34 protein-coding genes and 1 pseudogene are annotated in these 41,575 nt (G+C 55.0%); 16 read left to right on the forward strand and 19 right to left on the reverse strand.

All coding sequences use genetic code 11. From position 1 onward, the window contains the following. Positions 1–130 precede the first annotated feature (130 nt). Positions 131–1,783 (reverse strand): Ppx/GppA phosphatase family protein, encoded by a 1,653-nt coding sequence (locus tag H6F57_RS06775; protein WP_190626983.1) that lies wholly within the window; start codon positions 1,781–1,783, stop codon positions 131–133. A gap of 254 nt (positions 1,784–2,037) precedes the next feature. On the opposite strand from H6F57_RS06775, the gene H6F57_RS06780 reads away from it, so the two are divergent. The 3 genes from H6F57_RS06780 (at position 2,038) to H6F57_RS06790 (ending at position 7,145) form a co-directional block, all read left to right on the forward strand. Continuing rightward, complete coding sequence (locus H6F57_RS06780; protein WP_190626984.1) at positions 2,038–3,468, forward strand: FAD-dependent oxidoreductase; 1,431 nt, start codon at positions 2,038–2,040, stop codon at positions 3,466–3,468. Between the two features lie 81 nt (positions 3,469–3,549). Next, complete coding sequence (locus H6F57_RS06785) at positions 3,550–4,908, forward strand: ATP-binding protein (RefSeq protein WP_190626986.1); 1,359 nt, start codon at positions 3,550–3,552, stop codon at positions 4,906–4,908. Continuing rightward, positions 4,905–7,145 (forward strand): tetratricopeptide repeat protein, encoded by a 2,241-nt coding sequence (locus H6F57_RS06790; RefSeq protein ID WP_190626988.1) that lies wholly within the window; start codon positions 4,905–4,907, stop codon positions 7,143–7,145. Before H6F57_RS06785 ends, H6F57_RS06790 begins: the two co-directional genes overlap by 4 nt. 47 nt (positions 7,146–7,192) lie before the next feature. Here the strand turns inward: H6F57_RS06790 and H6F57_RS06795 are convergent, their stop codons facing one another. From H6F57_RS06795 to H6F57_RS06805, 3 genes are all read right to left on the reverse strand, one after another. Further along, positions 7,193–8,050 (reverse strand): thermonuclease family protein, encoded by an 858-nt coding sequence (locus tag H6F57_RS06795; RefSeq protein WP_190626990.1) that lies wholly within the window; start codon positions 8,048–8,050, stop codon positions 7,193–7,195. A gap of 193 nt (positions 8,051–8,243) precedes the next feature. Continuing rightward, positions 8,244–8,654 carry a fasciclin domain-containing protein gene (locus H6F57_RS06800; protein WP_190626993.1) on the reverse strand — a complete coding sequence of 137 codons (411 nt, stop codon included), beginning with the start codon at positions 8,652–8,654 and terminating at the stop codon, positions 8,244–8,246. 144 nt (positions 8,655–8,798) lie between these two features. Continuing rightward, complete coding sequence (locus tag H6F57_RS06805; RefSeq protein ID WP_190626995.1) at positions 8,799–10,094, reverse strand: CO2 hydration protein; 1,296 nt, start codon at positions 10,092–10,094, stop codon at positions 8,799–8,801. Between the two features lie 106 nt (positions 10,095–10,200). On the opposite strand from H6F57_RS06805, the gene H6F57_RS06810 reads away from it, so the two are divergent. Continuing rightward, entirely contained in the window at positions 10,201–10,629 is a 429-nt protein-coding gene (locus H6F57_RS06810) for an NUDIX hydrolase (protein ID WP_190627050.1), read from the forward strand. Between the two features lie 48 nt (positions 10,630–10,677). Here H6F57_RS06810 and H6F57_RS06815 read toward each other — a convergent pair whose 3' ends face one another. Both H6F57_RS06815 and H6F57_RS06820 read right to left on the reverse strand, forming a co-directional pair. Continuing rightward, positions 10,678–12,243, reverse strand: a complete 1,566-nt coding sequence (locus H6F57_RS06815; RefSeq protein WP_190626997.1) for an NADH-quinone oxidoreductase subunit M — start codon at positions 12,241–12,243, stop codon at positions 10,678–10,680. 87 nt (positions 12,244–12,330) lie between these two features. Then, positions 12,331–14,184, reverse strand: coding sequence for an NAD(P)H-quinone oxidoreductase subunit F (locus H6F57_RS06820; RefSeq protein WP_190626999.1), 1,854 nt, complete (start codon positions 14,182–14,184; stop codon positions 12,331–12,333). A 396-nt stretch (positions 14,185–14,580) separates the two neighbouring features. Here H6F57_RS06820 and H6F57_RS28280 point away from each other — a divergent pair, with 396 nt between their 5' ends. Next, a complete protein-coding gene (locus tag H6F57_RS28280) occupies positions 14,581–16,920 on the forward strand; it encodes a tetratricopeptide repeat protein (protein WP_190627001.1) in 2,340 nt (779 codons plus the stop codon). A gap of 111 nt (positions 16,921–17,031) precedes the next feature. Here H6F57_RS28280 and H6F57_RS06830 read toward each other — a convergent pair whose 3' ends face one another. Next, entirely contained in the window at positions 17,032–17,691 is a 660-nt protein-coding gene (locus H6F57_RS06830; RefSeq protein WP_190627003.1) for a DUF2834 domain-containing protein, read from the reverse strand. 243 nt (positions 17,692–17,934) lie between these two features. Here H6F57_RS06830 and H6F57_RS06835 point away from each other — a divergent pair, with 243 nt between their 5' ends. Both H6F57_RS06835 and cutA read left to right on the forward strand, forming a co-directional pair. Further along, positions 17,935–18,951 carry a pentapeptide repeat-containing protein gene (locus H6F57_RS06835; protein ID WP_242024876.1) on the forward strand — a complete coding sequence of 339 codons (1,017 nt, stop codon included), beginning with the start codon at positions 17,935–17,937 and terminating at the stop codon, positions 18,949–18,951. Beyond that, on the forward strand, positions 18,951–19,277 hold the full coding sequence (gene cutA / locus H6F57_RS06840; protein ID WP_190627005.1) for a divalent-cation tolerance protein CutA: 327 nt from the start codon (positions 18,951–18,953) through the stop codon (positions 19,275–19,277). Before H6F57_RS06835 ends, cutA begins: the two co-directional genes overlap by 1 nt. 78 nt (positions 19,278–19,355) lie before the next feature. Here the strand turns inward: cutA and H6F57_RS06845 are convergent, their stop codons facing one another. After that, the gene (locus H6F57_RS06845) at positions 19,356–19,736 is read right to left on the reverse strand and encodes a hypothetical protein (protein WP_190627007.1); all 381 of its coding nucleotides are present in this window, start codon (positions 19,734–19,736) and stop codon (positions 19,356–19,358) included. Positions 19,737–20,177: 441 nt separating this feature from the next. Between H6F57_RS06845 and gndA the strand changes: the two genes are divergently transcribed. Both gndA and H6F57_RS06855 read left to right on the forward strand, forming a co-directional pair. Further along, a complete protein-coding gene (gene gndA / locus H6F57_RS06850; protein WP_190627009.1) occupies positions 20,178–21,602 on the forward strand; it encodes an NADP-dependent phosphogluconate dehydrogenase in 1,425 nt (474 codons plus the stop codon). A 433-nt stretch (positions 21,603–22,035) separates the two neighbouring features. Continuing rightward, positions 22,036–23,019, forward strand: a complete 984-nt coding sequence (locus tag H6F57_RS06855) for a glutathione S-transferase C-terminal domain-containing protein (protein ID WP_190627012.1) — start codon at positions 22,036–22,038, stop codon at positions 23,017–23,019. Positions 23,020–23,132: 113 nt separating this feature from the next. On the opposite strand, the gene H6F57_RS06860 is transcribed toward H6F57_RS06855, so the two are convergent. After that, positions 23,133–24,092 carry a hypothetical protein gene (locus H6F57_RS06860; RefSeq protein ID WP_190627014.1) on the reverse strand — a complete coding sequence of 320 codons (960 nt, stop codon included), beginning with the start codon at positions 24,090–24,092 and terminating at the stop codon, positions 23,133–23,135. 36 nt (positions 24,093–24,128) lie between these two features. Beyond that, positions 24,129–24,269, reverse strand: coding sequence for a hypothetical protein (locus tag H6F57_RS06865; protein ID WP_190627016.1), 141 nt, complete (start codon positions 24,267–24,269; stop codon positions 24,129–24,131). Positions 24,270–24,590: 321 nt separating this feature from the next. Here H6F57_RS06865 and H6F57_RS06870 point away from each other — a divergent pair, with 321 nt between their 5' ends. Then, positions 24,591–25,487 carry an isoaspartyl peptidase/L-asparaginase family protein gene (locus H6F57_RS06870; RefSeq protein ID WP_190627019.1) on the forward strand — a complete coding sequence of 299 codons (897 nt, stop codon included), beginning with the start codon at positions 24,591–24,593 and terminating at the stop codon, positions 25,485–25,487. Positions 25,488–25,617: 130 nt separating this feature from the next. Here the strand turns inward: H6F57_RS06870 and H6F57_RS06875 are convergent, their stop codons facing one another. The 4 genes from H6F57_RS06875 to H6F57_RS06890 form a co-directional block, all read right to left on the reverse strand. Next, entirely contained in the window at positions 25,618–26,571 is a 954-nt protein-coding gene (locus tag H6F57_RS06875; protein ID WP_190627020.1) for an isoaspartyl peptidase/L-asparaginase, read from the reverse strand. 183 nt (positions 26,572–26,754) lie between these two features. Next, positions 26,755–26,898, reverse strand: a complete 144-nt coding sequence (locus H6F57_RS06880) for a DUF2256 domain-containing protein (RefSeq protein ID WP_190627023.1) — start codon at positions 26,896–26,898, stop codon at positions 26,755–26,757. Next, positions 26,899–27,603, reverse strand: a complete 705-nt coding sequence (locus tag H6F57_RS06885; RefSeq protein WP_190627026.1) for a GUN4 domain-containing protein — start codon at positions 27,601–27,603, stop codon at positions 26,899–26,901. A 213-nt stretch (positions 27,604–27,816) separates the two neighbouring features. After that, complete coding sequence (locus H6F57_RS06890) at positions 27,817–28,458, reverse strand: response regulator transcription factor (RefSeq protein ID WP_190627028.1); 642 nt, start codon at positions 28,456–28,458, stop codon at positions 27,817–27,819. A gap of 262 nt (positions 28,459–28,720) precedes the next feature. On the opposite strand from H6F57_RS06890, the gene H6F57_RS06895 reads away from it, so the two are divergent. The 5 genes from H6F57_RS06895 (at position 28,721) to recG (ending at position 35,960) form a co-directional block, all read left to right on the forward strand. Continuing rightward, positions 28,721–30,148: an NADP-dependent isocitrate dehydrogenase gene (locus H6F57_RS06895; RefSeq protein WP_190627030.1), complete on the forward strand. Its 1,428-nt coding sequence runs from the start codon at positions 28,721–28,723 to the stop codon at positions 30,146–30,148. Positions 30,149–30,327: 179 nt separating this feature from the next. Beyond that, on the forward strand, positions 30,328–31,104 hold the full coding sequence (rpsB, locus tag H6F57_RS06900) for a 30S ribosomal protein S2 (RefSeq protein ID WP_190627032.1): 777 nt from the start codon (positions 30,328–30,330) through the stop codon (positions 31,102–31,104). A gap of 188 nt (positions 31,105–31,292) precedes the next feature. Continuing rightward, positions 31,293–32,042, forward strand: a complete 750-nt coding sequence (tsf, locus tag H6F57_RS06905) for a translation elongation factor Ts (protein ID WP_190627034.1) — start codon at positions 31,293–31,295, stop codon at positions 32,040–32,042. A 153-nt stretch (positions 32,043–32,195) separates the two neighbouring features. Then, complete coding sequence (locus H6F57_RS06910) at positions 32,196–33,395, forward strand: hypothetical protein (RefSeq protein ID WP_190627035.1); 1,200 nt, start codon at positions 32,196–32,198, stop codon at positions 33,393–33,395. An 18-nt stretch (positions 33,396–33,413) separates the two neighbouring features. Then, positions 33,414–35,960: an ATP-dependent DNA helicase RecG gene (gene recG / locus H6F57_RS06915; RefSeq protein WP_190627037.1), complete on the forward strand. Its 2,547-nt coding sequence runs from the start codon at positions 33,414–33,416 to the stop codon at positions 35,958–35,960. 67 nt (positions 35,961–36,027) lie between these two features. Here the strand turns inward: recG and H6F57_RS06920 are convergent, their stop codons facing one another. Beyond that, positions 36,028–37,251 carry a DUF790 family protein gene (locus H6F57_RS06920; RefSeq protein WP_190627039.1) on the reverse strand — a complete coding sequence of 408 codons (1,224 nt, stop codon included), beginning with the start codon at positions 37,249–37,251 and terminating at the stop codon, positions 36,028–36,030. Positions 37,252–37,356: 105 nt separating this feature from the next. Between H6F57_RS06920 and H6F57_RS06925 the strand changes: the two genes are divergently transcribed. Further along, positions 37,357–38,256, forward strand: a complete 900-nt coding sequence (locus tag H6F57_RS06925) for an alpha/beta hydrolase (RefSeq protein WP_190627041.1) — start codon at positions 37,357–37,359, stop codon at positions 38,254–38,256. Positions 38,257–38,346: 90 nt separating this feature from the next. On the opposite strand, the gene H6F57_RS06930 is transcribed toward H6F57_RS06925, so the two are convergent. The 4 genes and pseudogenes from H6F57_RS06930 to H6F57_RS27475 all read right to left on the reverse strand — a co-directional run. Further along, a complete protein-coding gene (locus tag H6F57_RS06930) occupies positions 38,347–38,901 on the reverse strand; it encodes a DUF2996 domain-containing protein (protein WP_190627043.1) in 555 nt (184 codons plus the stop codon). A 176-nt stretch (positions 38,902–39,077) separates the two neighbouring features. Next, the gene (gene gmd, locus H6F57_RS06935; RefSeq protein WP_190627045.1) at positions 39,078–40,151 is read right to left on the reverse strand and encodes a GDP-mannose 4,6-dehydratase; all 1,074 of its coding nucleotides are present in this window, start codon (positions 40,149–40,151) and stop codon (positions 39,078–39,080) included. A 106-nt stretch (positions 40,152–40,257) separates the two neighbouring features. Continuing rightward, positions 40,258–41,319, reverse strand: coding sequence for a folate-binding protein YgfZ (locus H6F57_RS06940; RefSeq protein WP_190627048.1), 1,062 nt, complete (start codon positions 41,317–41,319; stop codon positions 40,258–40,260). A 145-nt stretch (positions 41,320–41,464) separates the two neighbouring features. Continuing rightward, positions 41,465–41,575, reverse strand: a pseudogene (locus tag H6F57_RS27475) (photosystem II q(b) protein); the annotation flags it as partial.

Raw genomic sequence — 41,575 nt, forward strand, 5'->3', positions numbered from 1 at the left:
TACTCATCAACGAAGCCCACGGTACGGACAGCAAGTCGAGGTGTCACCATAGATACAGCCCTCTTCCATACTTTTTAGCTTTAGTTTACTTCGTCAATAGTGACTAAAGAGGGATAACTATTGAAATGCCTCAACTCACCAGCTGGGCCGCCAGCTTCACCTCAAACACCTGCTCAAAGTAGGCCTTTTTATAATCCAGATTCCACAGTTCTGAGGCGCAGTCGTCGTTGGGGTTAGACGCCCTCACCTCTATGGTCAACAGGTTGGTGTCAGCATCAAAGTTGCAGTGAAAGCTCTCAACGGCCCCGATTCCACGGCGATCGAGGGCCACCGCTAGGCGCAGCAGGGCGCTGAGGTGAGTGATCATCTGCCGGTGGTAGCGGGTAGGCAGGTTGCGATAATTGTCGTGCTTCTTTTTGGGGGCGCTCTTGCGGTGGTAACGGGCGATGTTGGCGATCACTTCCAGCTCGGTTTCGGTATAACCTAGCAGCTCGCCGTGGCGAATCAGATAGTAAGAATGCTTGTGGTGCGACGAGTGGCTGACAAAGTGGCCGCAGTTGTGCAGTATGGCGGCGGCCCAGAGCAGTTCTTTTTCTAAATTGCCCCAGGTGTGCAGGCTGCCGCGGGTTTGCTCAAACAAATCCATGGCAAACTCGGCCACCCGCTTTGAGCGGTCCAAATGCACTTTATACTTCTTGGCGGTCTTGAGAATATTGCGCTGCCGCACCGACTTTTGAAACTGCATGCGGTCTTCGATCAGACCGTGGGTGAGCATCCAGTCCACCACCACGCCTTCCCGCAGGGCGCGCTCGCAAATGGTGATGCTGTCGGCCCCCAACAGCTCCATTGTCTCCTGGAGAATCACCGCCCCCGCGACGACAATCTCGGCGCGGCGCGGCGACATCTCGGGCAGGGCCAGCCGTTCAGCGTAGGTGGCCTGGCGCAGGGTTTCAACCAGCCGCGAGATTTCGTCGTAGCTCATCTGAAATCCGTTGAGGGGGTTGGGCACCAAGCCCAGTCGCTCGGCGGCGATGACCGCCGCTAGACACTCAATGGTGCCCGAGGTACCCATCAGCTGCATCGGCTCTCCGTCTTGGAGATGGTGCTTAAGCTTGGTGGTATTGGGTTCTATCATGCCCCGCACGTAGGCTCGCAGGGTGCTAAATTCGGCATCTGAAATGGGGTCAGTGGAAACAAACTGGGCCGTGAGTCGCACCGCGCCCACCTTAGTGCTGCTGAGAAAGCGATGGGGTTCACCGGTGCCCAAAATTAGCTCGGTGGAGCCGCCGCCAATGTCGATGATGGCGTGGGGCTGGCCATCAAACTCTACGCCCGAGAGCACGCCTAGGTAAATGCGCCGCGCTTCTTCGGTGCCCGAAATCAGGTTGATGGCCAGGCCAACTTCTGTGTAAACCCGCTCAATAAAGTCTTGGCCGTTGCTGGCCTCCCGCACGGCGCTGGTGGCTACCGCCACAATATCTTCGGCTTGGAGGCTGGTGGCGATCGCACAGCAGCGTTTTAGCGCCTTAATCGCCCGCTCCATAGCAGCTTCCGACAGCCCACCCGTGGCTGCATTGAAGTCGCCCAGGCGCACGGTCTCTTTTTCGCGGTCAATGATGCTGAAAGCGGGCAGATCGGGCTGAATTTTCACCACCACCATGTGGATCGAGTTGGTGCCCACGTCGATGGCGGCCAAAACGCGATCGCTAGTAATTTCTGGCGGGGCAAAGTCAGAAAAATCGGTAATCGATGCGAACTCGCGGGTAGTCGTGGTGCCTGTCATAGTCGCCCATGCTGCGTTTGTTTCAAATCTTACCTGCCCCGCCGCAACCCATCAGGACGGGGCAGAAACTTTACTCAGACTAAATAGATGAGGTCGGGGAAGTGAGGAAGATGGAAGAGATGGGGAAAGTAGGGAACTAGAGAGATCTGCAGAAATCAGCAAATCCTCACCCCTTACCCCCACTCCCTCACCCTCCCCATCGCTCTCACCCTCCCCACCTTCGTCAACTTCCCGCTAGCGCTGGCGCTAAACTCATGGGAACACAAGGTGAAGAGACCATGACCGTTGACTACGACGCAGTGATTCTCGGCGGCACGGTGCAGGGGCGTGAGGCCGCTGCCCTAGCGGCGCGGGAGGGCGCACGGGTAGCCCTGGTTGAGCCTCCGGGGGCAGTAGAGCAGCAGATTCGCCGGCAGATTGTGCTTACTACCCTAGCTCAAGCTAGAGCCTCTCAGGGCCAAACCTGGGAGTCAGTGAAATCTCAGGTCAGATCGCTAGAGGCGATCGCCTACCCCCACCTAAATCTCGATGGCCTGGCTACCAGCGGTGTGGATGTAGTGCTGGAACCCGGTCAATTTAGCCCTCGGCCGAATTTGGCGGTGACAACGTTGACGCGGCGGCTGCGATCGCGCGGCTACCTCCTCGCCCCTAGTACCGCAGCTACTGTCCCCGATATTCCTGGGCTGGCCGAGACCCCTTACCTCACCGTCGATACACTGCTGGATTCGGCGGCATTGCCTGAGTCGGCGATCGTGCTGGGGCGGAGTGCGGTGGCGATCGCCTTGGCTCAATCCCTGGCCCAGATGAGTATTCCTACTACTTTAGTCACCCGAGGCGATCAGCTACTCCCCATCGAAGACCCAAATATATCTGCCTTTGTGGAAGCACTGCTAGAGGCGGCAGGGGTAACCCTCAAACTCAACACTCGATTAGACGCGATCCATTACAAAGATAGTTTTGAAGTCTCGCTGGCTGATGGCGACTTGCTTAAGGCTCAAACCCTGGTGCTGGCTACCGCTGCCCACTCCATCTTGGGGCCGCTCAACCTCGACAGCATCGGCATTCACCCCCAAATAGTTCATGGCGTTGCCACCGGTCTGCCAGTGAACGATCGCCTCGCCACCCCCCATCCCCGAGTGTTTGCCTGCGGCCCGGCCCTGGGTGGCTACTGGGCCGAATCAACCGATCGCCAGGAGGTGGCGATTGCCCTGCACAATGCTCTTTATCTGCCGCTGCGAAAGGTTTCCTTTCTCAACCGTCCTGCCCTACTCCACACCAGGCCAGAATACGCGCGGATCGGACTCACCGCTGACCAAGCCCGTCGCTGGTACGGCAGCGAAGCGACTGTGGTGCAGGTAGCGTTTGGCCAAATTCTTAAAGCCCATTACGGTAGCGAGACCACGGGCTTTTGCCGGTGGATAGTGCGGGCCGACGGGCAGCTGCTCGGTGCCCAAATTTGTGGCCCTGGAGCCAGCGAACTTATGCACACCATAGCGCTGGCGGTACACCAGGAAATTCCCCTCCAACGCCTTGACCAGGTGCCAACGTTATCCCATAGCCAGGCGGAGATCATTCCCCTGATGGTGAGTGAGTGGCAGCGGCAGCGCTGGCAGCACGGCACCTGGCGGCGCGACTGGGCCGAGAACTGGTTTAACTGGCGGCGAACTCGGCGGCGACTAGGATAAGTCAAACTAATTTGTCGCCTCTCAGATGTACTGAGTTTATAGTTAAGAAAAATTTGCTCTACCCCAGGCTCAGATCATGTTATGCAAAAAAAGATTTTGTTCTTAGCGGCTAACACCGCAAATGACACCCGCCAACGCTTAGACGCAGAACTACGTGATATCGAAGAGGGACTGAGACGCTCACAACATCGCGATCAATTTACCTTGATCCAGAGGCTAGCAGTGCGGCCACGTGACATTCAGAGGGCTATGCTAGAAGAAACACCACAAATCGTACATTTTTCTGGTTACAGAGAAGGGTTAGAAGGTTTAGTGTTTAAGGATGAAAACGGTAAGGCTAGTTTAGTATCTGAAAAAGCTCTAGAGGGGCTGTTCGAACTATTTTCAAACCCAGCAGAATTCACCGATCCAGTAAATTGTGTAGTACTCAATGGTTGCTACTCTCAGATACAGGCAGAAGCCATTGCCAAACATGTTCCCTACGTAGTAGGTATGACCAAAACGTTTGAAGGTCACACTGCTATTGAATTTGCAGTGGGGTTCTATGATGCTTTAGGGGCAGGGCGGTCGGTGGAGTTTGCATATAAAGTAGGCTGCACGGCAGTTCAGCTATCCGGAAATGAGCAAGCTCTCCCAATAATGATTGATAGCACAGCACCTAAAGCTATGCTTCAAAGAAGGCAGCTGGCTAATCGAACAAAAGAGATAGAACAATTCTATCGAATGGTAAACCGAGAGTGTTTTCAACGCATTCTTCTGGTCGAAGCCCCATCGGGCTACGGTAAAACGTCGTTGCTAATGCGTTTTGAAGCTGAATGTCCAAGAACCTTAAAGTCAGCTTGGGTGGACCTGAAAGCTGCAAAAACGGGTGCGCCTTACCTCTTTTCCCGTATTCGAGAAAAGTTAGGAGTTAGACAATTACCTAACTTTGATCAAATGATCGAGGAATTTGTGGATGCAAGATTAGGGATTAAAAATAGAGGCGAAAAGAGTCAAGAGAATCAGATTAAAACAATTTTAAACATCCAAGACGAAGACTCAAGAAGTTTTGTATTGACTGAGCTAGGAAAAGCTTTTTTTACAGATTTATCAAACATGCCTTGCTCGATTTTAATAATCTTAGACACATTTAACGCTGCACCTGAAACCTTAGCCAATTGGATCGCTGGAGGTTTCTTAGCAGAAGTAGCTGACTCTGAAAATGTGCTTGTAATTTTAGCAGGTCAAAAAGTGCCTGAACCTAGCGGTGAGTGGAAACGTTTTCATCAACATTGTAGACTTGATAGCATCTTAGAAGTTGATGCTTGGCAAGACTATGCCCAAGATATAGGATTATCCTTTAATCGGGATGAAATCCGTACAGCAATTCGCATCCTTAAAGGACAACCCTCAGAGATTGTTAAAGCTTTTGATGTGATGGCTAAGGATGTAGAAGCATGAATACTGAACTTCTATATCGGTTAGGCCAAGCTCAGAGTGATGACGAGCGCACTTGGTTGGTAACAGAAAGTCTTCTAGAAACACTTTCACCAGAAATGCAGCTAGCCGTGTGGGCCGCAGCAATACCTCATTGGTTTAATAGCGATATTTTATTAGAATTGCGCCCAGAAATAGCTGGTCAAGCTGAAAATCTTTGCAACCAATTGCAAGGGTTATCTTTTATAGAATTATTTCCAGGGCGAGGTCATAATATTCATGACCTGACACGCGAGGCTATGCTTTCTAAATTATGGAAATCTAATCAAAGTGAATATCTCAAGTTGTCTATAAGGGCCGCGAATTACTTCTCGAAACAAATTGATGAATATTGTAAAATTGAGAGCATATATCATTTGGTTGTATCTGAAAGAGATTCAGCAGATATCATAGTTTGGGACTATACCTCTAACTTGAAAAGCAATTTTCAGTATGCTGAACTTGATGCTCTTTTAGACTTGTTGTTAGAACACGATAATAGCGATCGTTTGTCGTGCTCAGCAAAAGCAGTAACTTACTATCGGAAGGGCGAAACCCTTAATCGAACTTATAGATATGACGCTGCTCTTGAATACTATGTTTCCTCGCTTGATCTCTTCTGCGAAGTAAGGAGCTCTTTTGGAGAGGCAAGTGTCCGAAAATCTATTGGTGATACGCTAATATTCCTAAATCAAACTAAAAATGCGTTAGAGAGCTATGAACAAGCGGCTGTGTTATTTCACCAAACAGGTGACTATTCAAAAGAAGCTGACACCTTCAGCGCCATTGGTGATGTTCTCGCATTACTAGGTAGTAGGAAAGAGGCACTGGAAAGCTATGAGCAAGCAGTTGTATTATTCCAGAGCGTAGATGATCGGTTAGGAGAAGCTAATGCTCTCACTGCAATCGGTGATCTAATGTATTCTCTTGGGCACAAAGATGTTGCATTAGTAAAGTCTCAAGAAGCTATTAGCTTATTTGAAGCAATAGACTCTCGACTTATGGAGGCCAGTACTTTTACAACTATTGGTGATGTACTTCAATTTCTCGATAGAATAGATGAAGCATTAGAAAGTTATGCGCAGGCCATAAAGCTTGCTCAAGCAGTTGGAGATCGTTTAGAAGAAGCTAATATTTTAAAGGCTGTTGGCAATGTATTAGGATTTCTAAATCGAAGACATGAAGCATTAGAAAACTTCATGCATGCAATCAAGATCTTCCGTGAAGTAGGTCATCGCTTAGGTGAGGCTAATACGCTTATCTTGATTGGTGATACATTGCATTTTTTGGACAAACAGCAAGACGCACTAACAAACTATAGGCAGGCAATTGAGATATTTCATGATTTGGGCTACCGAGTAGGGAAAGCTATCGCCCTCGCAGCTGTTGGCGATGTGCTTCAATCTTTTGATTGTGAAGATGAGGCAATAGCGCATTACGAGCAAGCGATCGAAATCTTCAACAATGAAGGTTATACCGGGCAAGAGAGCAAAGCTCTCATGTCTATGGGTGATACATTACGTTCTCTTGGTCGAATAGATGCAGCAGCAGCAAGTTATGCGAAAGCATTTGCAATATCAGCATCAGGTGGCGCGGAGAGACCTCTAGATGACCGACAAGCGGTACAAGATTTTAATCGTGATGTACAATTACTTCTTAAACCTAATAACCCTCATGCGCGATCATTGCTAGCGTTTATTAAGCGCACAATTCATCAGTTTGGGCTACAGGCCTATGTTACCGAAATTGATATCTTTGTTGAGGCTTACCTGCGGGGGATTCGATATACTCAGCAGAGTCCGGAAGGGATCCGACAACCTAAGGCATGGATGCGCCGCACTGCCTATAATATTATTCGTGAATTTAAACGCGACCGTTTACGATACTCAAAGGCTTCCTTCAATGAGACGATGAGTGATGATCATCCAATAAGTGAGGCTCCAGAGATTCCTGCTACAGACGATACTTTGAGTACTGCTATAAATTCGGTACTACAAGCTTTAGATACACTTTCACCAAGTGATCGTGACCTGATTCAGTGGAAAGTTGTTGAAGGATTAACATGGAACGAGGTGCAGGCCCGGCTTGTGGACAAGGGAGAAGACCGCGTTTCTCAAGCTACCCTACGTAAACGTGGTAAGCGCGCCTTAGAGCGTCTTAGAAGAGCTTATCGTAAAGCCTCTAACGGTGAATCAACTTCCCCTAGACTTCCAGAAAATTAAGTCAGCCTAAAAAATTTAAATTACTGTTTTCATTCAAATAACGAGTTTTAGCGAAGGCTTTCGCAGGCAACGCCATCACTATCCCCATCCAGACTGTGAGGGTCACTGGGGGCGGCATTCAAAACAGCCTGAGCCTGTTCCCAGGTGGCGAAGTCGCCACAGTCGCAGTCACGAGAGGCACAGGCAGGCAGGTTGGCTGGGGTCGTTGCCGAAGGCGGGCTAACGGGAGCTGGCACAACAGCCAGGGGTGGAGCGGTTGGGGTTGGGGATGCTCCGCCCCGGCGAAAATCCCAGGGCATGGTGGGGTTGGGCTGGCTCCAAAAGTTGCGGCGGGCGTTGCGGGCGGCAGATTCCGCTTGGCGGTAGTCGTCAGCGGTGGCGGCACAGCCAGAAATGTATTGCTCATAGACAACGGCGTAGCCCTCATGCACCAGCTGTAGCCCCGCCGATTGGCCGCCGCTATAGATCTCAGCTACGGTTCTGCCGTAGCGATCGCGCTCAATCGCCCGCACCTCCACCGGCTGCCCGGTCGAAAGCAACTGCCGCAGCCGCAGCGTTGCCTCTGAGCCAAAGGCTTGACTGCTTTCAGGCGCATCTACACAGGCCAGACGAATGGTGAGCGGGCCATCCTGCCCCTGCACGCGCAGCGTATCGCCATCGCCTACAAAAACTACGGTTGCGGTGGGTAGGATTTTAGCGGCAGCTTGGTGCGCGTCTTGATCAGTGACGGCTGGTAAGGAGTTTTGCTCACTGGTTAAAGCCTCGGCAATCTCTGGCTCTCTAAATTGGGCACCAACAACCCCTGCCTGAGGCAAGGCCGAGCACCCAGAGAGCAAGATTAGCAATCCTAAACCAGACACCCCCTCAATTAGGGCCGTCACATATCGACTTCGGATTAGGGGCATCATTCGGGCCAGTTATGCGATCGCTAGTTTCACAGAGAATGTCACCCTCTATACCAAGGATACCTATCCCAGTGATGCAGTTCAGGAAAGAACGCACTCAATCTAGCTAGACAAAGAGACCGCGATTCGCGAAGCGTTCGGGAACCGACTCGAAACGAGTATCCGTTCCGGAATCGCTTCCCCAGCCCCAGGTTTACCCCATCAACATAACGGTATCCAGCACGTGAATGATGCCGTTGTCGGCCTCAATGTCGGCGGCGAGCACCGTAGCATTTTTTACCTCGAACGCCTCATCATCAAAAGGGCTGTGGATGGGGATAGGCGCACCTTCGAGAGAATCCACTGTGCCGAGTTGGATCAATTCATCCTTGGTATATTTGCCCGCCACCACATGAAACTTGAGAATGCGGCCCAGCTGGGGCGGATTTTGCACCAGGGTTTGCACGGTGCCGGGGGGCAGCTTGGCAAAGGCGGCATCATTCGGCGCAAAGACCGTAAACGGGCCAGGGCTTTGCAGCGCTTCGACCAACCCTGCGGCCTGAACGGCGGCGACTAGGGTGGAGAAACCTTCGGTGTTGACAGCGATATCGACGATGGTAGGCATGGGGGTGGATGGGTGAGGGGTGGATGGGTGACAGGGTGACAGGGTAGATGGGTGACAGGGTGACAGGGTAGATGGGTGACAGGGTGGATCGGTGACAGGGTGATCAGGACGCTGACTCATCCACCCATCTACTCATCCACCCATCTACCGATAGTCCTGCCGCTGAACATCGCGCAGTCGAGCTTCAGGGCGCACAAAGCGATCCATCTGGGCCTCGAAGAATTGGCGGTTGGCCATCAGGTGGCGAGGGTTTTGATCATCTAGGGGGTAGAGCAGCGCCGCCCGCAGGGCCTGAATCACCGCTGAGGTGACGTTGTACATCGATCGCTGAAAGGTGATCCCCAGCTGAATCAGCATGTCGTCTTCGCCACGACAGTGCTGCTGGTAATACTCCAATAGGTAGGGCGGCAAAAAGTGGAGCATGTCCTGCATCAACAGGGTGGGGGGAATGCCCGCGCTGCCCACGGGGAAAACATCGGCGTAGAGAATGCCGTAGTGGAAGTCGTTTTGATCCTGGGGCACCTGCCCAGCTTGAGCGTTGTAGGATTTGGTGCCTCGGAAGGGGGCGGTGCGGTAAAACACGGCTTCGACGTAGGGTAAAGCCGCTTCATAAAGCCAGGTAAACCCGCAGGATTTGGGGATCAGCTCGAAGCATTCGTCGCCCACATAGACGTGGTGGTAGATGGGCCGACCGGCCACGGCAAAAATGCCGTTGACCAAAAAGTCCATGGCGGCGGGCACGCCCGCAAAGCCACCTTCGTCGTAGATGTCGCTCATCTCAAAGAAGACCGGAGCCATCACTTCCCAAAACAGACCGAGGTTGGAATAGTAGGAGAGCTCACGGCACTTTTCGTAAAACATTTCGGGGAAGAGTTTGTGCAGCCCCAGCATGGCGGGGTTGCCCTTGAAATAGGCGCGAATGGCGCGATCGCACGCCACCTTATATTCCTCTGTGTACAAATAGTCATTGAACCGCCCGCCCATATCCTGGTGCCAAAGCATGGCTTGCATACAGGCTTCGGCAAACTCCATGTTGACGCGATCGTGCCAGAGGTGAAGAAACAGCTTCGGCAGCTTGCGTTTCGTCTCCCCCTTGGCCATGAACTCCAGCAGTTCTGGGTGGGCTGTGGCCTCGCCCCGCCAGATCCGTAGATCCGCTGTATCCCCGGCATAGTGGTTAGGCAGATCTAGATATTCTTGGGGCAAGAAATATTTAAAGGCCGGTATCGGATTCAAAAATACCCGCTCGGCAATGTAGAGCAGGTCACGCCAGTAAAAATCCATCGGCACGGCGTAGGCCTTGTAGATACCGATGATCTGCATCAGGTTTTCCGGCGTGTCGGGCAGCATCGAGCCACCTGCCTCTAGCCGGTGAATCACGTCGGCGTGGGGGTGGGTGGAGGGGGGAATCAGGGTTTGGGGTTGGGTAAGGGTGGGCATAGGGGTAGAGGAGTAAGGGCGTTATGAATGTTTAGTTGTGAGTTTTGAATTAGATTTGTTCCAGGAAGAACTAAGAATTAAACCCTCAAAATTCAAAACTTTCGACATGGGTAAAAAAGCACGAATTCGGCCAATTTCGATCTGTCTGCTGCGGCGGGGCGAGGAGATTCTTGTCCACGAAGCCTACGACTCAGTAAAAGAGCGGGGTTTTGCGCGCCCTCTGGGGGGCGGCATTGACTTTGGCGAAACCGGTGCGGCGGCGGCGATTCGCGAAATCAAGGAAGAGCTGGGGGCCGACATTACCGAGGTTGAGTTGCTGGGCATCGTGGAAAACATCTTTGTCTATGAGGACAAGCCAGGGCACGAAATCGTGTTTGTCTACGATGGGCGGTTTGTGGATCAGTCGCTCTATGGGCAGGAAAGCCTTGATGTAGTAGAGGGAAAGCGGCAGTTTAAGGCAGTTTGGCGATCGCCCGCAGCCCTCCGCAATGGCCCCCACCGCCTAGTTCCCGAACAAATCTGGGATTTCCTCTGATTTCAACCGATCACCCGTAGAGGCTGCGTTGGCCTATGGGGTTCTGGGTCACAGCAGTGGAGGGAGTGTGGCGACGGGGAAAGCGATCGCGGCTTCGGGTTGAACCTCATCGGGGATCTGCTGAATGTCCTCATTAGCGACGACCTTGGTGGTCATGATAGGAATATTAGCCACCATCAAGCTGGCGGTAGGTTCGCCCCACTTCACCAGCCAGTTGGGCTGAATGCCAAGGAAGAGAATCAGACTCGCCAGCACATAGGCGGGCAGCTTTTCGGAAAAGGTGACTTTGGGAAAGTAGGCGATCGCATTGTCTAGCCGCCCAAAACAGGTGCGGTTGAGCAAAATCACGAAGTACACCGCCGTCAGGCCCGTGCCAATTACCCCCAGCAGGGTCTGCACTGGGTAGGCCGCATAGCTGCCCTGGAACACCAAAAATTCGGTCACAAACCCCACCAGTCCGGGGATGCCGGCGCTAGCCATGCCCCCCAGCACCAGCAACGCGCTGACCATGGGCAGCCCCCGCACTGGGTTCATTAGCCCGTTGAGCACATCTAGGTTGCGGGTGCCGACCTTGGTTTCGATCACCCCCACCAGATGAAACAGAATCGCCAGAATCAGACCGTGGGAGACCATTTGGCTGAGAGCCCCGGTCAGCGCCAGGTCGGTCATTGCCGCGCCGCCCAGCAGCACGTAGCCCATGTGGCCGATCGAGCTATAGGCCACCATGCGCTTGATGTCTTTTTGAGCGATCGCCGTCACCGCCCCATAGAGCACACTCACCGCTGCCCACCCCGCCAGGTAGGGCGAAAACTGCGCCCAGGCATCGGGGAACAGCCCCAGGCCAAAGCGAAACAGCCCATAGGTGCCCAGCTTGGCCAGCACCCCACCCAGCATCATCGCCACCGGGGTCGAGGCCGACACATAGGTATCAGGCAACCAGGTGTGAAACGGCACCAAGGGAATTTTGATGCCAAAGGCCACCAGCAACAGCCCCAGCAGCACTCCCTGCCACACCATTGGCAGGTCATGGCCCATCACGGCGTAATAGGTAAAGTCTTTCGCGCCGCTGAGCCAGACCGTGCCCAAAAATCCGGCCAGCATCAGCGCTCCCGACAGCGCCGTGTAAAGCAAAAACTTGGTGGCCGCATAGGCTTTCTTCTCGCCCCCCCAGATGGCAATCAGCAGATATAGCGGCACCAGCTCAATCTCGTAGAGCAAGAAGAACAGCATCAGGTTCTGGGCCACAAAGGCCCCCGCCACCCCGCTGCTCACCAGCAGCATCAAGCTGTAAAAGAGTCGGGGCCGCTCAATGGTTGGATCACTGCTCCAAATGGCGATCCAGGTGATCAGGCTGTTCAGGGCCACCATCAGCAGCGAGAGGCCATCCAGGCTGAGTTCGTAGTTGAGCCCCAGGGCGGGTAGCCAGGGCAAAAATTCGTGGAACTGAAAGCCGCCAAAAGCCAGGTCAAACTGGGTAAACAGCCAGAGAGTCCACAGCAGGGCAGCCCCGGAGGCGATCAGGGCACCGTAGCGGGCCTTCTGGCTGGAGAGGCCGGGCCAAAGGGAGATGGCGATCGCGCCGAGGAGAGGAATTAGGAGGAGGGGGGTAAGCATGGAAGTCAAGAAGAGTTTTGAGTTTTGAGTTTTAAGTTTTGAGTTTGAATTCAACATTAAGAACTCAAAACTCAAAACTTTCGTGATCTAGAACAGCGCCGCTAGCGCCTGCCAGTTCATCAAAATCCCGAGCCCAGCAACGCCCAGGGCAATGGTGAGCACGTAGAACTGAAACTGCCCGGTGTTGCCATATTTGAGGGTTTCGCCACTGAAGAGCGAGGCCAAGCCGACGGCATTAACCAGGCCATCGACCACGTAGCGATCGAGCCAGTCGGTCATGCGCGACAGCACATCTACCCCCAATACAAAGGTGTTGCGGTAGAGCTTGGGGGTGTAGAAGTCGTAGGCCAGCAGGTTTTGCAGGGGCTTTTGAATCAGCTTGCTCGGGTCTTCAACCATGCGGTTGACGTAGAGCAGGGTACCGACCGCCGCACCGAGAATGCTCGACCAGGTGAGCAGCAGAGCCATGTCTTGGCTCACCTCAGCCCAGGCGGGCAGCAGGTTGAACTGGGCCATGACCAACGGCAGGTGCAGGGCGAAACCAGCGACGATCGCCAGCGGCAGCACAATGAACCAGATCGGCTCGGGCGATCGTATCGTCATCTGCTGGGTCTTGCCCGCAAAGATCAGACCCAGCAGCCGGGCTAAGCTAAAGGCCATCAGCCAGTTCACTAGCAGCACGATCGCGACCAGCAGACCACGATCGCTATGCCAGAGGCCAGACACCAGCGAGAGCATGGCCCAAAACCCACCCAGGGGAGGCAGGGCCACCAGGCTAACGGCACCCGTAATCATGGCGATCGCGGTCACGGGGCGACGGCCCCACAGCCCGCCCATTTGGGTTAGGTCTTGGGTGGTGATATTGATAATGATGGAGCCTGCGCCCATGACCAGAGCCGCCATGCCCAGGGCGTAGATCAGGGCCAACAGCAAGGCAGCACCGGGTTGGTGAGCGCCGAGGGCGATAAACATCAGCCCCATGTAGGCGCTGCTTAGGTACGAGAGCACCCGCTTGATGTCGATTTGGGCCGCAGAGATCAGCGTTGCGCCGATCGCCGTCACCGCTCCCACCGCAATGGCAAAGGCCGAGGCCGTCGGTGACAGGGCAATCACGGGCTCCATCTCCACCAGCACCCAGATGCCGGTCGTGACGACCACCGAGTTGCGCAAAATGGTGCTGGGCAGCGGCCCTTCCATTGCCTCATCCAGCCACAGGTGCAAAGGGAACTGGGCGCATTTGCTCATCGGGCCAGCAATCAGGCCAATGCCAATCAGCGTGATCAAACCAGGATCCACATTTGCGGTTTGAGCCCAGGCCGCTAGCTCCCGAAAGTCCCAGGTGTGGGCGAGGGGGTAGATGGCTAGCACTGCCATCAGCAGCACCAGATCGCCCACCCGCTTCGTCAAAAACGCGTCTCGTGCCCCGGTCACCACTAGGGATTGGTTGTACCAAAAGCCCACTAGCAGGTAGGTACCCAGGGTCAAAATCTCCAGCAGCATGTAGGCAAACAGCAGGGAGTTACACAGCACCAGAGCACAGAGGCCGGCCTCAAACAGGGCCATCATGGCAAAAAAACGACCCCAGCCCCAATCCATCTCCAGGTAGCCCACCGCGTAGATCTGGGCCATCAGGTTTAGCCCGGCAATCAGCACACAGGCCCCAAGGGTAATCAGCGACGCCTCTAGAGGAATAGCCAGACTTAGCCCCGCCACATCTAGCCAGGGGGCAAAGAAAAATTGAGGCGACGACTTCCCCCAGAGGGCCAAAAATGCCAGCAGGCTGTGAACCAGGGCCGTCACCGTCATTACGATATTGATGTACCCCGCCGGGCGCGGCCCAGTGCGACGAATAAAGGCCGGTGACCAGGGAATAGTCAGCAGCGCCCCGAGCAAGGGGTATAGGGGAATTAGCCAGCTGGTTTGGGCAATAATTGGAGTCATAGACGAGGCATCCTCGGGCAAAAGGACAGCGAAAGCATTACCTGGCAGGGGTTGGCGGCGGTTTTAATCCCCGATATTGGTCACCCAGGACAAGATTGACAAAGGTCAATTGGATCGCTAGCTGAATAGACCTGGGCCTATTTTCAATAGAGTTTAGCCAATGCCTGACCCAAAAAGAAAGGGGTAAATTGATTGAATACTATTTGTTTTTTGTTTCTGATTGATAATTTTCAATAATGCTTGTCTGGTTTACTACTTTACTCCCCTAGCTTCTCACCAAAAACATCCTGACGTCGCGATCGCTTCTCGAAGAGTAAACCAGTAGCGATGCAGCCCCCTTGACGCCCCCTCAGGCATCGCCACGCCTCAGCGGTTTTAGTCATCAGGGGAAACAACGTGGCCGATAATCATTGGTTGACAAGGGCCGAACGCGCCCTGGTTGTAGGGTCTGGCGTCGGTGCCGTGGCATCGATTGCCGCCCAAAACATTGCGCTGGCCTCGGCACCGCTCACGGTGCTGGCGGCGGTTGGGATACTCAACCGCAACCGCGTTGAGCAGCAGCTCGAAGAAGCCCAAGAAAAGCTCGCCCGCCAGCACCGCCAAACCGGGCACCGCCTCACCAACCTGAGCAAACAGGTGACGGCCATGCCTTCGCCCGAGGCGCTGACCAATTTTCAGCGGGCGGTGATGGAGCGCAACAACCATTCTTTCATCCGCCTTGCTAAGCAGATCAACGGCCTTAAAGCCCACGTTGACCAGCGCATTGAGGCGCTGCCCACCCCCGACCTGACTGACATTCACCAGCAGATTGCCCACCTCCAGGAGCAGTCGGCTGCGGCCCAAGTGAGCTTCGAAAACCTCAACACCTATATACAGCGGCTAGCCACCACGCCTCGGGTAGAGGCTGCCGAAAACAAACTTTCCCAGGTCAAAACCGACCTGATGCAGACGCGAGTGAGCTTAGAAAACCTGCGTTCAGAAACACGCATTCTGGTCACCAATCTGCAAGACGCCCTGGGGCAAATCGATCGCCGCTGGCAGGAGTTTCCCCAGAGCAGTGCCCCTGGCCAGTACCGATCTGAACTGGGAGAGGTCGTCAAGGCCATGGCTGCCTTGGTGCCCCAGTCAGAATTTAGCCGACTAGTAGACCATGTCAAAGACCTGACTCGCCAGCAAACCCGCTTAGAGCAAGCCCTGACCAAAATTCCGGTGGGCACGGTGAATGGGCTTCCGACGGCACCGCCCAGCACCGCCGAGCTAGAGCGCCTGACCGCTGAGGTGCAGCATTTGCAGCAGCAGGTCAACCGCCAAGAAACCGCTGGCCAGACTCAGGAACAGGTACAGCAGGTAGTGTCACAGTACCTGGGGCAGGTGAAGGCCCAGGTAGCTCAGCTGGAGGGGGTGACGCGATCGCTCTCCGAACGCCAGCAGCAGTTCACTAGCCAGCTGGTCACCGCCCCCGACGACGCCGCCAACCGTAAAGCCCTGATGCAGCTAGCCCGACGGGTGCAGCAGACCGAAACCGAGATCAAAACCTCGCGCCAAGAACCCGTGGCCACGGCCAAGCCGCTGCCCTTGCCCCAGCCCGAGTGGATCATTGACCTCCCCGTGGTCAACGCCACCGAACCCCAGGCGATGGCCAGCCGCCATGCCCTAGAGACGGCCCTAAGAACGGCCACGCGGCGGGTGCTGCTGGTGTGGCCCTGGGCTAGCTACGTCACCATCGACGACAGCCTGCTAGAGCAGTTTCGCCAGCTGCTCGATCGGGGCGGCCAGCTCGAAATTGGCTGGTGCCACCGGGGCGACCAGCACGACGGCCGCCTGGCCTGGCGCATTAGCCAGCGCTGGGGCACCGAGTCGAGCCAGCTCCAGTTGCTCAAGGCCTCCCTCAATCAGCTTTTGCCCCTGCGAGAAAACTACCCCGATCGCTTCAAATTCAGAATCATGGGCACGGCTGAGAGCTATCTGGTCTGCGACAGCGGCAGCAGCACCCCCGCTGACAACACCCTAGGGAACACCTACGCCATCGTCAGCCTTAAGGCACTGCCCACCCAGAGCGCTGCCATCCCTGACCTAGATGCCAAGCTGCGCACCGCCGAACCTGCGGTCGTCCATGCCCTCATGCAGCGCTTCCACAACCCGACTATTCCCCCAGGGAACACGGTAGCTTTCTTTAACCGGGGCACCACCCGCCATGACCTGCGCGACCAGCCCGGCGCGATTAGCGACTACAGCCAGGTGATCAACCTCCAGCCCGACCACGCCATTGCTCTCAACAACCGCGGGGTGGCCCAGCTCGAACTCAACCAGGCCGTGGCCGCCGAGGCCGATCTAAGCGAGGCGATTCTGCAAAACGGCAAACTGTTTGCCCCCCTCTGCAACCGGGGCTGGCTGCGCCTAGAGCAGCGCCGCTACGCGGCGGCGATCGCCGACTTTACCCAGGCCATTGCCCTCAAGCCCCACCTGCCCATAGCCTACGTGTATCGGGGCAGCGCCCTGCAAAAGCTGGGCGACCTCAAAGGCGCAGTGCGTGACTACAGCGACGCCATTGCCTGCGGCGACCCCATTGCGCTGCCCTACTGCTACCGCAGCGCCGCCTACCAGAGCCAGGGCGACCAGGCTAGGGCGATCGCCGATCTGGAGCGAGCCAGCGCCTACCTCGAAGCCCAGGGCGATCGCCAGGGGTTGTCCTCAGTGCAGCGCACCCTGAGCCGGTTGCAGAGTATGACGGCGTAGGGGAACGGGGAAGATGAGGGAGATGAGGGAGGTAGGGGAGGTGGGGAAGTAACCGTTTCTTGTCTTCCTAATCTCCCCCATCTCCTCTTTACCCATCTACCCCCTACTCCCTCACGCCCCTACGCCCTCTACTGCCGGACTCTCCTCAATAGACGGCCTCAGCGCTAGATACAAACACGCGCCTATCAGAGGCAGGGCCAGTACCACCGCGACCACCCAGGGCTGACTCATGCCCCGGCGGGCCATATCGTCGCGCAGCAGCACCGGGAACAACAGCCACAGGGCAACAAAGTCCAGCGACATAACGTGAATAAAGCGGCTGGTCTGCCACTGCTGCCAAAAATCGAGCCAGTCTCCTTTAAGTAATGCAAAGGCTGCCAGGGCGATCGCCCCCGCTGCTAGGGCCGCCCCCAGCCAGCGAGACTCGACCAGTCGCAGCAGCACACTTTTGGGGCCGCTAAAATTTGGGTTGGGCTGGCGCAGGGCCAGGTAGGGCAACAGCGCAAAGGCTCCTACCGCAAACGACACCAGCACAAAGGGCCAGGCCCGCTGCTTTTGTCCGTGGCCGTCTGTTAAAGCCACCGCAGCATAGGCCATCGGCCAAATTCCCATGGCGTTAAATAGGGCAACAACGGTAGGGTTAATGCCCTCCCACGCGCCTGTGGAAAGTTTTAAGATCAGATCAGCGGTGTCAGGGTGATTGGGAGGAGCAAGTATAAACGCATACAAAATAAACCCGAGCCAAAGGCCCCAAAAAATAAATCGATTCATGCCTTGTCAAGTGCTAAGTTTCTCACCAAATTATCAAACAAAAGCAACGAAGTCTGTCAGCCTAGAAGAAAGCAAATAAGCTGTACTCAAGCCGCACAGACCCTATGGGCGGTGTTTGTTAAAAAATAATTAAACACATTTTGAACTGTAAATTTATGTTCCTGAGTCGTAGTTAAAGAAGCGTTAACCTTACTCATAAACCTCATTTTTAAGGTTGCTTTTCATACCCTCTTCACAGCCTGTATGCCCCAATTTTGGGAACCTGCCGTGCCCTTAGTCGCCCCCCGTGAGTCTGGCGCTTCCCCGGCTCACCATAGAAGCATTATGCACATTAAGTATTTTCTCGAGCTTTACGAAGCTGGCTATCGTGACTTCACCGGCGTTAGCCTGGCCGGTGGTGACTTTAGCCACCACATTTTGGTAGACGTTGACCTCAGCCGCGCCAATCTCAAAGGTGCCAACCTCAGCCGCTCTTTTCTCACCCAGGCCAACCTCGACTACGCCACCCTCAACTGGGCGAACCTGAGCTTTGCCAAAATGAGCGAAATTCACCTGAACCAGGCCGATCTCACCAAAGCAAATCTGCGTGGATCCTTTTTAGTGCGGGCCGACCTGCGCAAGGCCAAACTTAGCGGCTGCGACCTGTGCCATGCCAACCTGCGCAATGCCGATTTGCGGGAGGCCAATCTCTGTGGCGCCAACCTGACCGGAGCCAATTTGCGCGGCGCGAATCTGAGCGGGGCCAACCTATCTTGGGCGCATCTCACCGGAGCCCGACTCAGTGGGGCCGACCTAGAGCGCACCTGCATGGATGCCGTCAACCTGGAAGGAGCCTGGCTCAACGGCGTAGACCTGCACGGCATGAATTTGGCCGGGGCGAACCTCAAAGAGGCCAAACTCAACGGGGCCAATCTCGATCACGCCAACCTCAGCTCGGCCAATCTCACTCACACCACCATGCGCGGGGTGAGCCTAGTGGGGGCCAACCTCAGCGGTTCTGACCTCACTGGGGCCATATTGTGGAACGGCATGCTTGACGGTGTAGACCTTTCGCGGGCTGACCTCACCCGTGCCCACTTGGGGGAAGCGTCTCTCAAGGCAGCGGTGGTGGTGGGCACTGAGTTCACCGAGTCGGTGCTGCCGGCAGAAGCTCGTGCCTACCTCTACGAAACGGTGCAGGGGGAAACCCGTTGGACCCATCGTCCGGCGCGGGAAACCCTGAACCAGTCGCAGTTTGTCGATCGCATTCCCCAGCAGTAATGTCGCCCCCATCGTTAGGAGTCGTTCTAGTCACTGCTGGTTCTGAGGCTGAGGCCGAGAGCCTGGCCCGCCATTTGGTAGAGGCCCGTCTAGCGGCCTGCGTCAGCGTGTTGCCGGTGCGTTCTGTTTACCGTTGGCAGGGCAGAATCCACGCCGAGCCCGAGTGGCAGCTGATCATTAAAGCCGACCTCAGCCAGTTTGATGCGCTCACCCAAGCCATTACCCAACACCACAGCTATGAGGTGCCCGAGATCATCGCTCTACCGATTGTGGCTGGTTTGCCCGATTACCTAACCTGGCTCCAGGCCCAGGTGCAGCCGTCCTAAGAGCAAAAAAAGGGACCGGCCAACGGCCAGTCCACAATTTAACTACTCAAGGAGATTTGTAACCACAGTCAAGCCGATCTAGCGGCGGTAGGCCAAAGCCACCTCACTCTCAATCTCAGCTGGCTCAGATACCAAAACTGTCTCAGTCTCGGTGGTTAGGCTCAGGTCAACTTCAGCCTCCAGGGCTGCCGCTTGGGCTTGCCAGCGCTGGCGCATTAGCAGAGTGCCACCGGATAGCAGAGCGGCGATCGCCCCTAAGCCACCCAGAGCTACGCCCAGAGCGTTACTGTTAGGCGAGGCCGCCCAAAAGCCACCAGGTCCATCGCCCAACGTCGAAATTCCAGAATCACCCAAGTTAGACAGGGCACAGCCAGAGTATGCAATTCCAGGGCCAGCAGTAGCCAGAAGACCGGTCGCTACCACAGAAGCCACCAGGGCAGAACGAGACAGGAGTTTCATGTCAGATAGAAAGAACGCCACAACGTAACGTCATTGTTGCGGCACTTGCACAATTCCACAGCTGCAAGGGCTACAGAATCTCAGAAAAATTACGGAAGGCGGTGGGAGAGATAGGGAAGAACGCCCTGAATGGTTAGGGCTGACATCGATTACGGCTCTCCTATACTCTTCACCTACAGACCAACCGTAAGCAGGGGCTGAAAAGCCGAATTCTGCACCTGGGGTGGATACCAGCTGCTATGAGGTCAGGAATTCCTGGCTTTTGGGCCTTACACCTAAAGAAAACCTTTGGGAGCATGGCCATCCCGAAAAAGTTGTTTAGGCTGTTGACAGTTTTGAGGGCAGCGGCATTCCGTTAACGTCCCACTACCCGCCCACCCTATAGTTTTCCGTAGAAACCCGTTTTAGACCTCCGACCGAACCGTTACCGAGAATATTGATATGGCACAGAGTTTTGGTGTAATTGGGCTCGCCGTTATGGGCGAGAACCTAGCGCTTAACGTCGAGAGTAAGGGCTTCCCGGTGGCCGTGTACAACCGCACTGCCGCCGTGACCGAACGTTTTATGGAAAAGCGTGCCCAGGGCAAAAATGTCAAGGCCACCTACAGCCTGGAAGAGTTTGTGCAGTCTCTAGAGCGGCCCCGACGCATTTTGGTCATGGTCAAGGCCGGGGCTCCGGTAGATGCTGTGATTGATCAGCTGCGCCCCCTGCTGGATGACGGCGACATGATTATGGACGGCGGCAACTCGCTCTACGAAGACACCGAGCGCCGCACAAAGGATCTGGAATCTACGGGGCTGCGGTTTATCGGCATGGGGGTCAGCGGCGGTGAAGAGGGAGCGCTGCTTGGCCCCAGCTTGATGCCTGGCGGCACCCGCGCGGCCTACGACTCGATCGAGCCCATCGTCAAAAAAATTGCGGCTCAGGTGGATGACGGCCCCTGTGTCACCTACATTGGCCCTCGCGGCGCGGGTCACTACGTCAAAATGGTGCACAACGGCATTGAGTACGGCGATATGCAGCTGATTGCCGAAGCCTACGACCTGATGAAAAATGTGCTGGGTCTCGACCACAACCAGCTCTTTGACGTGTTTGCCGAATGGAATCTTACCGATGAGCTAGATTCCTTCCTGATTGAAATCACAGCCGACATTTTCACTAACATCGACAGCGAAACCAACAAGCCCCTGGTAGAGCTGATTACGGATGCGGCGGGTCAGAAGGGTACTGGTCGCTGGACGGTGATGAGTGCCCTGGAATTGGGAGTAGGCATTCCTACCATTACTGCGGCGGTCAACGCGCGGATTATGTCATCGATTAAAGAGGAGCGGGTGGCGGCCTCTAAGGAGCTGAGCGGCCCCTCGGCTAAGTTTGACGGCGATACTAAAACCGTGATCAACAAAATCCGCGACGCACTGTACTGCTCGAAGATCTGCTCCTATGCCCAGGGCATGGCGCTAATCGGCACCGCGTCTAAGGCTTATGAGTACGATGTCAACTTGGGTGAAACAGCCCGCATTTGGAAGGGTGGCTGCATTATTCGCGCGCGTTTCTTAAATAAGATCAAGCACGCCTACGATGAAAACCCCAGCCTGCCCAACCTACTGCTGGCTCCCGAGTTTAAGCAGACGATTCTCGATCGCCAGACGGCCTGGCGAGAGGTGATCGCGATGGCGGCAACGTTTGGCATTCCGGTGCCGGCGTTTAGTGCGTCGCTGGATTATTTTGACAGCTACCGGCGCGATCGCCTGCCGCAGAATCTGACTCAGGCGCAGCGCGACTACTTTGGGGCGCATACTTACCTGCGGGTCGATAAGGAGGGCACGTTCCATACCGAGTGGAAGAAGGCTCCGGCTCGGGTCTAAGGCGTTTCCTAAGGCTAAAGACCTCACTCACGCTTTTGCCGTCGATTCCACTAGGATCGGCGGCATTTTTTGCCTGTAGGGGTGAATGGTTATTCGCCCGATGCAATGTCTATGGCTTTGCTCAGGCTAGATGCTGTATCAGCATTGTCGCTTTGTGGAGGCTTGGGTTGTTGCGGCGCACAGTTATGGGTAGAGGCCAGATTTGCCGCCGGGGCCATTTCGCTGGCCCCAGACCCCCATCAAGAAGGACGTTCCGTCGTCCTTCACCTCACGGAAAGGAGTTATTTAATATCGGTTTAAACCCCTGTGCTGCAAAGTGGCCTTTAGGCAACTCCGGTAGACCAAGCAATGCTTTCCCATAGGGTAGGTAATGCTTACCCTTTTAACCACCGCTGCCTCGGTATAGTGAAGGCATCCCCTAGCTAAGAGTGTTATGGCTGGTCTCCCGCCGGGTTTGCTGATTCGCACCGCTAAGCAGATTTGGACGACGCTGTGGCAAACTATGATGGGGCAGATGGCCCCCAGCAGCAAGAGCGGTGACTACCAGCGGCCCGAGAGTGAGTTTCGGCAATGGATTCAACCGAATGGCCCCTATCCACCCGCCGCAGGGCGCTATCAATTGATTGTGGGGATGGGCTGTCCGTGGGCGCACCGAACTTTGGTGACGCAGGCTTTGAAGGGATTGGAGGAGGCCATTTCAGTTCTCCCCGTCATCCCCTCCCCTGACGAAGGCTGCTGGGTGTTTGAAGCCCCCTTTCGCAGCTGTCGCACTCTGCCGGAACTCTACCGTCAGGCCCAGCCAGGTTACAAAGGGCGCGCCACAGTGCCGGTGCTGTGGGATACGCAGACGGCCAGCATTGTGAACAACGAAAGTGCCGAGATCATTGTGATTTTGAATGAGGCCTTTAATGAGTGGGCGACTCAGCCAGAGGTCGATCTCTATTCAAGCCCACTAAAGGCAGACATTGACCAATGGAACGATCGCACCTACCAGGCCATTAACAATGGCGTCTATCGCTGCGGCTTTGCCCAGACCCAGGCTGCCTACGATCGCGCCGTCACCGAGCTATTTGATGCGCTAGATGCGATCGACCAGGCTTTGGGGAATCGCTCCTACCTCTGCGGCGATGCGGTAACGCTAGCCGATGTACGGCTGTTTACCACGCTCTTTCGCTTTGATGTGGTCTACTACAGCCTGTTTAAGTGCAACCGCCGCCGCGTTCAAGACTACGCCCATCTCGGCCCCTACCTGCGGCGTCTGTATCAACTGCCTGGGGTAGCGGAGACCTGCGACATTGAGGCAGTCAAGCGCGACTACTACGGCAATCTGTTTCCCCTTAACCCCGGTGGCATCATTCCCTTCGGCCCAGATTTGGAGTATTTGAAAGCTCCCACTGAAGTGCTGTCCAGCCTGTAGCAATTTCGCCCAATCTGAGCTAACCCCTTGAAGGTAAAGGAATTGGCGAGAGCCCGATGCCCAATTCATTGTTTCGACTGAACTGGTGACGGCTACATACCAAAAAATTAGCTTTACTGTTTTACTAAGCCTTCCTCCTTCATTTCATACCCTAAAAGCTGAGAAAAATAATCGAACGCGTCTTGATGCCGGTCATACATATGTACAACCGGCATCAATTTGCCATCGGTAGTAAATACTCCATCGGGACGTACTCTAAAGCGATCCCAGGATTTTTGAGTCTGTGTGAGAACAGGCCCGCTGGCGTTTTCATAAATCTCAAGGGAAATATGGTTAAACGCATTATTATAAAAGAGATGATTGAAGACTGACTGCTCAATTCCTATAAAAGGAGTTTTCAGAATCTCTCCGCATAGAACGTTAAGGAAAGCATTTACACCTTTTGAATTACCCATGATTGTGCCTATGCAGAGAGCAGGTTTGCCCTCCACGGCCTTCAAATTCTTTGAACCGTAACTTTCGTGATACCACCTGGTATCCCAGTTGTTGTCATCGCCGTATTGAATATCCTGCTTAAAAAAATATAGATCCGAGGCACTAATCTCTTCAAAGAAGGGTGCCTGAAACGCCACATCTTTGACGTCGGACATCAGTATCTTTTGATAGTGAGGATTCGCTTCTAGAAAGTCTTTGTAGCTAAACCAGCGAACAAAGTGGGGATGGTGCCACAGCTTCAAGAGCTGAAGGTACATTTCGTAAAATATAATCCTTAACGACGGCGTATTTTGAGTCGCCAAGGCCAACCCCCTAGCTGGGTAGAGTATGCTTCTATTTAAAAGCTTTGAGAACTTGCTGACGCTGGGGGAATAATTATTTGCAGTATGCAGAAATGTTACTGAGTATTGTTTTCCAATCTCACAGAGCTGATGGTCAACCTTGTTGGTGTAAATAACTAAATCACACGTCTGAGGAGAATAGACGCAGCGTAGAGTTTTTGCAAACAACTCCAGCCTTTCTGGGTGAAGATTAGTCGCAAATCCAAGGACAACGTTTTCAGCTGGATGATTAAACATAATGGTTAAAATCTTTACTTGAAATACACAACTCCCCTACTGAGAAATAAACCCCGTCACCAGCAGGGGCAGCAAAATCAGCGCGGTCAAAATTACCATCAGCGTTGGCACGTCGATTTTCAGGACGTTTTTTTCGGAAGCTGAGGGATTGCGTTTGGAAGAATTGGGGTCAGCCATAGCGGTTACACCACTCCGGTGAAGGTATCTGAGTTTAGCTCCAGGGTATCCCCCACGCCATCGCTCCTATGGTAGGCCGCACCTTGCTGATTCGCCCTCCCCCGATCGCTGCGGGCGATCGCCCCAACCTTTCGCCCGATGCTACCTCAAGGCGGCATCGGGTCTAAAACACTACCCTTGGGGCAATCAACACTCGCTCTCGCTGCGTCAAACCTCATCCTTCAACGGGCCTCAGGGTTGCTCTTGCGATGGAGATGCGGCCAAGCCTCGCTGACTACGCTGTACAGATAATCGTTTTTCTAATCAAGGAAAATACAACCTATGAAGCCAGTCATTATTGTTCATGGTGGAGCAAAAGACATTTCAGCCGACAAAGTGGCCGCAAATCAGGCGGGTTGTTTAGCTGCGGTAGAGGCGGGTTGGAATGTGCTGCACCGAGGTGGTAGCGCTGCTGCCGCTGTTGAAGCCGCTATTTGCGTCCTCGAATCTGACCAAACGTTTAATGCAGGCTTTGGCTCAACCATGAATAGCGCCGGAGAAGTTGAAGCCGATGCCGCCATGATGGCAGGGGCAACCCTAGCCTGGGGAGCAGTGGCGGCGGTGCAGGGAGTGCGGCATCCCATTAGTGCGGCCCGTAAAATTATGGAAGATAAACCCCGGTTTTTGGTGGCTAAGAGTGGGGAGCGCTTTGCCCTAGAACACGGATTAGAAATGTGCGCCAAAGAAGATTTGGTTAGTCAGGAGCAGTACCAGGAGTGGAAAGCGGAAGTTGAGGTTTTAGATCGCCCCAATACTGTGGGCTGTGTCGCTTTGGATGTCAACGGTAACCTAGTAGCGGGCACCTCTACCGGTGGCACAACAGGTCAACCTCAGGGTCGAGTAGGGGATACTGCCCTGGTGGGCTGTGGGTTGTACGCCGATAACCGCCTGGGGGCTTGCTCAACTACAGGCGATGGCGAGTCCATTATTCCAGTGGTGCTGGCCAAGACCGCAATTGATGGGTTAGCGGGGGGAAGCCATCCCGATCAGGCCGCGCAGCGGGCAATCGACACGCTAGTGGCTCGGGTAGAAGGAGAAGCGGGCTGCATTTTGCTCGATCGCCAGGGCAGAATGGGTTGGGCTTACAACTCGTCAGATATGGCGGTTGCCTATATGGCCGAGGACTTGCCAGAACCGGTTGCATTCACCGGCAAGAATCGACCCGCTGCGATCGCTTAAACTATTCACCTAACCACAATCGCTGCCCCAGCAGTCTAAAACCTGTTGAATGGTTAGCACGACCGGCTGGCGTAGGCGAATTGTCGCAGGTGCTAACGTGCAGCTCAGTTAAAGCGTTAAGTCCAAAATGTTACACCACTCCGGTTGAGGTACCTGGGCTTAACTCCAGGGTGTCACCCAGGGCCTCGCCTGTGTGGTAGGCCGCGATCAGCACCTCGCTGGTTTTGCCCCAGGCAATGTCTCCCCATTGGCTCAGGGCGATCGCCCCAAAATCCCGCCCGTGGTTCGTCGCTTCCGCAAAGGTTTTTTCAAACGCCGTCGCAATCTCCATGCCATCGGTCACCCGCACGACAATGCGGGCTGCCAGGCATTCGTCAAGAATGTCTTCGCCAATGCCCGTACAGCTCACCGCCGCAAACGCGTTGGCATAGGTACCAGCTGGGGTAGCTGAGTCACTCACCCGCCCCAGCCGCTCTAGCCCTTTGCCGCCGGTAGAGGTGCCCACGGCCAAGCGTCCTGACCCATCCAGCACAATCACACCAATCGTACCCCGCCGACTTTCGGAATCGGCAGGTACATCCACAGTCTCGGCCACCACCCCAGCCATGGCGCTTTGAAAGTTGGTGGCCCGCTCCCTCATCCATTCTTTCAGGCGTAGATCGGTCACCGGGTCAAAGGGCACCAGGCCCATCTCGCGGGCTAGCTCAGCCGCGCCATAGTCGGAGACGATGCGATCGGCAGCAGGTTGTAGGTAAGCGGCTAGATCAATTGGATGCCGCACCCGCGACACATTGATAACGCCGCTAAACCGTTGAGCCTCACCATCCATCAGGCCCGCACTCATGCGCACCTGGCCGTCAGATTGCAGCACCGACCCATACCCAGCATTAAAGTGGGACGAGTCTTCCATCAGCTGGCAGCCCAGCACGACGCAATCGCGGGCGCTAGCCCCCGACTCAGCTTTGCCATAGACCTCGTTAACAATACTGTGTAAATCTTCCTGCAGGGTCAGCAGTCTTTCCTTGTGGCCCACTGAGCTACCGGCTCCTCCGTGGATGATTACCTTGGGTAAGGGCTGAGTCATAGCAGCTGTCCTTAAGAATGCTTTCCTATCTTAAGGGGTTGATTATTAGATAACTGTAGCGAGGGCGATCGCACCGCTAGCTCAATTCGCTAGGTTCACCGGGGTTAAAATCTCCATCCAGCATCCTTGCGAGGCAACAGACAGCAGGCAAGGCTGGCGAGAACGCCTTTTCAGGTTAAGGCTCTACTGGCGACGACGGCGGCAGCGATCGCTGCAATACTTCACCTCATCCCAGCAGTCAGCCCACTTCTTGCGCCAGGTAAACGGGCGCTGACAGACCGGGCAAACCTTGGTAGGCAGGTCGGCCTTAGCCCGCTGCTTCGGCACCTATGCCCCTTCGTTCCACGCGGGGTGAGTCAGGAGCGATGACATCATTCGTACGCCGCGCAGCTGGTTTGACAGGGGTAAGTGACCGTCAGGAGCGCTCAAATCCCAAATAAAGCCGCCGGGGTAGCGAGTCCAGATGTTGTCGTCCTTCCAGGCGATGCGGGGCCAAAACTTATCCCAATTTTGACCCAGGCTGAGCCAGAGACGGCGCTGCACCGAGAAGCCAAACTTACCCTCCGAGTAAAGCAGCCACAGCCGGTCAATGGTGTGCAGATCCACCACCGGAAACTGTTCCACCTCAGTGAAGTAGATCCACTTGCGCTTCACCGCCGTCGGCCCTGCCAGCTCACACAGCTTGGCCAACGTCAGCCGATCGGCCTCTTCAAACTCCTGCTGAATTAACACCTCTTGCAACGGCCCGTAGTCTACGCCCTGCTCTGACGGCATCTCCAGCCGCCCCTGGGGCCAGTGCTGAGCCAAAACTCCGCGCAGCTCACTCTGATCAGTGGCGTAGAGTACCTGAAAAATCTTGCCGTCTAAAATCGTGGGTGGCTCATCTTTGCGCTCCACTATGGTAGCGGTCAACACCTCCAGCCCCTCTTGCCCCAGGGCCAACAGCTCATGCACCGCCGAAAGCTGCTTTTTCAGCGAATCGCCCTGGAGCTGAGCGCGCAAATTCATCAGTGTGTCGCCGTCCGAAACCATAGATACCGCATGAAAGTGCCCGTTCTCAATGATAGAACGTGTTGGGCAGGGAGGTGAAGTGGGGGGTGGGGGAGATAGGGAGGATAGAGAAGTTTGGGCAGAAAGCTTTAAGTTTTGAATTTTGAGGGTTGAATGCCTGGTGTATAGCAAAACTCAAAACTAAGCACTCAAAACTCTCCATCCTCACCTCCCTCATCGTCCTCACCGTCCCTATCAACTCCGCTCCAACTCCTCCGGCATCCGATATCCGCGCTCAAAGGCAAAGCGCACGATCTGCGATCGGTTCTCGAGATTGAGCTTAGCCAGCATGTTGCTGAGATGGGTTTGCACCGTGCGGGGGCTCAGAAAGAGATGTTCGCCGATCTGCTTGTTGGTGAAGCCTTGGACAACCTCCCAAAACACCCGCTCTTCGGCTGGGGTCAAGGGTAGAGGGGGGGGCTGAAGGGCAGACTGGTCAAGCAGGCGCTCTAGGGTGCTGTGGAGACGCTGCGATCGCGCGATCGCCCCCCTTACCTTGGCAATCAGTTCCTGAGCCGAGAAAGGCTTGACTAAATAGTCATCGGCTCCCAGCATGTGGCCCTGCACCCGGTTAGTTAGCTCTCCCAGGCTAGAGAGAAAGATAAACGGCACCATTTCTCCAGCGGGGCTAGAGCGCAGATGATGGCAGAACTCAAACCCGTTCATGCCCGGCATCATCACGTCTGACACCACCACATCCGCAGGTTGGTTGCTCAACAAATCTAGCGCCTCTTGACCTGAGGTCGCGCTGATTACCTTAAACCCCTGAGCTTCCAAGCGCCGGGTCAGCGTCATTTGCAGTATGGGATCATCGTCAACAATTAAAACCGTATTCATACATTCAAGATCTCAACAGCAAGGCAGACTAGGGTTGAGGGCAAAGGCAAAAGCACAGCGACAGCAATCTGTCGCGTTACCGCCACCGCTAGACCCCAACGACTACAGCAAATAAGTGCCATCTCGCTACCTAGAGAGGGTTAGGGGCCAAAGACTCTCCAGACGGTTTAACCCCCAGATCTAAATCGTTGCTCAACGAGCAAAAATGTGGGTTAAAGCGCATTAGACTATGGGATGTTTTGTCGTTTGCGGGCAATTTGCGATGTACGAACGGATCACTCCCCCGGCAGTAGGCGAACGCATCACCTTTAAAGATGGCGAACCCGTCGTGCCAGACACGCCTATCATTCCCTACATCCGTGGCGATGGAACGGGGGTAGACATCTGGCCCGCCGCCCAGCGGGTGTTTGATGCGGCGGTAGCAGCAGCCTACGGCGGCAAGCGCGAGATTGTTTGGTTTCGAGTCTACGCTGGCGACGAAGCCTGTGAGCAGTACGGCACCTACCAATACCTGCCCGACGACACCCTCAAAGCCATTGAAGAATTTGGCGTAGCGATCAAGGGTCCTCTCACCACCCCAGTCGGCGGCGGCATTCGCTCCCTCAATGTAGCCCTGCGACAGATCAACGACCTCTACGCCTGCGTGCGCCCCTGCAAGTACTACGCGGGCACCCCCTCTCCCCACCGCAGCCCTGAAAAACTCGACGTCATTATTTATAGAGAGAACACCGAAGACATCTACCTAGGCATCGAGTGGAAGCAAGGTGACCCGCTCGGCGACCAGCTGATCAAATATCTCAACACCGAGCTGATCCCCGCCACCCCAGAGCATGGCAAAAAGCAGATTCCCCTCGACTCGGGCATTGGCATCAAGCCAATCAGCAAAACCGGTAGCCAGCGCCTAGTGCGCCGCGCTATGAAGCACGCCCTGCGCCTGCCCAAAGACAAGCAGCAGGTCACCCTGGTGCACAAGGGCAACATCATGAAGTACACCGAAGGGGCCTTCCGCGACTGGGGTTATGAGTTGGCCACCTCAGAATTTCGCGCCGACTGCGTTACCGAGCGCGAGTCCTGGATTCTGGGCAATAAAGAGGCCAAGCCTGATCTCTCCACCGAAGACAACGCCCGCCAGATTGAACCCGGCTACGATGCACTAACGCCTGAGAAAAAAGCCGCCATCCATGCTGAAGTTGAGGGTATTCTCGCCGCCATTTGGGAGACCCACGGCAACGGCCAGTGGAAAGACAAAATCATGGTGAACGATCGCATCGCCGACAGCATCTTCCAGCAGATTCAAACCCGGCCCGACGAATACTCCATTCTCGCCACCATGAACCTGAACGGCGACTATCTCTCGGATGCGGCGGCAGCGATCGTCGGCGGATTGGGCATGGGACCAGGGGCCAACATTGGTGACACCTGCGCCATCTTTGAAGCCACCCACGGCACCGCCCCCAAGCACGCTGGTCTAGACCGCATCAACCCCGGCTCCGTCATTCTCTCTGGCGTCATGATGCTGGAGTATATGGGCTGGCAAGAAGCCGCGGATTTGATCAAAAAGGGGATGGGGGCAGCGATCGCCTCGCGCGAAGTCACCTACGACCTAGCCCGCCTGATGGAACCGCCGGTCAACCCACCGCTAAAGTGCTCAGAGTTTGCCGAGGCGATCGTCAAGCACTTTGACGATTAGGGTGTAGGGCGGAGGGTTTAGGGTGGTATTTCCCCTAAACCCTACACCTCTAAACCTTATCCCTTACCCTTTTGTGATATCCTAGAAAAGTTGTCAAAAACCACACATTCGAATTTTCGGGTCTTCCCTTTGGGAAGCACGTTCGAATGGAGGATTAACCCGAAAGGAGTCAAAACCAAATGCCCGTTATTACTCTCCCTGAGCTACTAGAATCTGGGGTTCACTTCGGCCACCAAACCCGCCGCTGGAATCCCAAGATGGATCAGTACATCTTTACCTCCCGCAACGGCGTTCACATCATTGACCTGGTGCAAACTGCCCAGCTGATGGAAGAAGCCTACAAATTTGTTCGCGGCGCCGCCGAGCAGGGGCAAAAGTTCCTGTTCATTGGCACCAAGCGCCAGGCGGCTGGCATCGTGGCCCAAGAGTCTGCCCGCTGCGGCTCCCACTACGTCAACCAGCGCTGGCTGGGCGGCATGCTGACCAACTGGGAAACCATCAAGTCGCGCGCTAACCGCCTCAAAGAGCTTGAGCGCATGGAAGAATTGGGAGCCATTGACCTGCGTCCTAAAAAAGAAGCCGCCGTGCTGCGCCGCGAGCTAGAGAAGCTGCAAAAGTACCTGGGTGGGATCAAAACCATGCGCAAGGTGCCCGATGTCGCCATCATCGTTGACATCAAGCGCGAATACAACGCGGTGTCGGAATGCCACAAGCTGGGTATTCCCATCATTTCGCTGCTAGATACTAACTGCGATCCCGACCTGGTAGATGTGCCCATTCCTGGCAACGATGATGCTATTCGCTCCATCAAGCTGATTCTGGGCAAGCTGGCCGACGCCATCTACGAGGGCTCCAATGGTGCCAAAGCTCGTGGTGCTGATGACGACTACGAAGACTACGACGGCGGCGAAGACGACGAGTACGGCTACGACGCTCCCGCTGCCAGCGACGACTAGGACTCAGTCTGCACCATCTCGTGCGAGAGATTCCTAAAGCCAAATTATGTTAGGCAAAGACAGAATATTCTGCCTTTGCCTAACAACTGCCTTAGTTGAGGTGGCCCCTGGGGTTTAAGCTGAACTAGGGCCTTTCCCTGTAAGTTTGTATTGAGTTTGACGATAGCGCGTTAGGACGGTAGATCACCATGGCAGAAATTTCTGCAAAGCTCGTTAAAGACCTGCGCGACAAGACTGGCGCGGGCATGATGGATTGCAAAAAAGCCCTCAAAGAAAACGATGGCAACATCGAGAAATCAATTGAATGGCTGCGCCAAAAGGGCATTGCTTCGGCCTCTAAGAAAGAGGGTCGGGTAGCTGCCGAGGGCCTTATCGGTCAATATGTTCACACGGGCGATCGCGTTGGCGTGCTCGTGGAGGTTAACTGCGAAACTGATTTTGTGTCCCGTCGCGAAGAGTTCAAGACTCTTGTTCGCGATATTGCGATGCAGATTGTAGCTTCCTCCAATGTGGAATACGTTCGGGTCAGTGACATTCCGGCAGAGATCGTCGCCAAGGAAAAATCCATCGAAATGGGCCGCGACGATATCGCCAACAAGCCCGAGGCCATGCGTGAGAAGATTGTGGAAGGCCGCATTCAAAAGCGCTTGAAAGAACTAGCTTTGATGGATCAGCCGTTCATCAAAGACCAAAACATCTCGGTAGAAGAGTTGGTCAAGCAGGCCGTTTCTAAGCTGGGCGAAAACATTCAGGTGCGCCGCTTCTCCCGGTTTGTGCTGGGTGAGGGTATTGAGAAGGAAGAGAGCAACTTTGCGGAGGAAGTCGCGGCTCAGGCTGGTCTCAACAAAAAAGAGGAACTCGTAGCCGAGGCCGAGCCGACAGCCGAGCCTAAAGCAGAGGCCGCACCCAAGAAAGAAAAAGGCAAGAAGAAGAAGTAAGGCGAGAATTAGCTAACTTCAGGCTAGGAGCTAACGGCTGAGTTAGCGATGGTCACAGACCGATCCTTAGCCATTGCCAATAGCGGGGGTGCAGGTATCGTGCCCCCGCTTTCAATATTTCCCTATAATCAGGTATGGCGTGGGGAAGGCGGTATGGTAAGGCCAGTTGAAAGCATTCGCAAAGATCTCAATGGGCTAGAGGGTGCTACCGCCACCCTGGCCGAAGAGTTTAGCCAAATTTATGCTACCTATCTGACGGTGCTGGGGCAGACTGTGCGGCGCCAGGTCGTTATGGCCACCTACCATCTTTGTACCCAGGTCTACCCTGAAGAATTTTTAGCCCTGACCGTGAGCGATCGCGGCCGCTTGCAGCAGGGCATGCAAACCCTGGGTCACAAAGCCCAAGGCTGGCTACAGCAGCTTATGGAGCCCGACTCATCCCCAGCTGAACCCAATCTTGACCGCGACGACCTCAGTCGCTTAGAAACTGCTCTGGTGGCCCTCACCCAGCCTTCCACAGACTCCTCTGACGATGAAGTTTCGGAGCAGGAGGAGCAAGCAGACGCTGACGAAGCCGATGCCGAGGCGATCGAGGGGCCTGTAGAAGTCGCCTTTGTAGAAGCAGTAGAGGGGACAATCATCGAAAATTCCGATGGGGATCCGGTGTCAGAGTCTGCTGAAACCCCGCCACCGTCCTCAGAAAACGAATTATCCTCTGACGGTGAAGCTTCGGCTCTTGACCCTAAGCAGCTCATCCAGTCTGTTCTAATGGCGGCTATTTCTAGCGACATAGATGACGTATTTCGCGATCGCCCTTTTACCGGCGACCCACTGACCCCTACCTTAGTCGCCAAGCACCACCTAATTTTAGAGCAGAGAATCCGCGACGTACTTCAGCGCGTCTCCAGGAAAGCTAATCGGCTGTTGCGCAAGGCCCAAGTTATTCCTGACCTGCCCGAGTCGGTATTAGAGGTCGCCTCCGACGCAGACATGGCAGTGCCTAAGGGACGCGCCGTCCCCAACGTGCTCAATGTGCTGGTGGCTATGGCTGGAGACGTAGCCGCAGAAGTTGACCGTCAGCAAACCGAACGCGACGAGGACGACACCGATGGCTCAGACGAGGAGGACGAGGCCCTAGAAGGCACCATGACCCATTTGGCCGCCGTTCAGCTGCGTCTGGCCGATCTAGAGTTGGGGGATGTGCAGACTGCTCTATGGCGCAGCAAACTACGGACTGCTGTAGGACAACTGCGCAAGCTGGGCAAACAGTACCAGCGGGCCGAGCGTGAGCTAGCGATCGCCCAGGCCGAACAAGCCTGGCGAGCAGTCTGGTACGACGATTCCTCCCGGTAGAGCGCTGGGGAAGCATCCATGTCAGAAGCACAGACCTCCCTACCCGACTGGGTACGGCTCCAGCGAGCCCTCTCAGTCGAGGCCGAAACCGGCTTCAACAATTTGGTGGGCAAACAGCAGAGCTTCAACGAATTTCTGCGCGACAGCCTGCAACAGGCTCCAGCCGTTCTTCCCAGTGATCAACAACAATCCTGGCAGAGCCTGGCCCAAAAGTACGACGTCTACATCGACCTCAGCTTTTCGCAACGCCAACACCTAGTGGCTGAAACCCGCCGCTTTCTCCACGGTACTCAGCGCCTGCTGGAAAAATATGCCGAGACCAAATCCCTCCGTACCCGTGAAGACAGCGCTTCAGACGTTCAGAAGTCAACCGCGACTAAGACAGCTAAAACGTCCAAAACGTCCAAAGCCGCCTCCAAAACTACTCAGCTAGCCGAGGCCTCTGGCACCGGCAGCTTTGGCTTTAGCCTTGACCAGCCCGTCACTTACTTGAAGGGCATCGGCCCCAAAAATAGCGAGCGCTTGGCCAAGCTAGGCCTGTTCACTGTGCAGGATGTGCTCTACTATTACCCTCGCGACCACATCAACTACGCCCAGCAGGTCAAAATTCGCGATTTAGAACCGGGTGAAACCGTCACCATCGTTGGCACCGTCAAGCGGGTCAACTGCTTCACTAGCCCGCGCAACAAAAAGCTCACCATTTTTGAGCTTCAGCTCTCCGACGGCAGCGGCACCCTCAAGCTCAACCGCTTCTACCCCGGCAATCGCTACGCCGCCCCCGGCTGGCAGCAGCAGCAAAAGCGCCAGTATCCCCAGGGGGCGATCGTTGCCGCCTCCGGCCTGGTCAAAGACAGCAAATTTGGGGTAACGCTGGAAGATCCGCATTTGGAGGTGTTGGATAGCTTGAGCGATCGCATCGAATCCCTCACCATTGGTCGCATGGTGCCGGTATATTCCCTCACCGAGGGGGTTCCGGCGGATCTGGTGCGCAAAGCTGTAGCCGCTTCCCTACCGGCGGTACCGGAACTCCAGGATCCCCTGCCGGTAGATCTGCGGCAGCGGTATGAGCTAATAAAGGTGGAGGATGCGATCGCCCAGATCCACTTCCCCGACGATGAAGAGAACCTAGCTCAAGCCCGTCGCCGCCTAGTGTTCGATGAATTTCTCTATCTTCAGCTAGGCCTTTTGCGTCGTCGTCAGCAGCAGCAAGCCCAGCAAACCGCGATCGCCCTTGCCCCCACCGGGAAGCTCATCGACCAGTTCTACAGCGTCATTCCCTTTAGCCTCACGAGTGCCCAGCAGCGGGTGGTCAACGACATCCTCTCTGACCTGCAAAAGCCCATCCCTATGAACCGTCTGGTGCAAGGGGATGTCGGCTCTGGTAAAACCGTCGTAGCCGTAGTCGCCACCCTCGCTGCAATTCAGTCAGGCTATCAGGCTGCCATCATGGCCCCTACCGAGGTGCTAGCCGAGCAGCACTACCGCAAACTGGTGGAATGGTTCAACCAGCTGCACTTACCGGTCGAACTGCTCACCGGCTCAACCCGCGCCGCCAAACGTCGCAAAATGCTGGGCGAACTGGCCACTGGTGAACTGCCCATTCTGGTGGGTACCCACGCCCTGATCGAAGACCCGGTGCAGTTCCGCGACCTCGGTTTAGTGGTGATCGATGAACAGCACCGCTTTGGCGTCCAGCAGCGGGCAAGACTGACCCAAAAAGGCGCAAACCCCCACGTGCTCACCCTTACGGCCACCCCCATTCCCCGTACGCTCACGCTGACTATGCATGGCGATTTGGATGTGAGCCAAATTGATGAATTGCCGCCAGGGCGCAAAGCAATTCAAACAACCCTGCTGACCAACAAAGAACGCCCCCATGCCTACGATCTCATCAAGCGTGAAATTGCCCAGGGTCGACAGGTTTACGTGGTGCTTCCTCTAGTCGAAGAGTCCGAAAAACTCGATCTTAAATCCGCTGTCGAGGAGCACCAGCGGCTAGCGGAGGTCATCTTTCCAGAATTCACCGTCGGCCTGCTCCACGGCCGCATGTCTTCCGCCGAAAAAGACGCCGCTATCACCACTTTCCGCAACCAGGAATCCCACATTTTGGTGTCTACAACGGTAGTGGAAGTCGGGGTAGACGTTCCCAACGCCTCAGTCATGCTGATTGAGCACGCCGAGCGGTTTGGCCTCTCTCAGCTTCACCAGTTGCGGGGCCGGGTGGGGCGCGGTGCTGCGCAATCCTTCTGCCTACTACTCAGCGGCAGTCGCAGCGAAAACGCCATTCAGCGACTCAAGGTGCTAGAGCAATCCCAAGACGGCTTCTTTATCGCTGAGATGGACCTGCGCTTTCGCGGCCCTGGGGAAGTGCTAGGTACCCGCCAGTCTGGCTTACCCGACTTTGCCCTAGCCAGTTTGATCGAAGATCAGGACGTGTTGATGATGGCCCGCGAAGCAGCAGAAGCCATGCTGAAAGAAGATCCCGAACTAACCCGCTGGCCCAAGATGGCAAAGGAACTCCAGCGGCGCTACGAAAAACTCATGGGCGGCACAATCATGACCTAGTCTAGAAGTCCAGAACCCAAGTTTTCCTGGAAGTAGCTATAGGAAAACTTGGGTGGTCGTCAATGATTCAGTCTCCCAATACCTCCAACACCACCTTGGGCTGAAGCTTCGTCTTAAACCACACCACCTGGGCCGGAACGTTCGCAATATCCACCCCAGCATTTTCCAGGTTAAGCCGTTCTGAAACCGCCAAAATTAGGTTATTGCGCCCCGACTTGCGCACTTGGGCGAATTTCTTACGTAGGTATTCAGGCCGCCAGTAGCCGACAATCTCCAGCAAATACTCGCGCCCGTCGGGGTGCACCAGGCGAAAGTCAGGGATCATCACGCTGCCGGGCAGGGGAACCAGATCCACCTCCCGCTCTAGTCGCCAGGGGGTTTTGGCGGGCCAGCGGCTGACGAAGGACTCTTCAATCATGCTGTCGTAGGTTTTGCCGGGAGGATAGTGGGTGACCAGACCACAGTCGCTGTCGAGGGTAAACTGGCGGGGTTTTACCTGTTGGGTAAAGTTGTCCTTCATCTGCAAGGTTGCCGTCAGCCGCCACTTACTGACGTGGAGAATAGCGGGAATCAGCTTGGCAATATCGACCCCATAGCGTGTGCTGGGCTTAAACAGGCTGGCGGGGCCGTCGATGGTGATGGTAAACCCCTGATCGGCATCGCCCTCGATATAAGTCATTAGGCGAAACAGTTTCAGGTAGCGAAACATGAGCTTGTACTCGCCGGGGTCGTTGCGATACAAGTGCATCACCAGGTCGCTGGCCTTGTAGAACACCCCCTGGGTCTGCGACAGGTTGTAGCGATGGAGCAGCGCATCGGGGGCAGGGGCGTCAAACTCGATCAGAATGTGATTGTCCTGGCGATCGGCGTAGAGCCCCTGGCGCAGGTCAGCTACTAAGACTTCGCGATCTAGCTCTTCAGCAAGCTGCTGGCCCAGAGTTGTCAAATGAGCCTCGGCAGCTGTGGGAGACGGAATTGATTGGGCGGACAGCGCAAATACCCGCCGCCGCAGTTCAATGGGCTCTAGCGGACTCACCACATCAAACGTGGCAAAGCTGTTACGTAGAATGTGAGCCAGCCCACGCTTGATGCGGTAGTTGGTGTCTTCGCCTTCTAGCTCTTGCAGCTGGCGGTTGAGGTCACCCTGGGTACGGCCCACCTGCTGCTGAAAAAGCTGGATGAAATCGGCGGCGATCGCGCGATTTGCTCCATCCAGCGCTAGCCGCTTGGGCTGTAGCCCCTCCCCCTGAAATCGATAAATTAATAGCTCGCTCGGTAACGTTGACCTCACCTCCTAAAAGAATTCAAATGGGCGGCAGAGGCCCTTAGATTAGCCCTAAGATTGAATCACAGCGCGGGGCTAGCCCTATGTCCACGAATCTTAGCGAATATCACCATGCTTAACTTCCAGCCGCTGGGCTTTATTCAGCAGGCCCTTGCCACAGACCTAGGGGTCATGGCCTACTACACCCCCGGCGGCTGGCCTTGGCAAGGGGAAAGCCACACGACCCGTCCGCCCCTCGTTTTTCTACACAGCTTGGGGGGCGGCTCTTCAGCCTTTGAGTGGTCTAAGGTCTACGCCGCCTTTGGCAACACCCACCAGGTGATTGCCCCCGATCTAATTGGCTGGGGGCAGTCAACCCATCCACCCCGCACCTACTCGACCGAAGACTATTTCTACATGATCACCCACCTGCTGGAGTCGGTGGCCCAGCCACCGACCTTAGTAGCCGCCACCTCGCTTACCGCTGGTGTAGTGATCCGCTTGGCGGGACTGCGGCCCGATTTATTCAAAGGCCTGTTTCTGGTGTCACCCTCTGGCAACAGTGACTTTGGCCGCGACTACAAAGCCAGCCTACCCGCTCTGCTGGCCAGTACACCTGGCATAGATAAGGTGCTGTATCAGGTAGGGGCAGCCAACGAACTGGCGGTGCGATCCTTCCTCTCTACCTTTCTCTTTGCCGACTCTCGTCGCATCACCCCAGAGACGGTGCAAGGCTATCTCACCTGCACCCAGCAGCCCAATGCCGAATATGCCGCCTTGGCGTCCCTGACTGGGGCCATCAGCTTTGACCTATCGCGCTACATTCACCAGCTTCAAACTCCCACCACCATTGTGCTGGGGTCAGGGTCGCGGTTCACAGCACCGGCCACGGTCAAACGGCTCGCGAGCCTCAACCCCAAAGCGGTACAGCAGGTGATCGAAATCCCCGACTCCGGGGTACTTCCCCATGTTGAGCATCCTGCCGTAGTCGTCGGCTTGCTCAAGCAGTTCCTAGCCAAGCACTCGGCCTAAGAACGACTTACTAGGCCTATTTATTCCTTCTTAGCCGGATTCTTCGTCAAGAACAAGCCTAAAGCATCGCCTGTTCAACCGCCTACTCACTCAATTTCGCGCCAGCCACTTCTGACCGTTGAGCCGTCTTAGAGTAAATAGAACCAGCAAATCTAATGTGATTTTACGCTCGTCACCCATGAACTGCTCAATGGTGCTGGGCTGCGATCCCCTATCGGCATAGTAGAAAAGCTTCGGGCTAGAGATATTGTCCTTAGTAAAGGCAATATTGAACTGGCGATCGCCCCGCTGCCACTGTCCCTTCACATGCCAATACTGCTCATCATCACTGACCCCAAACACCTCTAAGGGCCGCTGATCGAGGGTGAGTTGAATATCGTCAATGCCCTTATCCTTCAGCGCCGATTCTAGCGTTGGAATAAAGTGCTGCTCGATGAATTCAGTGAACGGCTTGTCTTCTAGCGCCGGAGGCTTTTCCTTCTTAGGGGCTGCTTTAGGGGCAGCTTTGGGCTCAGCTCCAGCCTCTGCCTTAGGGGCAGCTTTAGCAGCTTTGGGCGCAGCATCTGCCGTTTGAGCCTCTGCCTGAGGAGCAGGAGTATCCTCGGCTGGGGCAGAGTCTACTCGGGGGGTCTTTTCGTCAGCCATACAAAGGAAAACCTACAACAGCAATCCGGGCAGAAGACTCAGTGGGTTGAGCCACTTACCCAGTTGTTCTTTCCCATACTAGAGGAAAGGTCTCCAAAACGCATGCCCTGCTAACTAAAAAACGGTATCTATCCTCAAGACAGATACCGTTTTTTAGTTATTAACCGATCTAGATGTTAGCCCTGGGGTGCCAAATGCATCATCTCTTTGCGGATAGTCGCCATATCAGAGGGGGTACCGTTGCCATGACGAATACCGATAGCCTCTAGGTCGCTCTCCACCATCAGGTGAACTAGCTCCTCAAAGGTGACGCTAGGCTCCCAGCCCAAAGCCTGGCGGGCTTTAGTTGAGTCGCCGATCAGCAGTTCCACTTCAGCAGGCCGAAGGTAGCGGGGGTCAAACTCTACATAATCGTGCCAGTCGAGGTTGACATGGCCAAAGGCAATATCTAAAAATTCGCTGATGGCGTGGGTCTCGTTGGTGGCTACCACATAGTCATCAGGCTGATCTTGCTGCAGCATCAGCCACATAGCCTTGACGTAGTCTTTGGCATAGCCCCAGTCGCGCTTGGCATCAAGATTACCGAGATACAGTTTTTTCTGCTGACCGGCCACAATGCGAGCTACCGCTCGGGTAATTTTGCGAGTCACAAAGGTTTCGCCACGCCGGGGCGACTCATGATTAAACAGAATGCCGTTGCAGGCAAACAGGTTATACGACTCTCGGTAGTTAATCGTTTGCCAGTGGGCAAAGACCTTAGCACAGGCGTAGGGGCTACGGGGATAAAATGGCGTCGTTTCCGTCTGGGGAATTTCTTGCACCTTGCCAAACATCTCAGAGGAGCCAGCTTGGTAGAAGCGCACTTCTAACCCTGTGCGTTGCTGATAGTCGCGAATTGCTTCAAGAATCCGCAGCGTACCCATACCAACACAATCTACGGTGTATTCGGGCGAATCAAAGCTCACCCGCACGTGGGACTGAGCACCCAGGTTGTAAACCTCCTGGGGCTGCACCTGTTCGAGAATGCGCCGCAGCATGGTGCCATCGGTCAAATCGCCATAGTGCAAAAACAGACGCGCTTCGGCACTGTGGGGATCAACGTAAACGTGATCAATGCGGTCAGTATTGAATGTAGAGGTGCGGCGAATAATGCCGTGAACCTCGTAGCCTTTATCTAGAAGTAATTCTGCTAAATAAGATCCATCCTGACCGGTAATACCAGTAATCAGGGCGCGTTTAGGTTGGCTCATAGGGTATAAATCTGTACGGCAATGCTTAGCTGACCAAGCTTAATACAATCAGTGCGTTACTTAAATACAATCAAGTGAGTTCACCTAAAAATACCCAAATTACTGCTTAGACAGGTAGATTATTTGGTGTCAAGTACCCTCGAGCTAGATAGGGCACATCAACCACCACACCGTTAGCCGCACCAACACTGACTTTTAAGCCGGCTCCACCAGCCTTGGTACGAATATAGCCCAACCCCCTTAAACCACCGGGAGTTTCAACTACGCTGGTGAGTAAACCTACTTTTTCGTCCTCAGCGAAAATAGCCTCCCCTGGATCAACTGTGCCGCTAAGCTGAAGGCCCCAGAGCTGTTGCTTAACCCCCTGATAGGTATTTAACCGAGCAATAGTCTCTTGACCGATATAGCATCCCTTATCAAAGGAAATCGCGTTCCACAGCCCCGCTTCGAGAGGGTTGTAGTCATCGGTGAGTTCGCGCTCTGGGGTAGGTCGCCCCTGCTGCACCCTCAACTGCTGCCAGAGCAATTCTCCTACTGGGATGAGGCCAGCATCCGTAAGCTGTTGCCACACGGATGCTGCGCCTTCTACCGGTATCAAAAGGGTGTAACCAGCCAGAGCAAGACCACTGCCTACCGCCAAGCGCAGAGCCATATCACCGAGGTCAATGCTCCGGTGGTGGGCCGTAGGCAAATCAGGCTCTAATTCAATACCCAAGTTCTTAAGTACAGCAGCGCTCCCAGAGCCAACGAGGGAAAAAACAGCTATTTTTTCGGTTAAGTTAGCCAACGACACCTGATCGGCCGGAAAAATGTAGCGATCCATCCAGGTCATCAAGCGCTGCTCTTGACCAGGGGAGGTGAGAATTAGCAGCGCCTCATCGGTTAGGTAGACGGTGGTCAGGTCAATAGTTCTGGCAGTAGAGGTAACAAATACGGTGTCGCAGCCTTCACCGGGCTGGCGCTGGGTAAACGTATTGGTGGTCTGATTGTGAATGAATCGCAGGCGATCGCCCCCAGACATCTGAAGCAGGCCCCAATGGCTGCGATCGAACAGCACGGCTCCAGTTTTCACCGTTTCTAAATCAGCAGCATTATTAAACGTAGTGGGAATCCCCTCTGACGAAAAAACTGCGCCCTGGCTTTGCTGTAAATTCCGAAGTGCTTGCATTATGGACGTCTTATCTCGCTTGGGTTTGCTTGCCGATGGGCATTGCTTATTTTAGAACGTAGCGATCGCCAACACCAAAGCAAAGAGCACCCCCCTTGCGGAGAGCGCTCTTTTGCTAATCAATCAGTAGGGTAGCCGCTAGGGACTAGCCGATGATTTCAGGCGCCTCAGCCGTAGCGAGGTCGAGGGGGAAATTGTGAGCATTGCGCTCGTGCATCACTTCCATACCCAGGTTCGCCCGGTTGATCACATCCGC

This window comes from Leptolyngbya sp. FACHB-60 (genome assembly GCF_014695775.1).
GTDB lineage: Bacteria > Cyanobacteriota > Cyanobacteriia > Phormidesmidales > Phormidesmidaceae > Nodosilinea.

Coding starts and splice junctions, on each gene's coding strand:
- H6F57_RS06775 (WP_190626983.1), bottom strand. CDS start 1,783: ATGACAGGCACCACGACTACCCGCGAGTTCGCATCGATTACCGATTTT.
- H6F57_RS06780 (WP_190626984.1), top strand. CDS start 2,038: ATGGGAACACAAGGTGAAGAGACCATGACCGTTGACTACGACGCAGTG.
- H6F57_RS06785 (WP_190626986.1), top strand. CDS start 3,550: ATGCAAAAAAAGATTTTGTTCTTAGCGGCTAACACCGCAAATGACACC.
- H6F57_RS06790 (WP_190626988.1), top strand. CDS start 4,905: ATGAATACTGAACTTCTATATCGGTTAGGCCAAGCTCAGAGTGATGAC.
- H6F57_RS06795 (WP_190626990.1), bottom strand. CDS start 8,050: ATGCCCCTAATCCGAAGTCGATATGTGACGGCCCTAATTGAGGGGGTG.
- H6F57_RS06800 (WP_190626993.1), bottom strand. CDS start 8,654: ATGCCTACCATCGTCGATATCGCTGTCAACACCGAAGGTTTCTCCACC.
- H6F57_RS06805 (WP_190626995.1), bottom strand. CDS start 10,094: ATGCCCACCCTTACCCAACCCCAAACCCTGATTCCCCCCTCCACCCAC.
- H6F57_RS06810 (WP_190627050.1), top strand. CDS start 10,201: ATGGGTAAAAAAGCACGAATTCGGCCAATTTCGATCTGTCTGCTGCGG.
- H6F57_RS06815 (WP_190626997.1), bottom strand. CDS start 12,243: ATGCTTACCCCCCTCCTCCTAATTCCTCTCCTCGGCGCGATCGCCATC.
- H6F57_RS06820 (WP_190626999.1), bottom strand. CDS start 14,184: ATGACTCCAATTATTGCCCAAACCAGCTGGCTAATTCCCCTATACCCC.
- H6F57_RS06830 (WP_190627003.1), bottom strand. CDS start 17,691: ATGAATCGATTTATTTTTTGGGGCCTTTGGCTCGGGTTTATTTTGTAT.
- H6F57_RS06835 (WP_242024876.1), top strand. CDS start 17,935: ATGCCCCAATTTTGGGAACCTGCCGTGCCCTTAGTCGCCCCCCGTGAG.
- cutA (WP_190627005.1), top strand. CDS start 18,951: ATGTCGCCCCCATCGTTAGGAGTCGTTCTAGTCACTGCTGGTTCTGAG.
- H6F57_RS06845 (WP_190627007.1), bottom strand. CDS start 19,736: ATGAAACTCCTGTCTCGTTCTGCCCTGGTGGCTTCTGTGGTAGCGACC.
- gndA (WP_190627009.1), top strand. CDS start 20,178: ATGGCACAGAGTTTTGGTGTAATTGGGCTCGCCGTTATGGGCGAGAAC.
- H6F57_RS06855 (WP_190627012.1), top strand. CDS start 22,036: ATGGCTGGTCTCCCGCCGGGTTTGCTGATTCGCACCGCTAAGCAGATT.
- H6F57_RS06860 (WP_190627014.1), bottom strand. CDS start 24,092: ATGTTTAATCATCCAGCTGAAAACGTTGTCCTTGGATTTGCGACTAAT.
- H6F57_RS06865 (WP_190627016.1), bottom strand. CDS start 24,269: ATGGCTGACCCCAATTCTTCCAAACGCAATCCCTCAGCTTCCGAAAAA.
- H6F57_RS06870 (WP_190627019.1), top strand. CDS start 24,591: ATGAAGCCAGTCATTATTGTTCATGGTGGAGCAAAAGACATTTCAGCC.
- H6F57_RS06875 (WP_190627020.1), bottom strand. CDS start 26,571: ATGACTCAGCCCTTACCCAAGGTAATCATCCACGGAGGAGCCGGTAGC.
- H6F57_RS06885 (WP_190627026.1), bottom strand. CDS start 27,603: ATGGTTTCGGACGGCGACACACTGATGAATTTGCGCGCTCAGCTCCAG.
- H6F57_RS06890 (WP_190627028.1), bottom strand. CDS start 28,458: ATGAATACGGTTTTAATTGTTGACGATGATCCCATACTGCAAATGACG.
- H6F57_RS06895 (WP_190627030.1), top strand. CDS start 28,721: ATGTACGAACGGATCACTCCCCCGGCAGTAGGCGAACGCATCACCTTT.
- rpsB (WP_190627032.1), top strand. CDS start 30,328: ATGCCCGTTATTACTCTCCCTGAGCTACTAGAATCTGGGGTTCACTTC.
- tsf (WP_190627034.1), top strand. CDS start 31,293: ATGGCAGAAATTTCTGCAAAGCTCGTTAAAGACCTGCGCGACAAGACT.
- H6F57_RS06910 (WP_190627035.1), top strand. CDS start 32,196: ATGGTAAGGCCAGTTGAAAGCATTCGCAAAGATCTCAATGGGCTAGAG.
- recG (WP_190627037.1), top strand. CDS start 33,414: ATGTCAGAAGCACAGACCTCCCTACCCGACTGGGTACGGCTCCAGCGA.
- H6F57_RS06925 (WP_190627041.1), top strand. CDS start 37,357: ATGCTTAACTTCCAGCCGCTGGGCTTTATTCAGCAGGCCCTTGCCACA.
- H6F57_RS06930 (WP_190627043.1), bottom strand. CDS start 38,901: ATGGCTGACGAAAAGACCCCCCGAGTAGACTCTGCCCCAGCCGAGGAT.
- gmd (WP_190627045.1), bottom strand. CDS start 40,151: ATGAGCCAACCTAAACGCGCCCTGATTACTGGTATTACCGGTCAGGAT.
- H6F57_RS06940 (WP_190627048.1), bottom strand. CDS start 41,319: ATGCAAGCACTTCGGAATTTACAGCAAAGCCAGGGCGCAGTTTTTTCG.